Raw genomic sequence first — 57,671 nt, forward strand, 5'->3', positions numbered from 1 at the left:
TTCAGCGGCGTGTCCAGCGCCACCAGCTTTCCGTGATCGACGATCGCGATGCGGTCGCACAAGCGGTCCGCTTCGTCCATGTAGTGCGTTGTAATCAGCATCGTGAGGCGTCGTTCTTCCTTGATCTTGGTCAGCATCTCCCACACCGCGACCCGCGACACCGGGTCCAGCCCCGTGGTCGGCTCGTCGAGAAAGAAGATCTTGGGGCTGTGTACCAGCCCGCGCGCGACTTCCAGCCGCCGCCTCATGCCGCCCGACAGCGTCTTGGTCTGCGCCGTCCGCCACTTGGTCAATTCCACGTCGGCCAGCAGTTTGGCGATGGCGCGCTCGCGCTGCTCGCGCGGCACACCGTACAGCTTGGCGTAAATGCTGAGGTTCTCCTCCACCGTCAAATCCACGTCGCTGGTCATCGCCTGCGGGATCACCCCGATCGAACGCCGCGCCGCGTCCGGTTCTTTGCTCACATCGTGCCCGGCGACGAACGCTTTCCCGGCGGTGATCTCGATCAGCGTGGTCATCATGCGGATCAGCGTGGACTTGCCCGCTCCGTTCGGTCCCAGCAGCCCGAAGATTTCCCCCTCGGCGACCGAAAACGACACGCCGTCCACCGCCGTGAAGTCGCCGTATTTCTTAGTGATGCGCTCCACCGCGATCGCCGGCGGCGCCCCCGCCGCGGGCTGCGTTCCACCGTTCGGCTTGGTGTTGCTGATCATTTTCCCTGGCCTGCGGCCGAGCCTTGCACGGTCGCATTCAATTTCGCCGCCGGCACCAGCACCTCGGCGGTCATGCCGGTCGCGTACTTCATCCCCTGGTTGTCAATGCGCAGCTTCAAGGCCACTGTCTTGATATCGCGCTTGCTTCGGCTCACGTCGCGCTGGGTCGCGAAATCCCCCTCGGTGCTCTTGAAAATCACTTTTCCCGGGATCAGCGTTCCGCCCGGCATGCGCACCTCGAGCGTGTCGCCGAGCGCGATTCTGTCGGCGTAGGTCTCCGGCACCGCCGCCCGCACCCAGGTGTCGTTCAGGTCCATGATGGTGATGATCGGCCCCCCCGGGTTGACCACCTCGCCCTGCCGCGCCGCCCGCAGCGAAACCACGCCCGTGATCGGCGCCACGATCCGCGTGTACCCCAGCCGCGTCTCCGCCTCGGCGAGCTGGGCCTGCGCGTTCAGCACCTGGGCGCGGGTTGACGCCACCGTGCTCTCCGCCGCTCGTGTCTGGTGCAGACGCGCCTCGGCGGATGCCAAGTCGGCTTCGGCAGCCCGGACCTGGTCGCGCAGCGATTGCACATTCGCCGTGGCGGCTTTCAGCGCGGCCACGGCGCGGTCGCGGTCCTGCCGGGAAGCAACGCCTTGATCCGCCAGGGACACGGTACGCTGGCTATCGCTGGATGTCTGTTCCAGGTTGGCCTCGGCCATTACCAGCTGGCTCCTTACCGATTGCAGCCGTGCTCGCGCGTTGAGCACGTCGCTCGAGGTTGATCCCCGCGTGACCATCTCCGTCGCGCGCGTTCCCGTCACCTGCGAACGCAGCCCGGAGATCACGTTTTCCGCCGCGCGCTTTTGCGCCTCCAGTTCGGCGGAATCGAGCACCGCCACCAGGTCTCCCTCTTTCACCGGCGTACCTTCGTCGACCGTCAGCTTTTCGATCCGGCCCTGGATTTTCGAGCTCACGATTACCTGGTTCGCGTCCACCGTCCCGATCAGCACCAGCCCCCGGTTGCGGTTCGCGGTCAGGAAGTAGTAGCCGATCGCCGCCGCCAGGATGATCAGCAGAAGAATGCCAAAGCGCCGGCCTTTCATCGGCTTCCCTCCTGGGTATTGGATGTGAAAATCGCGGCCGAGATGAAGTCCAGCACCGCCGCCCGCTTCCGCGCCACCTGCTCCGGCGCCGTCGGATCCATGCCGGGCATCAGCAGCCGCATCATCGGAATCGAGCTGAAATAAAAGATGTTGAGGGCGATCAGCGAGGGCACCACGTCCATGGGATTCAGCTCACGAATTTCTCCGCGCGCGATTCCCTCCAGCATTACCTCGCGCAAGCGCGCAAACGTCGGCCGCAGATAGCGCTCGACAATCCGCCTGAGGTGCGGCGAACCCTTGCGCCCGCTGCGCATCATCTCCCGCTGCACCATGCGCGGGTAGGCGGGATGGCCGGCGATGAAATCGAAGTGCGCGCCCACGAACTGGCGGATCTTCTCCCGCGGCGGCAATTCGCGCGCCAGCACTTCCGCAATCCGCTTCGTCAGCCCGACGAACACCTCGTCAAGTGCCGCCCCGTAAAGCGTCTCCTTGTCCTTGAAGTAGTAGTAGAGCAGCGCCTTGTTGACCTTGGCGGCGCGCGCAATGGCGTCCGTCCGCGCCCCCGCCGCGCCCTCGTGCGCAAACTCAAGGATGGCAGCATTGAGAATGGCGGCCCGCGTCTGCTCCGGCTGCCCGCGCGTGCCCAGCGGTTTCGATTTGCTCGGCATCAGGCTTCTCTTATTTAACTAACTGGTTAGTTAGCATAACAGCCCGGACGCGCCGCCGCAAGCCCTTTTGCCGGGCCCACCGGCCGCACCTTCGCCCCCCGATATCTATAATCAGCAGAATGGGTTCTACCGCCACTGCCCCGCACACCCCGCCACCTCCCCCGCCGCCGCGCTTCCGGCAGCGCGCCCGGGATTTCTGGGCCCAAGTCAGCGAGGGTCTGGAACTCAACCAGCTTTGGTCGCAGTTCGTGCACGAGGCGCGCACCAGCTACGGCCTGTACTCACGCGAATTCAAACGTGGCGACGTGGAAGGTCTCCGGCGCGGCCAGCGGTACTGGGCTCTCACCAAGCAATTCTTCTGGGCCGTGGTGATGAAGCTCTCGCCCGCCCGCCGCGTAATTCTGCTGGTCGCTGTGGTGTTCCTGGTGACTCCCGTGATCGTATTCCAGGTTTCCGACAAGGGAGTCGACGTTAGCGGAGGCAGCCTGGCATTCTGGGGCGGCGCGCTGCTGCTTTTGCTGCTGGTGCTGGAGATTGCCGACCGCGTGACCATGAAACGCGACCTGGAAATCGCGCGTGAAATACAGCACTGGCTGGTCCCCGCAACGCCGCCGCAAATCGCCGGCCTGGATGTCGCGTTTGTTTCGCGCCCCGCCAATACTGTCGCCGGCGATTATTACGATGTCCTGCCAATGGAGTCGGACGACGCCGCTCAGGAGGTTCTGCTGGCCGTCGCCGACGTAGCTGGCAAGAGCCTACCGGCGGCACTGCTGATGGCGACGTTGCAGGCCAGCCTGCGCACGCTCGCCACCACCGCGCGCTCCCTGCCCGAACTGGTACGCGGCCTCAACCGTTACGCCTGCGCGAACAGCCTCGGCGGCCAGCGCTTTACCACCGCGTTCCTGGCGCGCCTGAATCCCTCCACCGGCGAGTTGATCTATACCAACGCCGGGCACAACGCGCCCCTGTTGTGGCGCGCCTCCGGTTCGCTGGAGCGCCTCGACGTTGGCGGCATTCCCCTCGGCATTCAAAATGATCGTCCGTACGAGTGCGGCAGCACCGTGCTGCGGCGGGGCGATATGCTGGTAATCTTCACCGACGGCGTGGTCGAGGCGGTCAACGAGCGTGGTGAAGAATACGACGAAGGCCGCCTGCTTCCGCTCGTGCAGCGTTGCGCCGCCAAGAGCGCGCAAGGCCTGGTGGATTGCCTTATGCAGGAGTTGCGCACCTTCGCCGGCCAAGCCAGCCAGCACGACGACATCACCTGCATGGCCGTGCGCTTGGTTTAGCAAAATCGACGCTGGAATCTCTTGGCCAACCTCAGCGCTGCCGTCTTGTTACTCAGCCGAACCAGGCGCTCCCTTGGGCAGATCGACGATTCGCTCGATTTGTGCAGCGATGCCAAACTGGCCTGCAGCTCCCTCCACGCGCACAACCCTGCCGTGGCAGCGCACCATTCTGTTGCATTCCAGCCCGAGTTCCTTGGGGAGCATGAGGACGATTTCAACCTCGGCGCCCTCGCTGAACGGAGCGTCACTGAACAGGAACACTCCCCCTAGGCTGACGTCCTTGATCGTGGCACCAATCGTATGGCCGTCTGCGCTTAACGCCGCGGGACCAGTGACACTGACGCGTTCGTGCTGACGACGTAGCTCGGATTCTAAGGCTGCCAAGCGCCTCTCCTGCGAATGGAGCGGAAGAACAACCTGTATACACGTCCCCGTGCCGAAATGGAATTGAGATGAATGGTATCGAGACAAACTTCTCCATCCGGCACACACGCCTGACAGCCGCCACAGGGGTTCGCGTGAGCTGAGCGTAGATGGGCTCCCTTGTTTGCTTCAGCGCGGGTTGCGGGGCTGTTGCGGTGAAGGGCTCGGCTGGCCGAACGACGAGGGCTGGCTGAAGGAAGAAGGTTGGCCCAAGGACGAAGGCGGGCCGAACGCGCCGGACGGCTGCTGGCCCTGAGGAGCGCCGGGAGTGCCGAGGACGCCGGCAGTTCCGAAGGTCTTGCCGGTGTAAGGACCGTTGATCAGGCCGCCACGATCAAGGGTCGGGTCATAAACGAAGTACCATTCGTTGTAGTGGGTCTTCTCGTTAAACTGGTGCAGACCTTGCTTCTCGCTGAGGCTTGCCACCCCGATGACGACGCCGCTGCTGGGCACGGACTGGCCGGCGCTGGGCGAAGTACCGCCCAGCGAGCTCATGGCGGAGACCGGCGTACCGAAGTTAGAAGTCGTGCCGAGCTGCACGTCGCCAACGTGCAACATGCGCCACTTGCCGTCAGGAGACATCGGATCCTTGTATTCCTTGCGCAGGAAGCGGATGGTATTGGTCTCCTTCAGTTGGTCGATGGAGCCGGGATAGCGCCCGAACTTCCTGAAGTATTTCTTGATGGCGCGGGAGTACTGCGCACCGCGGTGGATCATTTCCTCTTCCCGGTCGCGCTGGATCTGGGTCTTGACGGCGGGCGCCGTGGCCAGCAGACCGATGACCAGCAGGGCCATGAGGAACAGAATCGCCATCAAGATGTAGCCGGACTGGGCGGCGCGGCGATGAAAACGGCCGATCTGCATGAAGATCATTTTACCAGCGCTCAGGTTCTATGACGGCCAAGGAAATTAGGCCCTTGGAGCATTTCGATGCTCGCCCGGCGATCATGCGCACCCACTCTTGTCATCCTGACCGCGGAAGCTCCCGCCATCGGACGCCCGATTGGGCGTGCGGGTTGACGCGTCCGAGCCAAGTTGCCGGGTCTTTAGTTAGGCCGCGCGCTCACTCGACGAACATACAGTCGCCATAGGAATAAAACCGGTACTTCCGCTCGACCGCGTGCCGATACGCCAACCGCACAAACTCCCGCCCCGCAAACGCACTCACCATCATCAGCAGCGTGGACTTCGGCAGATGAAAATTCGTCAACATCGCCCCCACTACCCGAAACTGAAATCCCGGATAGATGAACACGTCCGCCTCACCCGCGCCGGCTTGAACCTTCGGACTCCCGGTTCCTGACTTCTGACTCCTCAATGCCGCATACTCCAACGTCCTGACCGTCGTCGTCCCGACCGCCACCACGCGTCGCCCCGCCTCCACCGCCCGATTGATCGCAGCCGCCGTCTCCTGCGGAATCCGGTACCACTCGCGATGTAGCTTGTGCTCCTCCACGTTTTCCACATGCACCGGCTGAAACGTCCCCAGCCCGACATGCAGCGTGATCTCGGCCGCCTCAATTCCCCGCGCCCGCATGCGCTCCAGAATTTCCGGCGTGAAGTGCAGCCCCGCCGTCGGCGCCGCCACCGATCCTGGCGCGCGCGCATAAACTGTCTGATATCGTGTGCGATCTGCCGGCTCATCTGGCCTCGCGATATACGGAGGCAACGGCACATGCCCAATCCGCTCCACCACGGCAAAGAAATCCCCTACCGGCTCGAACCGCAGCGTCCGCTCGCCAAACTCCCCGCGCCCCATCACCTCCGCCCGCAACTCATCCTTCTCGCCAAAGAACAACTTCTCCCCCACGCCGATCTTTCTACCTGGCCTCACCAGCGCACTCCAGACCAGCGGACTCTCCGCCGTCGACCATCGACCGCCGACGGTCGACCAATTTTCGTTTTCCGCCATCGACCATCGGCCATCGGCCATCGACGGCCTGACCAGCAGCGCCTCCACCCTTCCGCGGAGGTGCTCCCTTGCCGCCGGGTTCCATTTGCCCACCGGCTGCGATCTCGCCCCGCTGCGTCGCCCATGCAAGCGCGCTGGGAATACTCGCGTGTTGTTGAACACCACCAGGTCGTTCGCCCGCAGCAGGTCAGGAAACTCGCGGAACCCGCGGTCCTCCAGCTTCCCGGTCTCTCGCACCAGGTGCAGCATGCGTGACGCCGCCCGGTCCGCCAGCGGCTCCTGCGCAATCAACTCATCCGGAAGGTGGTAATCGAAATCAGATACGAGCACAGGTAAGTTTTAATCGAAAACCGGTCGATCAGTCTTTCGGTCTATCAGCCTTTCAGTCTTTCAGTCAGTCGCTCCCCGCTGCGAAAGACCGATCAACCGAAAGACTGACTGACCGATCGACCCGGAGTTGCCAATCCCCAAGCGCCCGTCGTACCATGCTCGGGCCGCGCAGAGTTTGTATACTACATGTGTAGTTAATGAAGAGCGAACGCCAAAACCGCGAAGACATTGTGCGCTTGGGCCGCATGCTCCACCAGCGCGGCTACGTCGCCGCCACCGACGGCAATCTCTCCGTCCGCCTCGACCACGAAACTATCCTCTCCACTCCCACGGGCATGAGCAAGGGCATGTTGGAGCCCGAGGACCTGGTCGTCGTGGACATGCAAGGGAAGCGCGTCACCGGCCACCGCCAGGTATCCAGTGAGATCGGCATGCACCTGCTGATCTACTCTCACCGTCCGGACGCGCACGGGATCGTGCACGCGCATCCGCCCACGGCCACCGGATACGCCGCCGCCGGACTGCCGCTGAACCAGGCGCTGGTCTCGGAAATCGTGCTCTCGCTCGGCTGCATTCCGCTGGCGCGCTACGCCACGCCGGGCACCCCCGAACTGGTACAGGCCCTGGAGCCGCTGGTCCCGCAGTATGACGCCATCCTCATGGCCAACCACGGCGTAGTCACCTACGGCGACGACCTCACGCGCGCCTACATGAAAATGGAAACCGTCGAGCACTTCGCGCAAATCGCACTGGTCACGCACCTGCTTGGCCGCCAGCAACTCTTGACCCAGGACGAAGTCGGCAAGCTCATTGATGCCCGCGAGCGCTACGGCCTCACCGGGCCGCCGAAGGCGCCTTCGTGCCCGGTTACGGCATCATCGCCGGGAGCGCCTACGCCCGCCAGGGGAACTGAAACGTCCAAGCCGCAGGAGGGAGGCGGCAAGATCACGGTCACGCGCGAAGAACTCGCCGCCATCGTGGAAGACGCGCTGCGCCAGACCGGCAAGCGCCGGTGGTAGGAAACCCGCCATTGACTTCAGGCGGCTGACTTTTGGGGTTGGAATTTGGCGCTCAGACGCATAACATTCCGCTTTCTTTGCCGGCCCTTGGCTAACCGCCAATGGCCACGGCACTAACTAACGATTCATACCTGGAGACCGACAATGGGTGAAGCATTAGGAATGATTGAAACGCGCGGCCTGGTGGCGATGATCGAAGCCTCTGACGCCATGGTAAAGGCTGCCAAGGTCACGCTGGTGGGCTGGGAGAAGATCGGCTCCGGCTACGTCACCGCCATCGTGCGCGGCGACGTCGCTGCCGTCAAGGCCGCCACCGACGCCGGCGCCGCCGCCGCCCGCCGGGTCGGCGAACTGATTGCCGTGCACGTGATCCCGCGTCCGCATGCCAGCCTGGAAGACGTGCTACCCATCGGTCGCGTCATCACCGCCAAGGCCGGAGCATAGAGGATTTGGCGATTAGGTGATTTAGTGATGGAGTGATTGCCGGGATCCGAAAGCCCACGCACAATCCCTCAATCACAAATCACTAAATTACCAAATTGCTGCGGCGCGGTTGGCCGCACCAAGGATGTCGATCATGCTTCTCGCACGCGTAGTAGGCACCGTAGTCGCCACGCGCAAGGACGACCGCCTGCAGGGACGCAAGCTGCTAGTCTGCCGGCCGGTCGCGCCCGATGGCACCGTTGACGGCGGCTACGTGGTCGCCGTAGACACCGTCGGCGCCGGGGTTCAGGAAACGGTGCTGCTGGTCAGCGGCTCTTCGGCGCGGATGGCCGGCGGCAAGGATTCGCCGGTGGACAGCGCCGTGGTCGGCATCGTGGACGAGGTTCGCCTGGAAAGCGAATCGGACTCCTCGTCCAACAGCAAGCGCACCGCCGCCATGGCTGCCAAGTCGAGACACTAGTTGAACGATGCAACGCATCCGCCAATTCGTCATGGCAGCAGCACTAACTCAGCGTTGGAGCGCGCTCGCGAGCGCGTCTCCACCAGAAACTGGAAACCAGAAACTGGAAACTCGCGACCACTCTCATGATGTTAGCTAGAGTTATCGGCACCGTCGTTTGCACCGTCAAGTACCCAACGCTTGAGGGCCGTAAGCTCCTGCTGCTGCAACCGGTGAACAAGGACGGCGTGCCGCGCGGCAGAACCCTGGTCGGCATTGACGCCGTCGGCGCCGGCGAGGGGGAAACCGTGTACTGGTGCCGCGGCCGCGAAGCCGCCCTCGCCTTCGATCACGAGGTGGTCAGCGACGCCAGCATCGTTGGTATCGTGGATGAAATCACGGGCCGCTCCGATACTCCGCCGGCGTCTGCGGCCTCCGCGGCGGGTCCGGCCTGCACCGCCGTCGGTCCGGCTTCGAGCGCATCGCCTTCGACCGCAGCGCCGGCGCCCAATCGGCGCGAGCATCCTGCCCCCGCGCACAAGCGAGGCCGCCGATGATCATCGGACGCGTGCTGGGCGAAGTTGTTGCCACCCGCAAGCATCGCTCTCACGAAGGCCGCAAGATCCTGCTGGTGCAACCGCTGGCGCTCGACGACTCCGCCCGTGGAGAGCCCATCCTCGCGCTTGACACAGTCGACGCCGGCGTCGGCGACCGCGTCCTGGTGGTGCTGGAGGGCTACAGTGCCATGACCGCCGCCGGCCGTCCCAACTCGCCCATTGACATGAGCGTCATCGGCGTCGTGGACGAGGTGGAACTACAGGAAAGTTAACCACGGATTCCCTGCACGGATCACCTGATTAGGTTTTTCCGATCCGCGTTCATCCGTGGCGATCCGCCTTCACTCCCCACCGACGCGAAACCTCATTCCCGCACGAAAGTTCATGCGCAACGCCGGAAATCCCGCCGCTTCCTCGTAGTGCCGGTTGAGCGCGTTCTCGACATTCACATACGCGGTCACGCGGCTGCTGATCGCGTGCCACACACCGAAGTCTGCGCGCGCGTATCCCGCCGAGTGCGTCACCGGGGGCAGCAGCCCGAGGAAATCAGAATCGGCGCGACGTCCAAGCGCCGTCACGCCCAGGTCGCCACCCCAGCGGAGCGACGTGTACGCCGCCAGCAGCGATCCCGCGTGCTTGGGACGGCGCAGCAGTGGAGCGCCTGCGCTCAACAGCCGATCGAACGCCAGCGGCGCGCTCAGAATCTGGGTGGATGTGTAAGTGTAGGAAGCATCGATGGTGACCCGCGACCATGGCCGCGCCCGAAACTCCACCTCCGACCCGTGCGCCAGCGCGCGGTTGATGTTCTGATACTGGCTGACGAAGGTCGCCGGATCGAAGTTGAATTCGATCTGGTTGGTGAAGCGGTTGTTGAAGTAGGTCGCGCCCAGCCAGTACTTGCCGCCGACAAAGCTCTGCTGCACGCCTGCCTCCAGCGAGCGGTTCTCCTCGGCCGTGAGCTTGGGATTGGGAATGATCCCAAATCCGCCGACGCCGAACGATTCCTCCAGCCGCGGCTCCTTGATTCCCGTGCCGTAGGCGAAGCGCAGCCGCGTGCCGGAGAAAATCTCTCCGCCTTTCAGCGCCAGCACGCTCACCGCAATTCGCGGCAGGCCGCGATTGCCGAAGCTTTCGTTGTGCTCGAAGCGCGCGCCCGCAATCACCGATACGCGATTCCAGCGGAAGACCTCCTGCCCGAAGACCGCGTGGTTGCGCCGCAGGCCGTGGCCGAGCGGCGGCAAGGTCAGATCGCCGACCCAGCCGTTCTCGTCCTCGAAGTGATAGCCGACCGTGGTCCGAGCCCAGCTTCGCGCCTCGTAATCGCCCTGGTAGTCGAAGCCAGCGCGGTTGAGATTGGCGAAATCGGAGAACGGGAAATCGAAGTTGCCGAACGCCGGCGAAACGCGTCCCGGGTCGATGAAGGTGTCCACCACCGAGCGCCGGTGATGGTACTCGAAGCCGCTGAAGCGGTGCTGCCAGCGCGATGGGCCGGCGAGCGTCAACTGCGCGCTTGCCAGGAAGTTGTTCTGCCGCGCGCGCGCGTCAGTGTCGGGCGGCACCAGCGGCTGGCCGTTGAAGTTCCAGAAACCCTGCACGCCACTGCGGTCGGTGAAATGCCGCGTGCGCATCCGCAACGCCGCGCGCGGCGCGATCTGCACGCCGACATTCGCGCCTTGCAGCGAACTCGAATACTGGTCGTTGATTCCCTGTCCCTGCGTGTTGAACTGCTCGCCGAACAGGTTGTAGTCGAAGCGTCCGCGCGCGCCTGCCAACGACGCGTATCCGCGTGCCGTCTGAAACGTTCCGCCTTCGGCTCCGAAGCGCAACTCCGGCACGCGCGTAGTTCCCGTCGCAGTCCAGGTCTGGATCACGCTGGTCATGGCGTCGGAACCGTACAGCGTGCTTTCCGCGCCGCGCACGAATTCCAGCCTGTCCACCTGATACATGGGAACGACGCCGAAGTCGAACGTTCCTCCGGGATCGTTCACCGCGACGCCATCAACAATCACCTTGTTGTAGCGCGAGTCGCCGCCGCGCACGAACAGCGATGACAATCCTCCTCGGCGACCGTTGGCGGAGATGATCGCTCCGGGCAGAAAGCGCAGCGTGTCAATCGCGCTCACCGGCTGCATGGACTTCAGCGCGTCGGGACCGAGTAACGATGTGTCGGAACCTATGTCCGCACTGGGCAGCGGCGTCCGTTCGGCGCTGACCACCACGGTTTCCGCCGCTTTCGGCAGCGACAGCTTCACCGTCATTTCCACTTCCTGCATGACCGAAGCAGTTGCCGTGGCAGGCGCAAATCCGGGCGCGAGCACCTCCACGCGATACGCGCTCGCGCTCAGACCGCTGAATGCGCACGTTCCTTCGGCGTTCGTGGTGCGCACCGCGACCGCAGTCGAACTGTTTGGGGAGTAGAGCGTGACCCGCGCACCCGCGACCACCGCGGATTGCGGATCAGTGACCCTGATTTTCAGCTCGGAGGCAGAGCCGCTGGCGACCAGCAGCAACAGGGGAAGTACAAAACGGAGACAGCGCATAGACCATGCTCCTTTTCACGCGAAAGGGGTCAGTGGTTGCAGTTCGCGCCGGTCTCCTGGCTTGCGACAAAACAGTTTCAGTTTCAGTTTCTGTTTCAGTTGTCTCGGCTGAAACTGAAACGGAAACTTGAAACTCCGGGCCGCCTTCCCATCGCTGGTGCGACAGTGGCAGCGCCGACCAACAGCGTCGCTTACAGTTGCGCGGCAGCGCGGGTTTTTCACCCGCTTCCCGTGCACGCGAACCAAGGTTGTCAAAGAACGTCACGCGAGAGCGTGAGGGGTAAGACTCTATGGTCGATTTTAGGTTATGTCAATGTCTGCCGCTTATCGAGCTGCGTCATTCGCGCGGTGCTTCTCGATCTGCTGGACTACTCTATCGAGATCGGGATAGCCGGCGCCAAAGCGCCGTGTGAACCAATTCCCACCGCGCTCGGCAATCCTCTCGCCGTCAGCGATCACCTCGAACTGACCGGTCTTGCCAGGCGTAGTCACGGCTTCAATGTTGAAGCGCTGCTTGATGAGGGACACGAGCCTCGCGACCATGACATTGTTGTTCTGTCACGTCGGGCAGTGAACGATCTCGATCTTCATTTCTTTCCGATCGCTGGTGGTTAGACGAAGCCGCGTGGCTCAGTCGAGCTTGGGGAATTGTAAACCAGAATCCCCCTGCGGATTGAACAGCGCTTAGGAAGCTCCGATCAAGCCCGTTGGCAGTCTCGCAGCGACTAAAGCCGTACACATTCTGCGGCATTTACGGACGGCCGGAAGACCGTCCCCTTCAAGGAATCGGAGTTGATAAGACCCTCCTTAGCACGCGTTACACACCTGCGCTGTTCTGTGCGAAAGCGGTTTCGGCGGACTCGCGTACCCTGTCGAGGGCCACCTGCATTTCCTGGTGGTAGGCGTCGAGGCCGGCGCCGTCGGCCTCCGGCGGCACGTTCAGCGCGCGGCTGAAACGAACCATGACGCGGGAGAACGGCTGGGGAATCATGAAGCGGTCCCAGGAATTCAGCACCCAGGCGCGCTCGACGGCGCAGTGGAAGGCGAGGATGGGCACGCGGGTGTTGCGCGCCAGCAGCACCGGCCCGGGCTTAGCGACGTAGCGCGGCCCCAGCGGGCCGTCGATGGTAAAGGCCACGGAGCGTCCGGCTTCGATCTCGGTGTGCATGCCGAGCAGGGCGCGCATGCCTCCGCGGGTGGAGGAGCCGCGCACCGCGCGGAAGCCGAATCTTTCGATGATGCGCGCGATGTATTCGCCGTCGAAGCTGCTGCTGGTCATAACGACAATTTCGCGCCCCCGGTAGCGATAGAGCGCGGGGATGACGCAGCGGTGCCAGAAAACATAAATCGCGGGTTGCATCCACTCCGTCGCGCCTTCCTCCAGGGAGACGGTGTAGCGCAGCGTAGGACCAATGAGTCGTACCAGGAGCGAGCCGGCGGCAGTAACGAACGCGAGGGCGAGGCGTTGCGCAAATGTAAAGTGCGTTGCGGATTCCGGCGACGTGGCGGAAGAGAGCATTTGTAATCTGCAATTTGTAATTTGTAATTTTCCGCCCGCGCACGGATGACCGCGTCATCGGCAATTCCGATGAAATTGCAAATTACAAATTACCCATTACAAATTGTCTCACGCGTAGCGTACCCACTTCACGATTTCCGGCAGCGTGGGCTTCTTGCCGTACATGAGGATGCCAACGCGGTAGATGCGAGAGCACAGTGCCACCACACCCCACAGCGTCAGCAGCAGCAGCGCGATGCACACGCCGATCTGCCACAGCGGTGGCGTCTGCACCACCACGCGGATGTACATCAGGATGGGCGCGAAGAAGGGCACGAGCGACATCCACAGGGAGAGCGGGGCGTTGGGCTGGCGGATGACGTAGGTCATCATCATGACAGGAATGATGATCGGCATGATGACCAGGAATTGCCACTGCTGCGCCTCCTGCTCGGAGTTGACCATGGCGCCCAGCGCCGCGTAGAGCGCGCTATACAGCAGGAAGCCGAGGACGAAGAAGACGGCGAAGGCGGGCAGCGCGGCGGGCGAGAGATTGATCTCGGCAAGCTGGCTGCGGGCGGCGAGCAGTCCCGGCGTGGTGGCGGCCAGGCCCAGGATCACCCACACCGCGATCTGGGTGAGGCCGACTGCCCCAACGCCGAGAATTTTTCCGGCCATCAGTTCTTTTGCCGTCGCCGAGGAAAGCACGACCTCCATGACACGCGAAGTCTTCTCCTCCAGCACCGAGCGCATCACGGCGACGCCGTAGAGGATGAGCGTCACGTAGAGCATCATGACCAGCACGATGGCGCTGACGAACTGCAGTGGGCCACCGGCGTGTTTTTCCTGCCCGCCCTTGATGGTGACCGCGTCCAGGTCCACACCGCGCATGAGCTTATCGGCGTCTCCGGCGGTAACGCCGCGGGAGCGCAGTTCCTGGCGGAAGAGCGCAGTCTTGAGGACGCTCTGCAAGGTCGCGACTTCAATGAAGTCGCTGGTGTCGCGCGCGACGTAGGAAATCTTGCGCGAGGCGAGCGCGTCGTCGCTGAGCCAGAGATAGGCGTCGAGGGTGCCGGCGCTGATGCGGTCCTTGAGCGCAGCGCGCGCCGCTTCATCGGGGGTGGAGACGATTTCGACCTGGTAGCGCGGAGAAGAATCGAGCTGGTCGCTGTCTCGTTTCTTGGCTTCCAGTTGCGACTGGACGGCGCGGGCGAAGTCGGTGTTGGCACAGACGACGGCGAGGCGCTTGGTGCCCGAGGCCTTGAGCATCGCCAGCTTGCTGGGCAGGACCATGAGGGCGATCATCACCGCCGGGAGCAGCAGGGTGGAGACGATGAACGACTTGGTGCGCACGCGCTCCAGGTACTCGCGCCGGAGAATGAGCCAGGTGTTACGCATCGCGCCTCCCCACGACTTCCAGAAAGATTGCTTCCAGCGAGGGCTCCATCAGTTCGAACTTGTTGACCCGCGCGCGCGCGGCCGCCATGCGCAGCAGGTCCTGCGGGTCGGCGCCGGGCTTGAGACGCACTTCGACGTAGTTGCCGTAGTTGTTGAAGGACTGCACCAGCGCGGCGTTGCCGAGAAAGTTATCCTCGCCCTCGTATTCCAGTTGCACGTCGTGGCGGCCAAATGTCCCCTTGATCTGCTTGAGGTCGCCCTGGAGCACGGCCTTACCGTGGTCAATCAGGCAGATGGAATCGCACAGGCGCTCGACCTGGTCCATGCGGTGGGTGGAGAAGAGGATGGTCTTGCCGGCCTGCTTCTGCTCCAGCAGCACGTCCTTGAGGGCGACGGCGTTGGCGGGATCGAGGCCGGCGAAAGGCTCGTCCAGGATGAGCAGTTCAGGATCGTGCAGCAGGGTGGCGATGAACTGCACCTTTTGCTGCATGCCCTTGGAGAGCTCTTCGATCTTTTTTCCCATCCAGGGGCCGAGTTCGAAGCGCTCGCACCACCAAGTGGCTTTGCGCGCCGCGTCGGCCGCGGACACGCCCTTGAGCTCGGCAAGAAAGACGAGGTGTTCGAGGAGCTTCATGCGCTTGTACAGCCCGCGTTCTTCCGGCAGGTAGCCGACGCGCGCGAGGTGGGCGCGGCTGAACGGTTCGCCGAAGAGGCAAATGGCGCCGGAGTCAGGCACGGTGATGCCGATCATCATGCGGATCGTGCTGGTCTTGCCGGCGCCGTTGGGACCAAGCAGGCCATAGACGCTGCCGGCGCGGATTTCGAGGGAGAGCGCGTCCACGGCCACGAAGTGGTCATAGGACTTGCCGACGTTTTCCAGTTGAACCGTGTTGGGCATGGGAAAGGATCAATCCTCGCCGAGGTAATCTTCAATCCACTGGCGCAATTGGGCGCGGCGCGGGTCGCCGGGCTCGAAGCGCAGGCCGGCGAGTTCCTCCTCGCGGCGCATCCAGCACACCACCGCGCTCAGCGACAGTTCGCCGGCGCCGGGAAGCTGCATGTTCACCTCCACGGACTGCGGCACCCCGAGGCGGGCCTGGGTGTGCAGGCACAAGCCGCCGGAGCTGATCTCGACGGTGCTGGCGGAAACCTTCTCGGTGCCGGTCTCAACCATCACGCCGGAGACGAGCGGGACGCGCACGTAGCGTCGCAGTTCATGCAGCACCATGAGGTGGGTGGTGCGGATGACGCGCAGGGCCGCGTCGCGCTCCACGGGGTACAGGAAGAGGGCATTGATCCCGTAGGCGGAGAAGCGAATGGCTTCCGGCAAACTGCCGCAGATGGCGTAGATGACTGAGTGCGTGTTGTCCGGCGACTGGCGGACGGTGGCCAGCACCTGCGCGGCGCGATCGTCGAGGGGAAGCACGCAGGCGTCGAAGCGCTCGTGTGCCAACCGGGGGGTGTCCTGGGCGGCGATGGCGACGGTGTCGATACCAAACTGGCGGAAGCATTCGTGAAGGACACCCGCGGAAACGGCGTCCACGCCGGCCAGCGCGGCTACGGCAGAGGTCTGCTTCGGGGAGACACCCGCGGCATTTTCCATTTCGGGGATTCCTCAGCCCTCAAAAGATGAAGCGGTATTCTGGCGTGTGGTGGCGTATTTGGCAACCCGTTTTGCGTAATGTACTCCGGCCGAGCCGGCTCGGCGGCTCGTAACCGCGGACAGTGCTGGAGCATCTATTCGGACGTAGGTATCCTTGTGCCCGTGTCGTTAGAAACGTTAAGGAGAGGACTATGAAGAAACTGTCAGTGCTGCTGGCGATGGTCTTGGCGTTCACCCTGACCACCATGGCTCAGTACGACCCATCCGCGGTGTACGATCCAAGGTCGGACGAATCCAGCCAGGCAAAGTCGAAGAAGGAAGCGACCATGACGGGCTGCCTGAGCGCGCAACCAGATGCCAGCGGCAGCTACACCCTTACCAGCAACAAGAAGGTTATAAAGGTCGGGCCCGCGGACAAGGTGAAGGCCCATGCCGGACATACCGTGGAACTGACTGGCAAGTGGTCGGGAAGCGGGAAAGACAAGAGCCTCGAAGTCACCAACCTGAAACACATCGACACTACCTGCAAGTAAGTGCCGGCGGCGGCGCCATGTCTTCGTCCGCGTCACAGTAGAAAAATTGCGCGCAGCTCGCATGGGCTGCGCGTTTTTCTTTGGCGGAGGCTCAAGGCACGAGCCACCAGGGGCACGTGTGCTCCAGACTGACGACCTGATGCTGTAAGGTATACGGCCTGCAGGAGTCACGAGCATGGAGAAGCGCCAACGTCCGACGTTTGTGCTGTGCCCGCCTCGTCCCGGCGAGATGGGGTGGGTTGTCTCTCGCCATGGCGCGCTGTACGCGGAAGAAGAGGGTTACAACGACCAGTTCGAGGGCGTGGTGGCGCAGGTGGTGGCGGATTTTCTACGCTGCCACGACCCGGCCAAAGAGCGCTGCTGGATTGCGGAGACGAACGGCGCGCCGGTGGGGTCGGTGATGTTGGTAAGGAAATCACCGCGCGTGGCCAAGCTGCGGTTGCTGCTGGTGGAGCCTTCGGCCAGGGGCTTGGGCATTGGGTCGGCGCTGATTCGGGAGTGCATTGCGTTCGCGCGCCAGGCGGGGTACGGGAAGATGACGTTGTGGACGCACACAAACCTGCGCGCGGCACGGCGACTCTACCAGCAGGCCGGATTCCGGCTGGTGTCGGCGCAGCGCAATCCCAGTTTCGGCAGGAAGCTGGTGGATGAGACTTGGGAGTTGGAGCTGTGAAGGCTAATCGGTCCAGCGGCGGAAGACGAGGCAGCCGTTGGTGCCGCCGAAGCCGAAGGAATTCGAGACGGCGAATTCGAAATTGGCCTGGCGCGCGTGCAGCGGGATGTAGTCGAGGTCGCAACCCTCGTCGGGATCTTCCAGATTGATGGTCGGCGGGAGCATCTGATCGCGCAGGGCGAGCACCGTGATGCCGGCTTCCAGTCCGCCGGCCCCGCCCAGAAGATGGCCGGTGCTCGACTTGGTGGAGCTGACGGCGAGCTTGTAGGCGTGGTCGCCGAAGGCACGCTTGATGGCCAGGGTTTCGAGGCGGTCGCCCATGTCGGTGGAAGTGCCGTGGGCGTTGATGTAGCCGACCTGCTCGGGACGGATCCTGGCGTCGTTGAGCGCGTTCACCATTACGCGATAGCCGCCCTCGCCCTCGGGCGCCGGCTGGGTGATGTGGTTGGCGTCGGCGCTCATGCCATAGCCGACAATTTCCGCCAGAATCCTCGCGCCGCGATTGCGGGCGTGCTCCAGCTCTTCCAGGATCAGGATGCCGGCGCCTTCTCCGATGACGAAGCCGTCGCGTCCCTTGTCCCAGGGACGGCTGGCCTTTTCCGGATCGTCATTGCGGGTGGAGAGGGCGCGCATGGCAGCAAAGCCGCCGACGCCCATGGGAGTAATAGCAGCCTCGGCGCCGCCCGCAATCATGACGTCGGCGTCGCAGCGGGCGATGATCTTGAAGGCGTCGCCGATGGAGTGCGCGCTGGAAGTGCAGGCGGTGGAGGTGCACTCGTTCGGCCCCCTGGCGTTGTAGCGGATGCTGACGTGTCCCGCAGCGAGGTTGGCGATGGCGCCCGGAATGAAGAAGGGCGAGATCTTGCGCGGGCCGCCCTCGAGCAGGTTCCTGTGTTCGCGCTCGATGACGTCGAATCCGCCGATGCCGCTGCCGATGTGGACGCCGACGCGGTTCGCGTTTTCCTGCGAGATCTGCAAGCCCGAGCTCTTGATGGCCTCATCCGACACGGCGATGGCGAAGTGGATGAAGCGCCCCATTTTCTTGACTTGTTTTTTCTCGATGAACTGCAGCGGGTCGAAGTTGCGGACTTCGCCGGCAATCTGGGAGGCAAACTGCGAGGCGTCGAACTGCTGGATTTTCTCCACGCCGCTCTTGCCGGCCAGCAGGTTGCGCCAGACTTCCTCGGTGGTGTTGCCGGTCCCGCAGAGAAGACCGATGCCGGTGACTACGACCCTGCGCCCCAAATTACGTGCTCCCCGCGATCAGGTGAGAGTTGATGGAATATTCATTCTTCAAGGCTCGCCGGCCTATCGGTCTGTCGAACAGCAACGGCCAGAGACCGACAAACGCCTAGACCTAGCGCACGAACATCGCAGCTTGCAGGCGTGCTACTGCTTGCTGACCTTGGCGTTCTTGCCGATGTAGTCCACGGCGTCCTGCACGGTGCGGATCTTTTCCGCGTCCTCGTCAGGGATCTCGATGTCGAACGCCTCTTCAAACGCCATTACCAGCTCTACGGTGTCGAGCGAATCGGCGCCGAGGTCGTCCACGAAGGAAGCGTTGGAGGTGACTTCGGCCTCGTCCACACCGAGCTGTTCCACAATGATCTGTTTGACCTTCTCTTCTACCTGCGCCATCTGGCGGCCCTCCATCTGCTCAATCAACCATCTAGTTTACAAACTCCTAAGTCTACTGGTGACGATTCTGCCTGTAAAGCAAGTGGGGATGGTACATGGCGGGGTGAGGAGCGTCAATGCGCGCTCCAGGCTCCAATTCGAGCTGTTGCTGACCGTCAGTTGGTGCCGCTGCCGGCGCCGGCGGAACCGGAGGCGCCGCTTTCCGATTGCACCTGGGCCATGCTCTTGGCTTCGTAGCGTTCGTGGTAGACGTCCACCACGGCGCGTCCGAGCAGGCGAGTCTGGGCCACCGAATGGACGTGAGTGGGCAGGCTGAAAGGGCCGAAGTCGGCGTAGTCTTGCACGAATTCGATTTTCTTCACGAACAACGAGGGAGCCTTGACCATCGCGCCTTCGGCACGGCGCAGGCGTCCGGTGGCGGCGTCAATCAGGATGCGCCCTTTGAACAGCCCCATGCGCTTGTGCCGCGGCTTGACCTGGTAGGTGTACATGAGGTGGCCGTCGAGAACCTCTACGCCCTTGAAGCTGTACTTGTAATTGTCGGCGGTGATGGCGGTCAGCGCGCCTTCGCCCTTCTGCACGCGCTCCACTTCGGACTGCAGCAGGCGGGCGATGATGTTGGTCTTCACGAAGCCGTCGCCGGCGAAGTGCATGGCGGCAAAGGCCAGCGTCCGCGGCGCCTGGTAGCTGCGGCGCAGTTCGAACTTGCCGTGCTGCGCCGAGCTAGGCAGGTCGGCCTCGATGATGGTGGCGTCGGAGTAGGCGCCGAGATCCTTGAGCTGCTGCTGGGCGAAACCAAGATATGCGGTCAGCGCCAGGTCGGGCGACATGCGCGGCAACCTCGGCGCCAGGTTGTTGTCCAGAGCAGGCGAGAGCTCGGACAGGCTACGGTCCTCCAAGGCGGGAGCGTCGCCGTACGGCGCATGCGTGCTGGCTGCGCGCACGAGGTAAAAATCTCGGGCAGTGGAATCCTGCGCCGGCGCTCCCGCGGCGGCGATGAAAAGCAAAATTCCCCCGATGATTGCGCTACACCGTTTCATTGGAATGAACAACACCCTGTAAGAAGACCGCAACAGAGTACCGCATTTTCGGCGACTCGTGAAGTTCCGAAGGTAACCGGCTTCACGCCCTCCCTTCAATCGGAATATTAGATTCCCCGCATTCGTTTTGGTTTCAGGCCGACATCGGAAATGCATTGGCGGTGTGATGTTCAGATCCGTGTTGCGCCTCGCGCCTGACCCTGCGATGATGCCGCCGCATGTCCGAAGAAAATAATTTGCCACCGCCGCCGAGCCGGGCTGGAGCAAGTCCGGCGATCGAGGTTTATGCCGTGTACGGCGCCGAGCCCGAGGTCCAGGCCTATGCCATGGCGAAGTATTCGCGCTCGGCGCTCTCGATGAAGGAGTCGCTGCGCGAGATCAACGAACAGAAAGCGGAAAAATTCCTCAACACTTTCTATTTTCAGTACGGCCACCGCTCGATTGCCGACCTGGCGCACATCGCGATCGCGGTGGAGAAGCTGTCGATCCTGGCGGCGGTGGCGCTGGTGGATGAGCAGCGCTGGGATGGGCAGGAGCGCTCCACCCGTTACCAGGACTTCAAGCGCGGCGGATGCTTCGCCCCCGATTTCACCGGCCTGGAAATGTGTGAACTGCGCTATCGCGACACCATCGCCATGCTGATGACGGAATACGAGGCTTTGTCGGAGAGCATGTGGCGATACCTTGCGTCAAAGACACCCAGGCCCGCAGACATGAAGCAGGAAGCGTACGAGCGGACCCTGCGCGCGCGCGCCTTCGACATTTCGCGCTACCTGCTGCCGCTGGCAACCAACACGTCGGTGGGACAGATCGTGAATGCGCGCACGCTGGAAACACAGATCGCGCGCCTGTTGTCGCACACGCACCCGGAAGTTCGGCATTTGGGCGAGTTACTGAAGCAGGCGGCGAAGGAGCCGGCGTACAACGTCAACGAAGTGCGCTATCGCGAGTTGATCGAGGACGCCAAGGCGTACGACGAGATATGGGCCAAGCAGCTTCGGGAGGACATTCTCAAGCCGGTGCGTGTCGCGCCGACACTGGTGAAGTACGCGGAAGCGAATCCGTACGAGACAGAAACGCGGAAGGAACTACGCCAGGCGGCCGTGGAGTTAATGGCAGCCGCGGACATCGCGCAGGCACCGGCAGTGGACCTACTGGACGACGAGCCGCTGGAAACCGAGCTCGCGACCACGCTGCTGTATGAGCACTGCCATTTTCCGTACCGGCAGATTCGCGAGCGGGTGGAGGCGCTGGAGGAGAAGCGTCGGCAGGAAATCATTGACCTTGGCGTGAAGCATCGCGGGGAACACGATGAGATGCTGCGGGCGTTTCATGCGGGGCAGAAATTCCGCTTCGACATCCTGATGGACATCGGCGGCTTCCGCGACATGCACCGGCACCGTCGCTGCACGCAAATCGGACAGGAGTTCACCGCCGTGCACGGCTTCGACATGCCGGACGATGTGCGCGCCGCGGGAGTGGAGGAGCGCTACACGGAGGCCATGCAGCGGGCGGCGGCAACGGTGGAGCACGTCCGCGGTGAGTTGCAGCGCGCCGGCCGCGACGATGCCGGAGCCAGTTCGCAATACCTGATTCCGCTCGGCTACCGCAAGCGCACGCTGTTCAAGATGGATTTTGCCGAGGCAGTGTACATCGCCGAGCTGCGCACCGGCCCGGGCGGGCATTTTTCCTATCGCCGCGTGGCCTACCAGATGTATGAGTCGGTAGCTCGCAGGCACCCGGCGCTGGGCGCTCTGATCCGCGTGCACGACGTGAGCCAGCCAGTGGATTTGCTGCAAAGGTAGGGGTCATGAGTAAGGAGGATCGGGAACGCGACCTGCAGGACGTTTTGCGCGAAGAGCGCAGCCGCGGGAGGAAACGGCACGTTGACATCGAGGCGGAGAGGCAACAAAAGCAAGAGAAGGATGCTGTGCGCGAGGTGTTCCGCCACGGCACAGAACAGCAGTTCCGGGATTTGATGCGTTTGTTAGAGTTTTCTGAAGAGGAGATCGGCGAAAAGGTTAAGGCCTTTCGCGCCGCGCGCGCCGAACGCTGGCCGCCAAGTTCATGATCTTCTTGTGCCGCTCAGCTCTTTCTTCTGGGGGCAGCTTGGCGAGGCGCTTCTGACCCTCCCTTGCGATTTCCGCCGCAAGGCGATCAATGCTCCCGGTGGCAGATGTTGGTCTCTTGGGAACCGTCGCCATAGGTACATGATAAATCGTCCGCACGATTAATCAATACGGTATCGCATGTCTTGCAGGTTGAAGATCGCCTGTGACGCATGAATCACTGGTGCCGCTCAACGATTTCCCACCACAGCAATTTCTGCCATTCCAGAAAAACATTCTTCACGATCGTGCGCTCCGTCCACCAGTGCGGCACCGACAGCAGCCCGTTGTCGGCAGCAGCGGCGGTCCAGGTGTAGCGCGGATAGCACTTGCGGGCGACAGAAAGCGCGCGGCGGGTGTGGAAGTCGGAGGTCACGATCATCAGCGTGCGCGCGGAGCCCGGCTGAAAGCAGGTGATTGCCGACTGCAATTCCAGGCGCGTCGAGTCGCCGGTGGTGGGGCAAACCTTGACCGCGAGACCTTCGGCGGTGCGGCTCACGAATTCCGTGGCCATCTGCGCCGGAGTGCGGCCATAAGCAATAGCGTTGCTGCGCGCATCGAGCAGCATGCCGGGCGCGTAGCCGGCGCGCAACAGCTCGATGCCTTTCCAGTAGCGGAGGTCGTCGGTGTCGCCGGCGAGGACGATGATGAGGTCGGAGCGCTGCGGAGCGTTGATCACCAGCGCCGGGCCCGCGTAGCGTAAGCCCAGCAGCAGCAGTGCGATGACGCAGATCGCCAGCCCGGCCTTGAAAAGAAAGCGCATCTTGCGGCGGCAGCAACAATATACACGGAGTCTGCGGGCGACCGGCGTGCTCAGATGTTCCACGTGGAGCAAATGTGGAGATTCGCTTTTTGTTCGCTAACACGGAAGATCGGCAGTATAATCGGCCAGCCTTAGAACGGGAATGTGGCCAGCGGGCGGCAACAATTTCAGGGCTGCGGAGCGGCTTTCTGCGTTAACCTGCGGAGTCCTCATTATTCCCCATCAATTGGCGTCAATACGGAGCGGACTTATGGCGGATGAAAAAGCACGGGCGTTAGATCTGGCGATGTCGCAAATCGAGAAGCAGTTCGGCAAAGGCTCGATCATGCGGCTGGGCACCAAGGAGGCGATTGTCCCCATCGCGGTGATATCCACGGGCTCGATTTCCTTCGACGCGGCGCTGGGCGTGGGCGGCGTGCCGCGCGGGCGCGTGGTGGAGATCTTTGGGCCGGAGTCGTCGGGCAAGACGACGATCGCGCTGCAGGTGATCGCAGAGGCGCAGAAAACCGGCGGCATGGCCGCGTTCGTGGACGCCGAGCACGCGCTCGATCCGCAGTATGCCAAGAAGCTTGGCGTGGACGTGGATAACCTGCTGGTCTCGCAGCCGGATTACGGCGAGCAGGCGCTGGAGATCACCGAGGCTCTGGTGCGCTCGGGCGCGATTGACGTGCTGGTGGTGGACTCGGTGGCGGCGCTGGTTCCCAAGGCCGAACTCGACGGCGAGATGGGCGATAGCCACATGGGGCTACAGGCGCGGCTGATGTCGCAGGCACTGCGCAAGCTGACCGGGACAGTGTCGAAGTCGCGTACTTGCCTGATCTTCATCAACCAGATTCGCGAGAAAATCGGCGTCATGTTCGGCAATCCGGAAACCACCACCGGCGGGCGCGCGCTCAAGTTCTATTCGTCGATGCGCATTGATATCCGGCGCATCGCGGCCATCAAGGAAGGCGATGCGGTGGTGGGCTCGCGCACCAAAGTGAAGATCGTGAAGAACAAGGTGGCGGCACCGTTCCGCGAGGCCGAGTTCGACATCATGTACGGCGAGGGCATTTCCAAGGAAGGCGACCTGCTCGACCTGGCCGCGAATCACAACATCGTGGAGAAGTCGGGCGCGTGGTTCAGCTACAAGGGCGAGCGCATCGGACAGGGCCGCGAGAACGCCAAGCAGTTCCTCAAGGAGAACAAGGACATCACCGCCAAGATCGAGGCCGAGGTGCGCAAGACGCTGAACATCGGCGGTGCGGGGGAGAAGGCGTCCGCCAGCGTCCCGACCGACGGACGCAACGCGCCGGTCCCGCCGGTGGTGGCCGCAAGGGCCACGGGCGGCGCGATCAAGAAGTAGAGGAAGGCGCGGCTTTTCTCGTGCAGGCAATCGAAGAAGCAGACGAGGTCGTACTGGCGGTCCTCGAGATCCTTGGCTTCGCGTAGCTTTTCCGTTCCTTCCACCGCGCTGTGGACGGCTACTTGCGTGCCACGCTGCACAGGCGAGGGGCGCGTGTGCCACACTTTCCAGTTTGGGACCCCATCGTATTGCGCTCCCGGCGGCGCGCTTTTGATTGCTCCGGAGATGCGTGGAGGCTTAGAATTTTGGCTCGAATAATCAGCCACCTTTTGCATCGCGAAGCGTAGGCATTCATGTACATCTTGTTCACCGAGGCCAATTGAAGCACGTCATCGCCATTTACCCGGGCACGTTTGATCCTCCGACCAACGGGCATCTCGACCTCATCCAACGCGGCAGCAAGATTTTTGACGAGCTCATCGTCGCCCTCCTGCACAACCCGGAGAAAGAGCCGGCGCTGTTTTCGCTGGCCGAGCGTCGCGCCATGCTGGAGTCGTTGACCAAGCAATTTGATAACGTGCGCGTGGACACCTTCGGCGGATTGCTGGTGGACTACGCCATGCGCGTGGGTGCGCGGGCCCTGCTGCGCGGCATTCGCGCCATCAGCGACTACGAGTACGAGCTGCAGATGGCGCTGATGAACCGCAAGCTTGACCCCAGACTGGAAACCGTGTTCATGATGCCGGCGGAAACCTATTCCTACGTCAGCTCGCGGCTGGTGAAGGAGATCGTGCAGTTGGGCGGCTCGGTGCACGGGCTTATCCCCGATTTGGTGGAAACGAGACTGCACGAGAAAGTCAACGGCGGCAACCCTGGTCTTCGGTCTTCCGTCGTCAGTCATCAGGAAAGCAAAACCCCAAAACGCCCAAGGCGAGGAAGGAGGAAGTAATGTCAGCGGTGACGCAGGTGAAACCGTCGCTTACCGAGCGCATTAATCGCATCGAAATTTCCGCCACGCTGGCGGTGGTGAATGAAGCCGACCGCATGCGCCAGGCAGGCGCCGACCTGGTAGATTTTGGCGCGGGCGAGCCGCATTTCCACACGCCGCAGCACATCAAGGATGCCGCCATCGCCGCCATCAACGCCAACTTCACCCGGTACACGCCGGTGGGCGGCACGGCCGAGCTGCGCGACGCCATCGTCAAGCGGCACGCCCAGGATTTCGGCTCCGCGTACAAGCGCGAGGAGTGTATCGCCTCGACTGGCGGCAAGCACGCGCTGTTCAACGCCATCCAGGTACTGGTGGAACATCGCGACGAGGTGATCGTGCCGGTGCCGGCGTGGGTGTCGTTCAAGGACATCATTCGCTACGCGGGCGGTGAGCCGGTGTTCGTGGAAACTGATGAGAACAAGGGGTTCTCGGTCACGCCGGCCATGATCGAAAGCGCGGTCACGCCGCGGACCAAGGCCCGACGGGCGCGGTGCTGCCGCAGGAGGATTTCCAGGCCATCGTGCGCATGGCCAGCGAGCGCGGCATCTGGGTGATTGCCGACGAGTGCTATGTCTACCTCGATTACAGCGGGCGGCGCTTTTCCGCGGGCGCGGTGACCGAGGCGAAAGAGCGCATGGTCATTATCGGGTCGCTGTCAAAGACGTACGCCATGACCGGATGGCGGCTGGGTTACGCGCTCGCCCCCAAGGACGTGGTGTCGGCGATGCAGAAGCTGCAGAGCCAGTCCACTTCAAACGCGACTTCGATCGTGCAGAAGGCGGCAGTGGCGGCACTGAATGGCCCGCAGCAGTGCATCAAGGAGATGGTCGAGGAGTACATCCGGCTGCGCGACCGCATGGTGGAAGGGCTGCGCGCCATTCCCGGCATCCAGTGCAACGTGCCCAACGGAGCCTTCTACGCGTATCCCAACGTGGCGGCGTTCTTGGGACGCAAGGGGATCAACTCAGCCAGCGAGGTTGCGGCGCGTCTGCTGCGCGAGGCCGAGGTGGTCACCGTGCCAGGGGAGGCCTTCGGGACGACGCAGCACATCCGCATTTCCTATCCGACCTCGCCGGGCGAAATCGACCGCGGCCTGGAGCGCATGCGGAAGTTCTTTGGGGCGCTGTGAAGTTTAACTCTGAATTCGTCGCCGTGGGTCCGAAGCGGAAGTCGTCATTCCCGCGACGATTCGGCGGAAACTCGGCATGAAGCCAGGCACAGATTTGATGATCCGGGAGGACCATGGCCGGATCATCATTGTGAAGTGTGGCACTGACGCCTACATTGACGGGCTGCGCGGCGTGTTCGGTGATACCACTCCGCTTATCGAGCCACTTCGCAGAGATCACGAACGGGAAGACAAGCGCCGCGAACGCCTGTGGAAACGGCAAGGATTTATAGAATAGACAAGTAAGTATCCTCCGGCAGAGCCGGAGGCTTTACGGGTCGCGGGCCCCTCAAAGGGGCCTGATCGCGACCCAAAGTCAAAACCGCTCGCTCCAGGCAGTACGGGTGAAAGCTGTGCGCTTGCAAAACCGCCACGCACACGCGCTGGGATTTGGTCGCACCGGCGACTCGCGGTTCCTCAGTTCACCTCTAATCACTGCGATTACAATAGTTATAGTAGCTGCTTGCCACGCATGTCCGAGCTTTATCCATTACTGTTGAAGCCGGAATTTCGCGAGCGCATCTGGGGCACGCGCGATTTATCGCCGCTGTTCGGCCAAGCGCCGGGCGTGTCGCCGATCGGAGAAGTCTGGCTCACTGGCGACGAATGCCGGGTGGCGAACGGCGCGCTGACGGGAGCGTCGCTCGGCGAATTGTGCCGGCGCTACGGGCGCGACCTGGTGGGCGAAACGGCGCGCGAGACCGAGCGCTTTCCGCTGCTGGTAAAATTCATCTTCCCGCGCGACAAGTTGTCGGTGCAGGTGCATCCCGACGACGAGGATGCGCGGCGCGTGGGATTGCCGTGCGGCAAAACCGAGTGCTGGTATGTGCTGCAGGCGGCGCCGGGCGCGAAGGTCGGCCTGGGGTTGATACCGGGCACTACGCGCGAGCAGTTTGCGCGCGCCATCGAAGAAGTGCGGGCCGAGCAGTTGCTGAATTGGATTGAAGTACACAGCGGCGAAATGATTTACGTCGACGCAGGCACTGTCCACGCCATCGGGCCGGGCGTGATCTTGTTGGAGACACAGCAAAACTCGGACACCACGTACCGCCTGTATGATTACGGGCGCCCGCGCGAGCTGCACGTCCAGCAAGGGCTGGCGGCGCTGAAGGAAACCACGAGGGCGGGCAAGGTTGAACCGCAGGGAGATGAAGACTGTCCCCTCCTAGTCGATTCGCCTTATTTCATGGTTGACAGGTACCGGTTGCGCAATGACGTGAAAAGTGCCAGCGGTTGCCAACTTGCAGGTTCAAACAACGAAAAATGGTCGTGGCGCACCGTCGAGATACTCGTAGGACTCGACGGCTGCGGCGTAGTCGAAGCGCAGGGTTGTCAGCCGGTAACGTTCGGGCGCGGAGATGTCGTCGTCATTCCGGCTGCCACCGACTATTATGAGATTCGCGCCCACTGGGAGCTGGAGATGTTGGCCATGGTACTCCCGCCCAAGGACAGTCAAATTCAGCCTCGAATTTACACCAACGTCTCAGCCGATCAGAGTGGACTCGTGTAATGGCTGCGAAAACAAATTTTTGTCCCGTAATTGTTGCCGGCGGCCGCGGCACCAGGTTCTGGCCGCTCAGCCGCAAGCGCCGCTCCAAGCAGATGCTCGCCCTCAACAGCCAGCGCACCATGATCCAGGAGACGTTGGACCGGCTCCGGCCGCTGGCGCCGGAGTCGTCCTTCTGGATCATTACCAACGAGGACTTGCGCGCAGGCATTGCCCGCCAACTGGCCGAGCTCAATAAGGCACAGATCCTCGCCGAGCCCGTCGGCCGCAACACGGCGCCCGCCATCGGGTTGGCGGCGTTTGTTCTGCTGCGGCGCGACCCGGACGCGGTGATCGGCATGTTCCCTTCCGACCACGTGATCACCAACGAGTCCAGGTTTCACAAGAACATTAATAGCGCGGTCCGCCTGGCGCGCGAAGACGGGCACATCGTCGTGCTGGGCATCCCGCCCACCCATCCGGAGACCGGATACGGCTACATCGAGGTCGGCGAGAAGCTTCCGGGAGAAATCCGGCGCGTGCGCCGCTTCACCGAAAAGCCCAACCTGGATCGCGCCGAGGAGTTTGTCGCCGCGGGAAATTATTTCTGGAACAGCGGCATGTTCGTGTGGAGCGCGCGCACGCTGGCCAACGCGCTGCGCGAGCACTTGTCGGAGACCGCGCCCTACCTGGAGAAAATCGCCGCCGCGTACGGGACCAGGAGATTCGACAGCACCTTCCGTGCGCTGTATCCGAAATGCGAGAACATCAGCGTGGATTATGCGGTGCTGGAACCACGGTCGGCCAAGGGCGAGCACGCGTCGAACCTGTACTGCGTTCCGGCGAGCTTCGGGTGGAATGACCTGGGCTCGTGGGCGGCGCTCTACGAACATCATATCGCCGATGGCAAGCGCGGCGACAACGTGATCAGAGCGCAGAAGAATTTCACCCTCAATGCCAGCGGCAACTACATCCACGCGCCGAACAAGTTCGTTGCCGCCGTGGGCGTGAAAAGCCTGGTGATCGTCGAGACCGGGGACGCGCTGCTGGTGACCACGCGCGAACACGCGCAGGACGTGGGCAAGGTGGTGCAGTACCTGGACGAGAAGAAGCTGTCGAAGCTGGTTTGATACAGTTGTCGGTTTGCGGTTCTCGGTTTTCGGTCCAGCGGCGCGTGGGATTCCGCTTTTGACCGTCCGATTGCCACGTAGCGCGTCAATTTACAAGTGGTCGTACTCCGTGACCAGGAACCGAAAACCGATAACCGGCAACCGATAACCCATGTCTGAAATCAAGTTCGGCACCGATGGCTGGCGCGGCGTGATCGCCGACGATTACACATATGAGAACGTGCGCCGCGCCGCCGGCGCCACCGCCTCCTACATCCTCAAGAAGGAAGATCCGCGCAAGGGCGTGGTGGTCGGCTACGACACGCGCTTCGGCTCGCGCAGCTTTGCGCAGGCGGCGGCGGAAGTGCTCGCCGGCGCCGGCATTCCAGTCCGCTTTTCCAACGACTACGTCCCCACGCCGGCAATCTCCTACATGGCCAAGGCGCTGGACGCCTCCGGCGGCGTCATGATCACCTCCAGCCACAATCCCTGGAACTGGAACGGCTTCAAGTTCAAGGAAAAATTCGGCGGCTCGGCGCGCCCGGCGATCATCCGCGAGATCGAGTCGGAACTAGACGCCGGCGCCATGCCGAAAGGCACGCGCGCCCCGATCGAGGAAGTGGACTTCAAGAAGCCGTACGTGGCGGCGATCACCAGGTTTGCCGATCTCGACCTGATCGGCCGCGCCGGATTCAAAATCGCAATTGATTACATGTACGGCGCCGGCCGCTACGTCCTCGGCAATATCCTGCGCCAGCACGGCGCCGAGGTGGTGGAGATCCGCAGCGAGATCAACCCGCTGTTCCCCGGCATCAATCCCGAGCCCATTGAGCCCCACGTGCGCATGCTGCAGGACACCGTCGTGCGCCAGCGCTGCCACGCCGGCTTCGCCAACGATGGCGATGCCGACCGCATCGGCGCGGTCACCGAGGATGGCACCTTCGTGGACGCGCACAAGTGCTACGCCATCCTGCTGTGGTGGCTGCTGGAATTCAAAGGGTGGCCGGGCGCGGTGACGCGCGCCTTTAACACCACGCGCATGCTCGACCGCATCGCGCGCAAGCACGGGCGCGAACTGATTGAACACGGCATCGGCTTCAAGTACGTCTGCGACGTGGTGCTCTCGGGCAAGGAAGTGCTCATCGGCGGCGAGGAATCCGGCGGCATCGGCATTCCGCGCCATCTGCCGGAGCGCGACGGCGTGCTCAACGCGCTGTTGCTCGCCAACGCCATGGCAGAATCGCGCATGACGCTCGGCCAGATCGTCGCCCACCTGCAGCAGGAATTCGGTCCACATTACTACGGCCGCCGTGACCTGCGCATTGACGAAGAGATCAAGCACTCAGCGATCCGCCGCGCCGATTCCGGCGCAGTGCGCCGGCTCGGACCGTACCAAATCTTGCGCAAAGAGAATTTGGACGGAGTAAAGTTTTTCCTCGACGCGCCCACCAACGGCAACGGCGCCGAAGCCTGGGTGCTGATGCGCGCCTCCGGCACCGAGCCGCTCATGCGCATCTACTGTGAGGCTGCGTCGCCGGAGCTGGTCACCGAGATCCTGGATGCTTCGGTCGCCTTCGTCGAGGAAGCAGCGGTCGCAGGGGCCAGGCTCTAGGCGCCAAGCTTCGGGCAGAGGCGACAACCGACCGGCGAACGCGCGCGCTCGCCGTTTTAAGATTCGCAGCAATCATGACCATGGCCGCCACCACGTCTGAGCAGCTTCCCGACACGCCCGAGGCGCGCCAGTACAACCGCATTCGCCGCCACCTCAGCATCCTGGATTTCCTGCTCGGGTTGGCGTTCCTGCTGGCCTTGTTGTTCGCCGTCACGCCGCGCGGCGCGCGCTGGAGCGAGGTGCTGCGCGACTGGGCGTGGCTGGGCGCGCGCCAGCACTACACCCTCGCCGTGCTCCTCTATGTCGCCATGCTGTTGCTGATCGGCAAACTGCTCGGCCTGGGCCTCGACTTCTACAGCTTCCGCCTCGAGCACCGCTACAACCTCTCCAACCAGAAGTTGCGTTCCTGGATCTGGGACCAAGTTAAGGGATGGTTGGTCGGCTTGGTGTTGGGCGGAATCGTGGCCGAGTTGATTTACTGGACCATCCGCCAGGCGCCGCAGCACTGGTGGCTGATCGCGTGGGCGGTGTTCATCGCGCTCTCCGTTTTCCTCGCGCAGATCGCGCCCGTGGTGCTCTTTCCGCTGTTCTACAAATTCCAGCCGCTGGAGAACGACGACCTCCGCGAACGCCTGCTGCGGCTCAGCCAGCGCGCCGGCACGCGCGTTCGCGGCATCTACGAGTGGAAGCTGTCGGAAAAGAGCAAGAAGGCCAACGCCGCGCTCACCGGCCTGGGACGCACGCGCCGCATCATCCTGGCGGACACGCTGCTGGAGAATTATTCGCCCGAGGAAATCGAATCCATCCTCGCCCACGAACTCGGCCACCACGTGCACCGCCACATTGTGAAGGGCATCCTGGTGCAGGTGGTGATCACCTTTTTCGGCTTCTGGGCGACGGCTGCCGTCCTGCGCTACGCCGTCGAGCAGCGCCACCTGTTTGAAACCCTCTCCGACTTCGCCAACCTTCCGCTGCTGGCGCTGGTCTCCACCGTGATGTCGTTATTGCTCATGCCGGCGCTGAACGCCTACTCGCGCTACAACGAGCGCCAGGCGGATCTCTACTGCTTTCAGTCCATTCCCGACGTCGCGCCCTTCATTTCATCGATGGAGAAGCTGGCGCAGCAGAATCTGGCGGAGCGCCGGCCTTCGCGCTTCGTAGAATGGCTGTTCCATTCGCACCCTGCCGTCTGGAGGAGAATTCGGGCGGCCGAACTCTTCCGCCGGCAACCGCCGAGCGTCAACCCTGTCGAACTGCCATGATTGGATTAGCGCGCCAGCAGTATTCTCTCGGCGCGGCGCAGATCGTCCTCCGTGTCCACTCCGATCGTGTCGAACGGGGTTTCGCCGACGTGGATGTCGACGCCATTTTCCAGGAAGCGAAGCTGCTCCAGCCGCTCGCTGCGCTCCAGCGGCGATTCCGGCCAGCCGCAAAATTTCGCCAGCGCCTCGGGCCGGTAGGCGTAAAAGCCCAGGTGCTTGAAGTACCGCCCCTCCCCGGTACCATCACGGTCGTAGGGAATGGCCGCCCGCGAGAAATACAGGGCGCGCCCCGCGAGGTCGGTAGTGACTTTCACCGCGTTCGGGTTGTTGACATCTTCGGGAGTGGCGGGAGTCTTCAGCGTGCCCACCTGTACACTCGCATCGCGCATCACCTCCAGCAGCGCGGCGACGTGCTCCGGGCGCGTCAGTGGCTCATCGCCCTGTATGTTCAGATAAACGTCGGCGGGTATGGCGCGCCCGACCTCGCAAATGCGCTCGGTGCCGCTCCGGTGTTGCGCCGAAGTCAGCCGGACGTTCCATCCGCGCTCGCGGCCCAGCGACACGATCTCGTCCGAGTCGGTTGCTATCAGCACGTCGTCTGCACCCAGCAGTGGCGAGCGTCGCGCCGCTTCGTAGACGTAAGCGAGCATGGGGCGACCGGCGATTTCCCGCAGCGGCTTGCGCGCCAACCGCGTGGAGGCCAGCCGTGCTGGAATCACCGCCAGTACGCGCATGGCCCAGTTTCAAGTTTCCAGTTTCCAGTTTCAAGTTGAATCGAGCGAGGGAGCAGTCTCGGAGTCAACCAGAGCGGCGGATGTAGTGGTTAGGCGCCGATCACTGACCGCTGACCACTGTCCTGCATCAGCTCGCCGCGGCGGCGGTGTTGCCGCGCGTGACGTACGCTGCGACTTGCGAGAGCAAGTGCTCGGGGCCGCGCAACCCGTCCACGAAACCGTCGGCCAGCGAGCGCTGCGGCCGGATGAGGCCGCCGACATGGACCACGACGACCGGCACACGCTGCTTCAGTCGCCTGATTTCGCGCACCGCGGCTTCCAGTTCGTTGGGCGGGACAGAGTGGCAGGCAAGCACGAGGTTAACCGCCCGGCTGCGCAGGATGCGCAACGCAGCGCTCCGTGTCTCGGCGATGACGACCTCGTAGCCGGCGTCTTCCAGCACGCGGGCGCGAGCATCCGTCAGCAGGGCATCAATCCCGAAATGCAACAGCAACCGGCCCGTGACCATAAAGCGTGCGTTAGTCCTTGCACTCAATAGAGTGAGATGCGGTACGATATACAAGTTCGCTGCCGGCAGGTGCGCCAACATGCGTCAACCCTCGGAGCCATTCGCCAAAGCTGCGGTTTTGAATTCGTGGAAGGAAATCGCCGTCTATCTTGATCGCGGCGTACGCACCGTGCAGCGCTGGGAGCACGACCTCAAGCTCCCCGTGCATCGTCCCAAGGGCAAAGATCGCAGCGCCGTGTTGGCGTTTCCCGTCGAACTCGACGGATGGCTCATGAACACGCCCATCCGCAACGGCGGCTGCGTTGCCGTGCGCGCCCCCGCCCCCGAACTGACGCAGCGCGCGCGCGACCTCCGCATGCGCTCCCGCCTGCTGGTGGGGAATGTCCACAAGAGCGCCGAAAGCCAGCGGGCGAAGACAGAAAAGCTGGCGATAACCCTGCAAGGGGTGATGACCCGCATGCAAAACGCGCGCCGCAATGGCCGGCAGGCCGTCTAACCCACCTAGCGTTTCCCTCTCGGAGATTTCTTGTTGGACGGCCCGGACTTCCGGTTCGCCGCGGCTCCGGCTTTCTTCTTGGTTTGCGCCTTGCCGTGGCTTCTGGCCGCGGGCGCGGCATTCAAAGGCTCAAATACGATCAGCACGCCATCGATTCCCGAATCGCCGCGGGATACGGGCGTGAGATGAATATCAAACTGCTGTCTGCTTCCTGGTTTCACTACCTGCTTGCTGAGCACGGCCGCGCGATGGCTTTCCAGCACCGACTCGCACTGCCGCACGAGCGCACCGAGCAGCTTGCCGCTTACCGGCAGTTGCCTGACCTCTACTCCTGGCTCGGTGGTGCTGCTCACGCCCAGCAGCTTCTGCGCCGCCGCGTTCCACAGTTGGATCTTTTCGCTACCATCCACCAGCATCACCGGGAACGGCATGCTGTGCAGCGTTTCCGCGTAGCGCTGCGTGTGAGTGTTCAGTTCCCGCGTGCGGTGCTCGAGCTCCTGGTTCATGTTCTCGAGCTCTTCGTTCAGCGTTTGCAGTTCCTCGTTGGCGGTTTCCAGCTCTTCGTTGGTGGACTGCAGCTCTTCGTTGGTGGTTTCCAGCTCTTCGTTGGTGGACTGCAACTCCTCGTTGGTCGTTTCCAACTCCTCGTTGGTGGACTGGAGCTCTTCGTTCGCCGTTTCCAGTTCCTCGTTGGACGACTGCAGTTCCTCACTGGTGGATTCGAGCTGTTCCACCGTGGCGCGCAGTCTCTCCTGGGGAGTCACGTCCTCGCAATGGAGCAGCGTACCGGTACGGCGGCCGTCTTCCCGCAGAATGGGTTTCAGGGTCACGGAAATCAGGCGCTGGTCGCCGTCACTCGGCGCCTTGAGCCAGCATCGGAAATTCGCTTGCACCGGCGCGCGGTGGTTGCCCTCGAGGCGGGCGGCCAATTCGGGACAGCGGTCGGCGATCTCGGTCTTCTGAATTTTCTGCCCAGTGATTGGGGTTGATTCGATGCCCAAGATGCGCATGGCGGCATCGTTGTGCGTGGTTACCGTGTCGGAGCCGTCGAGCAGGATCACTCCCGATTTCAGGCTGTCCAGGATGTGGCGCTGCTCCAACTTCTTCCGGTGCAGCTCCTCCTCGGCTGCGTGCTTACTGGCTGGATCGGCCATTCCGGCCTCCCTGACGTCGAGACGGCCCGGGCCGTCCGTCGGCGCCAATTTTTGAAATATACGCCACCGCGGGCTGACTGCGCGGAAAACTTGCGACTCGCTCAGCTTGGATTCCGCTTTTCCTAAGAAGAGAATCCCGTTGGGTTCCAGCGCGTAGTGTAACCGTTTGAAGATCTGCTGCTGCGATGCGCCGTCGAAATAGATCAGCAGGTTGCGGCAGATGACCAGGTTGCAATGCGAGATCGGGGCGTCTGCCAGGATGTTGCTGCGCCCGAAGATCACCAGACGCCGCAGTTCGCGGATGAGATGCAACGTGGTGCCGTTGCCCTGGAAGTATTTTTCTCGCCATTGCGGGCGCACTCGCCGCAACCGCTCCCGTGGATACTCGGCGCGCCGCGCGATGTTGAGCGCTTCTTCATCGTTGTCGGTGGCATAGATCTTGATGTCCCGCTCCGGCAGCCTCTCGCCGAAGTAATCCGCCAGCAGCATGGCCAGCGAGTACGGCTCTTCGCCCGAGGCGCAGCCCGCGCACCACGCCCGGAACACATCGCCGCTGCCCATTCCGCCGAGCAGTTCCGGAAACACGCTGGTGCGCAGCACTTCCCAGGCCGGCGGATCGCGAAAAAATTCCGTCACGTTGATGAGCACGGCGTGGAGGAGCTCGTTGACCTCGGTGGGATCTTCCTGAATGCGCCGCAAGTAGTCGGCATGGCTGGCGATGTTCAGTTGGCGCATGCGCTTGCTCATGCGCCGTTGCAGCGTCCCGAGCTTGTAGCCGCGCAGATCAAGCCGACGCTGGGCTGCCAGTTGGTTCACCAGCTCGGTCAGTGACAGGTCTTGTTCCGGGGCGCGGCGCGCGTCAGACATGTTTGGCGTTGAACAAATCTATCAAACTGTTGGCGAGTTTGGACAGCGGTAGCACGATTTCCACGCAGCCGGTGGCGACCGCCGCGTAGGGCATGGCGCTGAACTCGGCCTTGCTCGGGTCTTCGGCCATGGTGACGCCGCCCGCCGCCTTGATGGCGCGCACGCCGGAGGCGCCGTCGCGCCCCGTCCCGCTTAGGATCACGCCCACGGAACGATCACCGAAGTTCACCGCCACCGAATCGAACAGCAGGTCAATGGAAGGCCGCAAGAAGTGCACCGCCGGGCTGCCCAGAAGACGCACGCGTCCCGGTTCGGCCAGCAGGTGCAGATTGGGCGGAGCCACGTACACCGTACCGGCAATCATGCATTCGCCGTCCGCGGCCTGGCGCACATTCATTTTCAGCTTGCGCTGCAGAACTTCGGCTAGGTGGCTGGGATGTTCGGGACTGAGGTGCTGCACAACCAGGATACTGGACGGAAATGCCGGTGGCAGCGGGCCCAAAAAATGGAAAAGGGAATTCAGCCCGCCGGCGGAAGCGCCGATGGCGACAATGTCATATTTGCCGCGCGGCTGCGCGACATCATGCGCCGTGCTGGTGGCGGTACTTTTTCGCTCGGACATGCGCCTCCGCGCGAACGAGCACTTTGGTCAGCCCGTTCCGTGAGAGCTCCGATAAACCTATCGTAATCCTGCTCCGCTCCCGCGCGGCCACTTAATTTGTGCTTCCGCATTTGTGCTTCCGCGCACATCGACACTTGACGCAGGTCACAGCGGGCGCCGTACCTTGGGACTAGGCTGGTGATGGTCCGTGATTGAGGCTCCGAGGGACCAGAAGGCAGGCATCATACATGCGTAAGACAGCTCTTTGGGTGGGTATTGTCATACTTATCATCGGCGCCGCGGCGATGGCCGCGAACCAGTACGGAATCGCCGACAAGCGGCAGGTCACCTTCTACAACGCGGTTCGGGTGGGAGATACACTGCTGCCCGCAGGTGACTACGTGGTGTCGCACCAGATGCAGGGCGACGAGCACATCATGGTGTTCACCAAGACGGGCAAGAAAGTGGTCGAAGCCCGCGTGAAATGTACGCTGACGCCGTTGAGCGCGCCGGCGGTGAAGACGCAAATTGAGTACAAGATGACGGCGGCGAACGAACAGGTATTGACGCGCATGGTGTTCCAAGGAGACCGCGCGGAACACAGGTTTTAGGCGTCGGAGAGCAGAAAGTTTTCGGTCGCGAGTCCGCGAGCTGGCAGCTTGGGACTCGCGATATATGTACTATGTGTGTATTAATGCGTAGCTAAATGTCGCTATCCCACTCCGTTATTGAAACCAACGATTTAGATCCCGATAACCTGCAGGTAGCCTGGGCGCTCCGAATAGGGGTCGAGGAGAGTGAGAGGGTCGCTGGTTAATCAGAAGGATAACATGTCTTCGGTTGTCAGTTATCGGTTATCGGTCTTGAAATCCCACATCTACCACACCGGGCAGATGTAGGGCACCGTCGACCGACACGCGTTCGAAGGCGAACTCGCTCCAGCCTTCCACGGCGGTCAAGGAAGCGCTTCTACCACTTGGCAGCGTTCTCAGTCCCCGTTTGGTTTAGGTGGTAAATGCATTCCAGCGCCTCAGCAGCTTCCCGGCGGCGTTCATCCACGACCTTCCCTGCTTCTTGCCCTCTTCGTGGGAGAGTCGCTTTAGCTTTGGCGGCTGGTAGGGTTTCTTGCGTTTGAGATCGGTGAACATGGGCGCACTTTACTGCGGAACGGCTCCGCTCCCACCATGTCCGATGTTTTTGTTACGAAACCGGAACAACTAGAACCGATCTACCTATCTCACAAATAGCGAACCAGGCGATACCGCGTTCGAGGGCGAACGCGCTCCAGCGTCCCTTACCGCGGGATGGTGACGGTGACCGAGGACGTATGTTGCAGCGTCCCGGAGGTACCGGTCACGGTTACGGTGACGGTCTTTGCGCCCGGCGTAGTCGGGGAGGACGATCCCTGGCTCATACCACCACCACCGCAGCCGACGTGCATCGCCACCAAGAGCAGCAGCAGCATGAGCAGCACGGCCATCTGCAGCTTCCCGCGGCGGCTGGCGGCGACGAAGACGATGCCGAACAGCGGCAAGGTTCCCAGCCAGAGGGCGAGCTGGCGAGGCATGGTACGGCGGTGCACGCGGGCCACGCTGCTGCCGGCGGTAACGGTGAGGGTCGCCGTGGCGCCGCTGGCTCCCGGCGTAATGCTCGCGGTAGAGAAAGAGCAGGTCACATCCGGCGCACTGGGTGCACAGGACAGGCTGACCGGGGCGGCGAACGCGCCGTACTGCGGCGTCGAGGTGATGGTGACGGCAGTGGACTGGCCGCGGTTCAGCGTAATGGAAGCGGAGGGTGCGCTCAACTGGAAGTCGGCGACCGCGATGTTGACGGAAACCGCGGGCGAGTCGGCCTCTCCGTCGTTGACAACGAGCGAGACCTTGGAGACGCCGAGCGGCAGCGAGATGGAGGGATTGACTCCGGTCACAACTCCGCCGCCTTCGGGGAAAGGACCCGACCAGCGGTAGGTGAGCGCATCGTCGTCAGCGTCCACGGACGCGGCGCCGTCGAGGGTGACGCGAGCACCGGCAGCCATAACGCCCGGCACGGCGCGGTCAGCGCCGGCGTTGGCCACCGGGATAATATCGAGCGGCTCCAGCAGGGCGAAGGGTGAGAGCGAGAGCACGCGCCCGCTAATGGCGCCGGAGGCGGCGTCGAGGCCGGCGGTGCGATCCACCCAGGCGCCAGCTTCGTAGTGGAAGAGGCGGACCAGCGCCGGATGGCGGAAGTTGGAGGGCACGAAGTGAATGGTGAGAGCGATGGCGCCGGTGAATTCCGCGTTGGAGCTGATGTCAAAGATCGTCGGCTGGCGTCCGGTGCGGAAACCGGGCGGCAGTCCGGCGGCCGACAGCGGATTCATGGTGGTGCTGCCGGTGCGGGTCACGTTGCTGAAGGTGACCGAGGCGATGAGGCCATCGGCAGTATCGGTGGCCAGGACGGCGACGTTGCTTCCGACCGGGGTATTGAAGCTGTCGAGCGGCGGTCCGACACGGAAGGCGTTGTTGGTGAGAATGGGATCGGGTTGGAAGGCAAAGACGGAGAAGATGTTCGCGGCCCAGGCTTGCTTGGGCGCAGTGACCACGATTGTGACGACGGCGCTGGCGCCGTTGGCGAGATTGCCGATGGAGCAGGTCACGTTGGGGGCGGTGAAGTTGCACGAGCCTTGGGTTGAGGTAGCGGAGACGAAGCCGTAGTGGTCGAGCAAGTCGGTGAGCACGACGCCGGTGGCAACGGCCGGACCGTTGTTCATCACGGTGGCGGTGAAAGCGGGCAGGCCGCCGACAGAGATGGGCGCGCTGCCGGCGGTAACGGATATGTCGGCGGCGATGACGGAATTTTGCACGCTGGCGAAGTTGTTCTCGGGGACGGTATCCACGTCGTTGCCGGATACGCTGGCGGTGTTAGTGAGCGTGCCCTGGGCGGTCGGCGTGACCACGATGATGAAGATTGCGGTTTGTCCGACGCCAAGCGCGGGACCGGCGCAGGTCACGGTGGTATCGGCAGCGGTGCAACCGATGGAGGAGGGGGTGCTGAGGAAGGTGGCGCCCGCCGGGAGCGTGTCGGTAACGGTAAAGCCAGTGGAAGGTGAGGGGCCGTTATTCATCACGGTGATGGCGTAGGTGAGGTTGGTATTGGGCGCCAGCGTGCCGGCCGGAGAGGTGGTCATGGAGGTAACAGCAAGATCGGTGGCCACCACGTCGGCGGCGTCGGTGGCGACGTTGTTGGCGGTGTCGGGATCGTAGGCGCCGCCATCGATGTAGCCGGTCACACTGACGTTGCCGACAGTGGTGGTTTGGAAGACCATGTTGCCGCTGAGGAACTGCGGCGGTGGACCGAGGTCAGGACCGTTGCCAGAGAAGGCGCACAGCAACTGGGTTGCGTTAAGGGTGCAACTCACAAAGGGCGAATTGGCAAAGGTGGAGGAGACGGGAATCAGCGATTTATCAAAGTTGATCAGGAAGCCGCTGTCACCGGAACCCTGGGATGACATGCCGCTGAACGGGCCGTAGTTGGTGAGGGTGACGTCAAAGGCGACATTGCTGCCCAGTTGCACGGGATTGGTCGAGTGAGTGATGGCAATGGCCACATCCTCGACGGTGGTGTCGAGGCGCTTGGGGCTGATGGAGAGGGAGCTCGGTCCCTGAGCCGTGCCAATGACGGTCACCAGCATGGCGGGATCGCCCTGAACGCCGGAAAGCAGCTTGGCATTATCAATAACCGCGACTGAGTCGTCCTCACGGTTGGAGGCGTAGAGCAGCGATTCGTCGGGAGTGACGGCCATACCGGCGATGTAGCCGTTCGCCGGCGGCGCACTTCCCGGCACAACGAAGTAGTTGACGAAGGTGGCGATTTCGTTAGCACGATTGAAATTGAAGGCCTCGACGATACGTTGGACCGAATCGTAGGCATAGAGGTGATTGCCCACCAGCGCGAGGCTGTCGAAAAACATGCCAGCCGTGCCGGGCGGAACGAAGGGGTTGATGGTGGTCAGCAGCGCCGGCGATAGCGGGTTGGCGGAGATATCGAACGCCTTCACGCTGGAGTTGCCGGCGATGTCGATGAGCAGCAGGGTTTGCCCGTCGGAGGAGACCAGAGCGCGGTTGAAGAGCAGGTTCCCCAAAGTTCCGGCCGGAATGATGGTGGCGCTGCGCGCCGCGACGTCGAAGATCACAAGGCGACCGTCGGCAAGGATTTGATACACGTATCGGCCATCGGACCTGACCGCCAAACCTCCCGCAACCACCGAGCTGCCTAGATGCGCCGGAATCGTGTACAGGATGGAATTGACGGCGGGCGAGAACGGGTCAGCGTCAATGACGTTGAGCTGAACGTCAGGGGAAGAAGCGGTGCTGGGCACTTGCGAGGAAACAAAGACAGCCGGCTTGCCGGTGTCGGGGTTGGCGGCAGTAGCGATGCCTTCGATCTGTCCGGGTTGACCTGACAGCTTGATCTGAGAGTTTTGCGGGAACTGCACGTTCTGGCAGCACTGCGTCGAGCCGGTAACGACGGAGGCGGTAGAAGGACTTTCCGCGTAGAACTGGCTACCGTCGGGCGAGAAAGCAGTTCCCAGCGGATCCGTGCCGACGAAGATCTGGCTGCCGTTGCCGCCGGATCGGCTCAGGAAATCTATGGCGCCGGCGCCGAAGTCGCTAACCACCGCCTGGAACTTGGGCTGGTAGGCAATGGGGCTGATGATCTCGAGTTCACCATTATCCGCACCACCCTTCAAGAACCCGCTCAGCAACTGGCCGGTGAGGCTGGCGGAGACGTTGGGGTTGGTGACGATAATGTCCCGGGCATGGGCGGGAGCACCAGCGGGAATGGTGACCTGGAGTTCGTTGCTGGAGACAACGGTGACCTGGAGTTCGTTGCCGGAGGCAACGGCGCCCCCTTGGCCGGCCATCTTGCCGAAGCGGACACGCGCGTCGGGCGGGAAGCCGGAGCCGGAGATGGTGATGGTAGTGGGAGTGTCGTTAAACACGAGGATTGGAGTGACACCGGAAATGACGGGTGCACCAGCGATGGGAAGCGTGTCCACGTAGCCGGCGGCCACAGCCCGGAGGGTCGCGGGACAATTGTTGGTGGAGATGCAGCTTCCCCCGAAACGCCCCTGGAAAACAACCGAGGCGGAGTCGCTGAGTAGGGCGCCAGTGTCCACCACCGCCGCATTGTTCAGGGAGCTGGAAGAAGTAGTGATGGCATACAACTGGCTGCCGTCGGGGGAAACCGCGAGATCGGTTGCCGCGAAGCTCAAGGAATCCGTGAAGCCCACGATCTGGCCAAAGTTGGGTGAGGACGGGGTCAGGTCAAGCACATTAATCACATTGGCGCCGAAATACCCGTAGGTACCCAGCGGGGCGGAAGTCCTGGCGCCGACGGCGATCTTGGTATTGGGCAAGACAGCAGTGCTGGAAACCGTCTGGACGACGCTGTTGGTGGCGGTGCTGATGAGCTGCAGCGAGTTCGGACTTTGACGAACGGCAACAACGTAGAGCCCGTCCGGGGTGGCAGCCATGGTGCTGTTGCCAGCGAATAAGATCACGGTTCCAGTCACGCCGGACACGTTGGCAGCGGCAAACGTGTTCGTGTCCACCACCGCGATGCCGCTACTGGAAGCGGCCGCGACATAGGCCTGATGCCCAGTGACCGCTAATCCGATCAGGCTGGGCGCGCCGGGCGCCAGATCCGAGAACTGCGGTGTCAGATCCACGAAGTTCAGAAGCTGGAAGGTGACGGCGTCGATGATGAGCAGCTTGGGAGCGTTCGCCAGTATAGCCACCACGCGCGAGCCGTCGGGCGTGAGGGCAAGGTTGCGCACGCCGGCGTCGCCAAATCGAATGCGGTAAATCTCCTGCTGGATGGAGAGGTCAACAACGGAGATGTAGGTCGCGTTCAGGTTGGCGACGAAGGCAATGTGGCGGTTGGGGGAGATGGCAATGGCGTCCGGATTGACGCCGGCAGGCACCGTCTGGCCAATGGGAGTGTTGGTGGCGGAATCGAGGATGGTGATCCGCCCGGTGGCGCGATCGGCTACCAGCCAGCGTTGCAGCGGCGTGGCGGGATTGGTCAAAGGCAGATCGAGGGTGAAAAAGTTGTTGCCAGCGTTGGGATCGGCCGCCGTGGTGGAGGCGACGCCGGTAATCTGCACAGTCGGCGAAGAAGGGTTGGCAAGGAAGGCGGTGAACGTGGTCGTCGCAGTGATGGTAGCGCTGGCGCCCGCGGCAAGGTCGCCGAGCGAACAGGTGCCAAAGGTGGTGCACGTTCCCTGACTGGCCGAATAGACCGGAGGCGAGACGAAGGCGAAAAACAGAGAGCCGCTCACGGCGGTGGCCACGGCAGGTCCATTGTTGGTGACAGTGGCAGTGAGGGTCACGGGTTGGCCCACGGCGACAGGATTGGGCGAGGCGCTGACGGTGACGGAAACATCGGCGGTGACCGGCACGGAGACATCCAGGCTGGCGGCGTTGCTGGCCGGGATGGGATCGAGTTCATTGCCCGCGACGGTGTTGATAAAAGTGTAAGAGCCCAGGGCGGTAGCGGAAACGTTGACATCCACGCTGACGAAGTCGCCTACGTGCCAGTTATCGACCGGGCACAGGACCTGGGTCGTCGAGACGCTGCAGATGAACGATGCGAGGCCCTCGATGATCACCGCCGAATTCACAACTATGCCGGCAGGAATGTCCAACGTCATGGTCACGCCGGTGGCGGCGGCGGGACCGTTATTCTGCACGCCGATGATGACATCAAAAGGCTGGTTGACACCGGCGATGGCGGGACCACCTTCGGTGACGTGAGGCGCCAAGGTAGAGATGGTAGCGAACAGGTCGGCGCTGGCATTACCACGCGGACTGATGGCCAGGTTGGAGGGATTGACGGGCGTCCGCATCTTGGTGATTAGGGGATTGCCAGTGCCCGCAAAGGACAGCGGCCCGCTAGGAAGTCCGGAGGCGATGGCCTGCGCGTCGAGGACCGCGACCGCGTCTTCATTCTCCAGGAGGGCATAGATCAGCGTTCCTTCGGGCGTGACCGCCATGGCGGAGCCGGCGAAGGCGCCAGGGACGCTGGGAATGGTGTAGGAGCCGAGAGACGCAAAATTGGGCGTGGTGCGGTCGAAGTTGAAAATCTGAATGTACCGCTGATCGCTGGCGTAGGCGTAGAGGCGGGGTGAAGCCGTCCCCACGACCTGGAACCAATAGAGCAGCGGTGGGTTGGTAGTGGGAGCGCCGGAACCGGTAATGGTGGTGACCAGGACGGGTGCAAGCGCGTTCGTGCCCTGAATGTCGTAGACCTTGATGCTGGGGCTGCTGGCGCCACCGGTCAACAGGAGGGACTGGCCATCGGGTGTGACCTGCATGTGCGCCTGGTATGGGTCGGCGCCGAGGGTGGTGATGTCGGGGATGACGGTGGACGTTGCATTGAGCACGTCGAAGATCACCAGGCGCGTGCCGCCGTTCGTGGAATTCACATCAGCCGAGTAGACAAATCGGCCGTCGGGAGTGACGGCGAGCGCCAGGGCGGAATTGAAATCAGTCGGGGCAGCCTGGATGGTGCGCAGCAAGGTATTGTGCGTGGTGGTGGAGGCAGGATCGACATCCACGATGTACAAAGTATCGGAAACCTGGTTGACGGTGTCGGCGCTGACGAAGTAGGCGACTTTCTTGCCGCTGTTTTTCGGGTCGGGTGCAATGGCGATGCCATCGCCGTCGGGACCGAAGCCAGAACCTGGGTAGATCGAGGTGACTTGGCGTATCTGGTTATCGAGATTGGTGACGGTGAATTCCCAGAGTCCGGTGTAGGCGAACAGGCCGTCGGACGAAATGGCTAGCGAGTACGTCTCAGGCGCGGCGGGAATGAGAGTGGAGTCGCGGAAGAGGAGGGCGAGATTGTCGGTGCTGAAGCTGGACACCGCCACGGGATGCGACGGAGCAAAAGCCGGCGGCGGGCCGATGCGCAGCACGACGCCGTTGTTGGGACCGCCTCCGCTGACGTTGGCCGCCAACGGGCCGGCAGCCGAGTTGGGCAGGGTGACAACGATGTTGGCGACCTGCACTGCGGCCGCCGCAGGAACGGTAACGTTGATCTGTTGCCGAGAAACGAACGCGGAGGACAGCGGATCGAGGTTGCCGAGGCGGACTAAGGCGCCAGGGGCGAAGTTGTCGCCAAAGATGGTCACGGTCTTGGCGGCCTCGTTGGTGATCTCGGCGGGAACGACATCGAAGACCTGCGGCGCGCCGGCCAACGGGCTGTTCTGAACGTAGCCGATGGCAATACCGCGCGTGGAGATAGCCCCCGCGATGGTAACCGTCGAGACGAGCGCGGTTGACGGAGAGGAGAGGAAGGAATTGGCGTTCAAGGTGTACAGGCGGCTGGAACCGGTGAGGCCTTGTACCGGGCCACTGATCACCTGCAGGGTACTGCCGTCTGGCGTCAAAGCCATGTCGGTAATCGCGGTGGGAAGCGTCACGGTTGCGCCGGGCAACAGTTGCCCGTAGGTTTCAGAGCCGGTGCGCAGATCGAGCGTATTGATCACGGCACCCTGCGCTAGGAAGACGAGTACCCCGGTGGCGGCATTGGCAGTGGGGGTGATGGCAACGGCGCGCGCACCAGCAAAGGTGGTGGACACGGTGGTAGCAGTGTCAGTCGAGGTTGTGATCAGGTATACGACTGCATTGCCACCCGCTGTGGGAACACCGAAGACGAGCACGGTACTGCCATCAGGAGTCGCGGCGACATGGTGGCCGGCGACGGGGAGGGCATTTAGCGCGGCGGTGTTGGCGACGGTGGAGATGGTGGCCGGACTGGGCAAGGTGGTGAAGTCGACCACAATCACCGGACCGAACTGGTTGGCGATGTAGGCGCGCCAGCCCACCACGGTTAGCGCGAAAGGATGGATGTCGTTTACGCCGGCCGCATCTCCGACCTGGCCGTCGAGGCTGATCCTGGTAACGGCGAAGGTGGCAACATCAATGATGTCCAGTTCGTCGCGGGTCTGGCCGACCACAGCCAGCTTCGTGCCGTCGGAGGTGAGGGCAAGGCTCCAGGCCCGCACGTCACGGATGCGGGTGATCTCGGCCTGGATGGTCAGGTCGATAACCGAGATGTAGCTGCCATTGATATTGGCCACGAAGGCCAGCCGGCCGTTGGGGGCAATCACGATGTTGTCGGGGCTGGCGCCGACCAGAGCCGGCGCCGCACAGCACACCTGAGAGGGAAAGGGAAAACCGCTGTAGGCCCGGAGCGTGCTGGTCTCAAAGTCGGTGAGCAGCGTGGTGACGGAGGAATTCAGCGTTCCCGTAAACGTCACCTGCGTGCTGGCGCTGTTGTTGGCCGAGTTGGTGTCGGTTCCGGAGAAGCTGACTGACGAGGTTGCGGAGTAGTTGGCTTGCAGTACCGCGGTGGCAAAGATGGTAGCGGTGATGCTTGTGTTGGGGGCTAGGTCGGGCAGCGAACAGAACACCGTGCCCTCGACTCCGCAACTCACTCCAGAATTCGGCGAAGAAAAGCTCACGTACGACATGCCGGCGGGCAGGTTGACTTGGAACTGCGGGAAGGTGGCGGTATCGGTCGTGCTGTTGTTGTGAATGGTGAGCGCGAGGGCGGCGCTGCCGCTTACCGGCACGGTCAACGACGCCGGAGCGGTGATGACAAGATCGATATTGGCGTTGACGTTGGTTATTGAGGTGACGCTGTTGTTCGCGCCAAGGCCGCCGCCGGGACCGTCGTCCACCACCTGCGAACTGGAAACCGTAAAGGTGCTGCTCAACGGCCCCACCACGCTCGGGGTAACCTTGATTACGATGACCGTACTGGAAAAGGGCGTGAGATTCACGACCGGACAAGTGACCGTGCCGGTAGAGAGAGCGCAGCCCGCGCTTGAGCTGGCCGCATTGAATGTGACATTGGCCGGCAAGGGGTAGCTGACAATGATGGCCGTGGCGGTGCTGAGGCCATTGTTGGCAGCGGTAACGGAATAGTTAAACGCAGTGCCATTGGCGACGGAAGCGGGCCCGCTGAGATTGGTAATCGCCAAATCCGCTTGCCGCTGCACCGTAACCTGCAATGAGGCCACGTTATTCGTCGGCACGGGATCGTCGTCGGCAGTGGAGACTCGGGCTATGACGGTAAGCGTCGGCCCGACCGGTGGCGTTGCCAGGGTGTTAGCGGTGACGTTTACTGTGACGGTCACGCCTGCTCCACCGAACGCTACCGTACCTAAGCTGCAGGTAAATGTCTGCAGCCCGGAACAGGTGCCCTGGCCGGGGATGACGCTGTTCACGGCGAGGTTGGTTGGCATGGTGCCGGACACGACCACGGAAGGCGCACCCGCCGCATTCGGACCGTGGTCGGTCGCCACGATGCTGTAGGAATACGTCGTTCCCTCGGCCACCGCGGTTCCCGCCCCAGATGACATGCTGAGGGACATATCGGAAGCGTTGCCGGTGCTCTGGAGCTTATAGACGAAGGCGTCTCCCGAACTTGCCACCGTGCTGCTGGCGGACTGAACCGCGTTGGCGGTGGTGGGAAAGTTCGTGGAGTAGATTGGCCCGACAATCCAGGGGGCTCCCAGCGAATCGAGAGCGAGCCAATAGACGAATTCGTCGCCGGTTCCGCCGAGATAAGTGGAATAAAGCAGCGAGGGCGCACCGCTCTGGGACGGATCAAAGCGGGTGAAGAAAGTGTCGTAGCCGCCGGCCAGGAATGCCTGAATCGGGTTGACTGTCGGCAGGTCATTGGAATTGGAGTCGCCGGCGACGCTGACGAGCGGTGAGGTTGCGGACAAAACGGCCTGAGCGGTGGCGTTCGTGCCGCCGCCACCAGAAAAAGCGACGGCGGGCGGCTGCACATAGCCGCTGCCGCCGGCGCCGGGCGGCACTGTAACCCCGGTCACTTGGCCGCTGGCGGCGGAAAAAGTGGCGGTAGCGGTGGCGCCCGAACCACCGCCGCCCGAGAAGGTGACCGTCGGTGCGGACGTATATCCGCTTCCGCCGTTGGTCAGGGTGACGGAAGCGACGCTTGCGACCGGTACTACACCGACGCCGATTCCTTCATCCCATCCGGTTCCGCCAAAGTAGGTGGAGTAGAGCAGGGAGGTGCCGCTGGGATCGATCTGGGAGAGGAAAGCGTCGGCATTAGTGTTGGCTGGTCCGTTCAGGTCCCTTTGATACGCAGTGGCGGCAGTCACCGGGAAGTTGGCCGAGGTGGTGTAGCCGGTGGCGTAGAGGTTGCCGCTTTGGTCCCGAGCAAGGCCGAAAATCTGCTCATCAAAGGTACCGCCCAAATAGCGGTCCCAAACCACGGCAGGTGTGCCTACCGTCGAAATCTTGGCGATAAAACCATCGGTATTGCCGCCAAAAGCCTGACCGACCAAAGGGGTAGGCATGGCGGCCGAACTGGTGTCACCGGCAATGAACATGTTTTGCGAAGTGGGATCATCCACCGCGATGGCAAAGGCCTGAGTGGAGCCGGATGCGCCGCCGAAATACCCCAGCATGGTGGGTGTGCCGCCGGAGTTGAACTTGGCCACGAACGTCATCAGGTTGATCATGCCGGCGTACAGGTTGCTGGTAGTGGCAGGATCAATCGCGATGCACTCAACGCTGTTGGCGGTCAGGCCGGCATTGATAGCGGTCCAGGTGGCGCCGCCATCGGCGCTGCGATAAAGGCCGACGCGCCCGCCCGCATAGACGATGGAGGGCGACGCCGGATCCACGGCTACGGCGCGCAGATTCAGCGTGCCCAGCGCGGTACCGCCGCTGCCGTTCAGGGTTGCCCATGCGCCGGCACTCAGCTTGAATAAGCCGCCGCCGAAGGATGCGGCATAGACGTTGGAGCTGGAATCAATCGACAGCCCGAGTACAGGGAGCGCGGTTGGGCCGCCCGCAACCGTGGTCCAACTGGTTCCTCCGGGAGCCAACTGGTACACGCCAGCATTAGTGCCGGCGTAGACGATGTCAGTGGCGGGATCGATGGCGAGGGCGTTGACCGTCAGGTCGCCCAAGCCGGTGGTCGTCACTTGCCCCCAAGTTGGAGTCGCAAGGCCAACGTTCTGACTTACCCATACGCCGCTGCCGCCGGTGCCGGCGTACAGAATGCCGTTGTTGGTTGGGTCCAACGCCAGCGAGAGGATAGTGCTAGGGGTCAGGCCGCTATTGATAAAGGTGCTGCCGGTTCCACCGCCGGTGATCTTGCGTACGCCATTGAAGTGGCTTCCCTCATAGAGAATGGCGGAATCGGCGGTGGTAGCAGGGTCCAATATCAGGGCGTGCGTGAAGCTGGGAGTAGCAACCGTGGCCGTCCATGTAGCGCCGAAATCCGTGCTCTTATAAACCCCGCCGCCGGCCTGGCCTGCGTACAGGGTACCGGGCGTGTTGCGGTCCACCGCGATGGCGTCCACTTGCAGCGAAATGAGTCCGGCGCCCGGGGAGAACGAAGCGCCGCTGCTACGGCTGGCGTAGATGGTCGGAGGTGGCGCGGAGAGCGGCGTGAGGCTGGCGAAGTCGTTCGAGTATGCACGCCCGGTGACGTAGATATTGCCGCCGGCATCCTGGGTAATGGCATTGCCCCAGTCGCGCGCGTGACCGCCGAGATAGGTGGAGTACAGCAGGGTGTTGCCCGCCGAGCCGATCTTGGAGACAAACGCGTTGCCGTGATTGCTGAGGAGAGTTGACTGGTACGGAGCCGGCGAAGTGGACAGTGGGAAATCGCTCGACTGGGTGAATCCGGTGACGTAAGCGTTGCCCAAGCTGTCCACGGAAACGGCATAGCCTTCGTCATCGCCATTGCCGCCGAGATAGGTGGAATACACCAGCGCGGTGCCAGCGACGCCGCCGGTGCCGCTGGGATTGATCTTGGTCACGAACACATCGTCAAAGGCGCCGCTGCATCCGGCGGGCGTCACCGCGGCGCATCCGGTGGTGCTGATTTGCGTTTTGATGGGGAACCCGTTGGCTGCAGTGGAGGAGGTAGTTCCGACTACGTAGGCATTACCGGCCGAGTCGGTGGCAACTGCACCGCCCCAATCCTCGCTCGTGCCGCCGAGATAGGTCGAATAAGCGAGCGTGGGGTCAATGATGAGCGTCTGCGTGCGGTCGTAGTTGCCAACGCGGATACTGACCTCTTGCTTCTTGCTGAGGACAAACCCGCCGGCGATTTCGCGCTTGCCTTGCGGCGCCTGCTGGTAGATCAGCGGCTTGTGCAGGCGCAGTTCGCCATCGGCAACGTGCAGCACCAAGTCGCCGGAGGCGGCAATCTCTACGCGCCTGGCGCCATCAAACGCCAGGCGGATCTTGCGCGGGTCGGCGCCGGGCGACACTTCGAAGTCGTGTTCCAGCAAACGCTGGTTGCCGTAATAAACGACGTCGATGCCGGGATACACGCTGCGATAACGTACGCGGGCGTAGTTGGCTACGTTGGTGCGCCACTGAGAGCGATCGTTGCCAATCAGATAATTGCTCTTGCCGGGCAGCAGATCTTCAGGCGCGGCTTGCGCCGAAACATTCGCCCCGAGCAGGCGCAGTTGCAGCGCGATCGGCGGCGTGGTGGGCGCAAGGGCACCTGCTTCCTTTTCCCTGCGGTCGCGGCGTCCCGCCGGACGAGGACGATGCAGCGACAGAACAGTGGCGTCGCGATTCAGCGACAACGAGTAACCCAGGCCGCGTGCGACGAAGCCGGTATCGCGATTCCTTTGTCCATGGGCCGGCTCAAAGCTGAGCGGCAATCTCACATAGGCCGAGATGGCGGACTGCTGCTCCGGCCGCACGACGGATCGGGTTCCCGCTGCGGCAGCTTTCGCGGTGACCGTTTGCGGTTCACCGGACGGTGTTTGCGCAACTGCAAACACGCTGAGACAAGCCAGGAGAAACCCCAGGGCACACTTCACCTTGGTCAACATTTGACACTCCACAGGCTCGCCGTCTCACCTGACACGGCGGTTGCCGCTCTGCTTAAGGCCATTGCAGGCTACGGTCTATGTATTAAAGGGGGGAGACCCGAAATCTTAACCCGCTTTGCAGGAGTGTCAACAGGAAATCTGGGCGGAAGTCTGGCCCAAGAGTAACAGTCTCGGGTCGCAAGAGTAATGGAGGACTCCCGCACAAAAAGCTCGTGAAAAAAAGACCGAGAGGGCGGCGTGCGCGAGATGCTGCCTAGCGGGCAGCGTCGTCAAAAAACACCGTTCATCCCGGCCAGAACGCCGTTCATCCCCGCCTAAGTACTTGTAGTAGAGAAGGTTAGCCCGGGAGAGTTTCTGACTCTTGAGCGCTTGGCAGGACCTGCGTAACGTCGGCCAGCACTTACAACTCTCTGGCTTGGATCCTGAACGCGCTAGCGCAGTTCGACAGACTTGACCTCAGTTTGCCAGTGGGCGTCTTGCTGTAGATCTCGTCAGGGTTTTCGAGGGAGTACACACATGCGAATTCCCCTAATCAAGAGTCTCTGCCTGGGGCTGACCATCCTGGCAGCAATGGCCGCAGCAACCCCGCGAGCATTTGCCATCCCTGCGTTCGCACGCAAGTATGGTCTGCCGTGCTCGGCCTGCCATGAGGCCTGGCCCAAGCTGAACAATTTCGGGCAGGTGTTCCGCGACAACGGCTACCAGCTCGGCAACGATCGTGACGCTGCCATCTATCAGGCGCCGTCGTATTGGCCGTCCACCATCCGGATCACGCCGCAATGGCATCGCGAGACGACGAATCGAGCCGCGGTGGACACGGTTGCCGGCGACCCGAACTCCGGGACCACCGAAGCGCGCCTCAAAGCGTCGGGATTCGATCTTTCCGGCATGGACTTGATCACCGCCGGGACGCTGGCCAAGAACATCTCGTTCCTGGTCCTGCCCGCGTCGGATGAGACCGGAGCCTTCCACTTCGAAGCCGCGTGGGTACGTTTCGATAACCTGCTGGGCTCGCACTGGCTGAATCTGAAATTCGGCAAACACGAGCTTGACTTGCCGATTTCGGAGCATCGCTCCCTGACGTTGAGCGAGAACGGCGGCTATCAGACCTATCACTTTGCGCCTGCCAACCCGTTGCTTCCCCTCGTGCCCGGCGGCCAAGTCAACTCTTTCGGCGGTATCGGCGACAACCAGTTGGGAATGGAACTGGCCGGCCATTCGAAGAACAGCTACACGCGCTACGCATTTTCCGTGTTGAGCAACAATGCCGGCAACGTCGCGCTTCCGTCCAGCGGCGGCTACGACTACTACGCACACTTTAGCCAAGCGTTCGAGCTGCCGCGCCTGGGGCTGCAGAGGGTGGGTGCGTACGCCTATTTTGGCCAGGCACCGACGTATTACTTGACCAGCGGCGGCGAGGCGATTCCTGGAGCCGGCAAAGGTGACAGATCATTCTACCGTGCCGGCGTTTACGGGCAGTGGTACGTGGGCAAGTTTGACCTGGCCACGCTGTACATGCATGGCCGCGACAGCGCTTTCCTGGGCACGGGCACGCCCGCCAACCAGCCGTTCATCTTGCCGGCAGGCGCGCGCAGCCCGAACTGGAATGGCGGTTTCGTCGAACTGCACTACAACCCCAACCCGCAGATGGTGTTTCTGGGCCGCTACGAGTTGATCCGCATGTCGCAGCAGGCCTTCCCCATCGGCACGTTGCTTACCAACGGCCAGCCGTTAACGCACAACTTCGGCAACACCGACGCCTATGTTGCCGGCTATCGCTGGTATCCCCTGATGATCAGCCGCGGCGGCCTGGCCTGGCACCAGGAGTACTCCTGGGTGCGCAACATCGGCGCTGCTCCGATGAGCGGTCTTAACGTGTCCAGCAGCAGCTTTCTAATGGGCCTGGACTTTGCCTTTTGAGGAACGGCATATGCAACGAATCGCAATAGCTTCGACCATGCTTATCCTGGCCCTCGCGGTTACGGCCGCGGGTCAGGAAACACGAATCGGGAACCTGGCCGGCGATGCCCATCGTGGCAAGCAGCTTTATCGCCGCTACTGCGTCGGCTGTCACGGCGCACGCGGCGACGGCTTGGGCGACAACGCTCCCTGGATGGATCCCAAGCCGCGCGACTTTACCGTCGCCACCTTCAAGTGCCGGTCCACTCCCACGGGAACCCTCCCGACGGACGAGGACCTGTACGACACACTCAGTCGCGGGTTGCACGCCTCCGGCATGCCCTCGTGGAACGCCCTGACTCGCCAGGAGCGTGTCGACCTGGTCGCTTACGTCAAAGGATTCTCCGCCCGTTTCCACGAGGAGAAGCCGGGAACCACGTTGGCGATCCCGCCGGAGACGCCGAACACAGTAGCCAGCGTTGAACGTGGCCAGGCGCTATTCGAGAAGATGAACTGTTGGAGCTGCCACGGTAAGCAAGGCCGGGGCAATGGGCCATCCGTGGTCGGCTTGACCGACAGCAAGGGGTTCCCCATCACGCCGTATGACTTTACCGGAGCTAACCGGTTCAAGTGCGGCGAGACCGACCAGGATATGTACCGGGTACTGGTGACCGGTCTGGATGGCACGCCCATGCCGTCGTTCTCCGATGCCCTGGACGCCAATCAGCTCTGGGACGTTGTGCACTACGTTCAAACCTTCCGCGGAAAGAAAGCGGTGCCGGTGCAGCGCACGAGCGGCCCACAGGCAGGAGAGAGCGTAGGCAACCAATAGTTGGGCGAATTTGCGGCGGCGGTTGAAGCCGACGCTGGATGCAGAATCCGTCCTGTTGGCAACTCAGGTGAGAACCAAGCAGGAGTCCAGCGTCAGAACCGGTCAATGCAAGTGAACTGGGACCAAGGCCCACACCAGCAGGCTGTGTGGTGAAAGGGGGCCAACGTGAAATGCGTGGTAGGAGTCTTTACATCGCGGCTGGCAGCCGAGGGCGCGATTGGAACGCTCCGCTCGTCGGGAATCTCCGAGCGACGACTCAGTTTGCTCACGCCCGATGCCACGGAAACGACGGCAGTGCCGACCACCGACACGGAAGGAAGCGGCGTCGGGACGGCGATTGGAGCCGTGGTTGGGGGCGCAATGGGTCTGGCGGGAGGAGTCTGGCTCGGGGCTTTGGCCGGAAGTGCGCTTGTGCCGTCAATTGATCCTCTGTCCGTAGGTCTCGCGAGCGGGTTGTTGCTCGGGATGGGCGGGGCGCTGGGCGGCTTTGCTGCGGGTGGTGCATGGGAGGAGTTTGGCTCGGAAGGGTTGCCTCGAGACGAGCTGCTCCTCTACGAAGATGCGCTCAGACAGGGCCGGTCGGTGGTGATAGCCGCCGCCAAAGGAAGTGCCGAAGCCAATTTCTTTCGGTGGCTGCTGGCAGGCAACGGCGCCGAGAGCGTTGACCTCGCCAGGCACACGTGGTGGGTTGGATTGCGGGATTGGGGATATGCGGGCGGCGGAATGGACGCGGGGCGCAAACGCGTAACTGGGCATGACGAATTCGAGATTGCTCTGGATTTGCTGAAGGCGCCCCCGAATTCGGGGCCGCGGAAGGCATCGTGATGTGCCCCGATGCTTTCCGGGCTTGCCGCACCTGCCACATTTGATGGGCTGCGATTTGGTTGAGACGACGGGAGTGTTTTATCTGCATGGATCATGATGGCAAGCAGCCGGCGCGAAAATTCCGGCGTGGCGTGGCAACGCTGGTAGCGTTCATGGCATTGGTAACGGCGGGCGCGCTCGGCCGCGGACACGAGTCCCAAACCTTGACCATCGTCCTCCCCGCGCCGTACGACGACGTTCTGAAGGCTGCCGGCGAGGTGGCCGCCGATGGCATGGTGCGGGGCGCGGCGGAGTACGCCAAGGAAACCTCCCTTCCCGGCGCGCAAGCGGGCGATCCCGGCCACTTGTTTGGCACCTGGAATGGACCCGGGCAGGCCTTGTACAAAACGCGCGCCGGGGTGGTCTCGCCTTCGCATTTCGTCGCCAGCAACGATTCCGGCACAGTGACGGTGCGCTATCTGGTACAGGCCGTGGATGCCGGTTCTACGCGGATCACGATTGACGCGGTCTTCGTCGAGAGCTCGCGGCATCGCCGCCACGCCTCCGACGGCGCGGTTGAGGTCACGGAACTGGGGGAGATTCAGCAGCAGCTCCGGACGCACCAGAAGCAGAAGCTGGCCGATAGGCAGCGCGAAGAGGCACAAGAACTGGCGCGCCTGCAACAAACTGCCGAGGCGGAGAAGCGGGAACTTGATCCAGTACTCGCCGACATTGCCGCCCTCGAGCAACGCGCGCAGGCGTTGCGCCTCAAAGTGCTGGCGCGCATCAAGTCTGCCACCCCACTCCAAGACGCACCGTTCGTCCACGCCCGTTCACAGCGGGCGCTGCCCGAGGGCGAAACGGTATCGGTGCTGATCTCGACCGCGCACTGGTGCTACGTGCGCGATATGCAAGGGAGAGAGGGCTGGGTCGGGCACTCTTCCTTGGAGAAGGCGCCATGAACAGGGCGAGGCGACGGCTCGCAGTGATGTCGGTGATGGCCCTGGCTCTGCCGGTTCTGTCGCTGGCGCAAGCGCTACCGGTCGAGCAGAGTTTTTCTTACGCGCTGGACGTGGTCAACCAGGCGCTGGACCGCCTGGGCCCGGCCGAAGGACGTCTGCCCACGCTGGACGGCTTTGTTTCCGCCGACTCGGCGCAGCTCTCGCGCTACAGCCAGCCCTATTATCAATTGCAAAGTGAGGTCAGACCGGACGCCAATGGTGGGACTGCGGTTCGCGTGAGCGCACGGATCAGCGCCTTGTACAGCAACCCCGATAATCATCGTTCCGAGTATCGGACCCTGGTATCGAACGGCAGGCTGGAAGCGGACGTACTGGCGCGGCTGGCGCGGGAGCTACAAGAGCAGAGCAGCCAGCCGAAGCTGGACCGCAAGGCGCTGGAAAGCTCGCTCGCCGATCTTCGCTCCCAGCGCGCGGCCGCCGAAGAGCGGCGCACGGCGCTTGCCAAGCAGATTCACGAACTCGAATCCCTCGCGGGGACTTCTCCCCTCCCGCGGCTGGTTGCGGTGGACCGCGCCGGGGCTGCCGTTCTCGCCAGCCCGGCGCCCGGCGCGTCCACCCTGTTCCGGGCGCAGTCGCATGATGAATTTGAAGTAACCGAAGAGCGGGACGGTTGGGTGCACGTGCAACTCGGGGGCGACAGCAGCGGCTGGATCCGCCGATCCCAAGTGCATGAGACCGAGACAGCTTCCGGCTTTACCGTGGCACGCCGTGCCTTCCAAGTGGTCCGCGAAAACGTGACCACCTTCACCGGCAATTGGGCAGAGCTCAAAGGCAAGCCTACGCTATTTCTCTGGGTTCGGCCCGAGGCAAACACGGCGCAAGACCACTGGAGCTACGCACAACAGATGTTCGAAGAGCGCGCCGAGACCGCGGGGCCGGTGGAGGGGATTGTCGTAGTCTTCCTCGGTGACCCAGGAGTAGCCGCGGCGACGGTCCGCGACATCCGACGTTGGGCGAGCGGCACACTCTCCGATGCCAACTTCCGCGCCCGTTGCTCGCTCGATCCGCCGCGGGCATTCACTTCCGCAAAGAACTCTGCAACCCGATTGGCGCGAGCCGATCAACGATCCGTTAACAGGAGACCCTTACCATGAATCGACAGCCCCACACCGCCATTACAGCAATAGGGATTTTGGCCCTCGCCGGCTACTTCGCGCTAACGGCTGCCGCCGCAGGCAGCGGCCCCGTGGACACGCACGGGGCGGCCTCGGTATCAGGTACCGTGCGACTCGATGGCCTGGCGCCGAAGCCGGCGCACATCGTCATGGCGGCCGATCAGAACTGCACCAAGTTGCGCCCGTCCGGCGCCAGTAGCGAAGACGAAGTCGTCGGACCGAATGGTGCGCTCAGCAACGTGGTTGTGTATGTTTCCGACGGCCTCGCCGCTGCTAATTTCGATCCGCCGGCGACCCCGGTGAAGCTGGAACAAAAAGGCTGCATGTACGAGCCCCACGTGGTGGCGATTCAGGCCCGCCAGAAGCTCCTCGTCGTGAATGAAGACGGCACCACCCACAACATTCACCCGATTCCGCAGAACAACCGCGAGTGGAACAAATCACAGCCGCCGGGCATGCAGCCGCTGGAAGAAACCTTCCCGCGCGAAGAAATCGCCATTCCCATCAAGTGCAACATTCATCCGTGGATGAAAAGCTATCTCGCCGTCTTTAAGCACCCCTACTTCGCGGTGACCTCGAAGGACGGCAGCTTCGACATCCGCAACCTGCCCCCCGGCAGTTACACGCTGATGGCTTGGCATGAAAAGCTCGGCACGCAGATTAAGAAGATCACCGTCGGCTCGGCTGGCGCCAGCAACGTGGACTTCACCTTCAAAGCGCGCTGAGCAAACTGCTCGGGAACAGCGGATCACAACCGAGGTGCAGAGGATTCCAGGTGACACACACACTGGCGATTCTCTGCACCAACCCGAAACGGCACGCAATGGCCCGAAGAGAGCCGCAGAGGCATATTGCCGTATACCTACTCGTTTCCCTGAAAACCTCACCTAACTCGGGCAGACCCGGCCACCGCAGCGGCACAAGAGAACTGGCGCTTACGCCGCTCCCTACGTCGTCGTCTCCGTAGTTAAAGCTGAAACCGTCGAAATCCTGCATACCTATCACGGTGCGCAAGACTGGCGCTGATCTTAACGATTATCGCCCGCCCGGGCGAGTGCCAAGACTCTTAGCTGCGGGAGCACCGGGTGACGAAGTCGGGAAGTAAGCTTCATTGAGTTCGATCTTGGCGGATTGTTCAATCTTCTGCATGACTACGGTGAATTTCTGCTGCGCCAGGCTAGCTTTAATCTCGGATTGCGCCTGGGCGAGCGATTTCGCGCCCGTCGACATGACTTTGAAGATGTAGTAACCGGAGGAGTCTTCGATCAGGTCCGAGACCTCGCCCGGCTTGACGGACATGGCAGAGCGTTGGCCCGGCGGCAGGTCGCTTGCCGTCAGCTTTCCCATGTAGACGGGAGGCCGAGTCCCCACGATGCCGGCAGCTTCGTAAGCATCATTTTGTAATTTGATGAAGTTCTCGCCGGCGGCCGCTCGGGCTTGAAGCGCATGAGCTTCTTGGTTCATCGCGTCATGGTCGGATTCTGCCCTGCTCTCTTTTCCGTCCGCCTGCCTCTTTTGCTTGGGGACATAAATGCGCTCCAGTTCCGATGTCTGGTAAGCGGAGGCATGGTCTTTGTAGTATTCCTCGATCTCTGCTTGAGGCAGGTTGCCTGCCTCTTCCTTCAGCTTCTTCGCCATCTCCTCCGCTTCCGAGCGCAGCTTAGTAAAGGCCAGCGCCCTTCTAACCCTTGGATCTTTCCCCAAGTCACGTTTACTGAACTCGCGCTGCATCAGAAGCAGCTTGGGGTAGAAGGTGGCGAGTTGGCGCTTTGCACCCGCATCCATGTCCGGCCGGATGGCATCGGCCAATTCGTCGAACTGCGCGCGCGTGATAACCGTCTGGCAAGCCGCGGTGCTTTTGGCCCTGGAAGCGACTGCCGCAGTCTTAGGTCGCGGCGGCGGAGTTTCACAGAAACCATTCATGATGATCACTGGAGTGTCCGGGCTGATGGCCGAACCGTGGGAAGGGCTCAGCCGGGAGGCAGGCCCGGTGGTGGTGGAGACCGCCGCCCGCCCAGTCACTGGCCTGGTGAAACCCCCTGGAGTTACCTGCCCGAGCACAAAAGGGGCAAGCAGCAGAATGGGCAGACACGAAATTCGCATGAGTTGACTCTCCTGAAAGCGTGGAACATCGGTGCGACGGTTGCGCCTCGCGC

48 protein-coding genes, 1 pseudogene and 1 riboswitch are annotated in these 57,671 nt (G+C 62.6%); of the genes and pseudogenes, 27 read left to right on the top strand and 22 right to left on the bottom strand.

The features are described from left to right. The 3 genes from LAN64_03550 to LAN64_03560 form a co-directional block, all read right to left on the bottom strand. Positions 1-713 (bottom strand): ATP-binding cassette domain-containing protein (locus LAN64_03550; protein MBZ5566906.1); only part of this gene is annotated, 713 nt, incomplete at its 3' end. Next, entirely contained in the window at positions 710-1,801 is a 1,092-nt protein-coding gene (locus LAN64_03555; protein MBZ5566907.1) for an efflux RND transporter periplasmic adaptor subunit, read from the bottom strand. The genes LAN64_03550 and LAN64_03555, both read right to left, overlap by 4 nt. Further along, positions 1,798-2,469 (bottom strand): TetR family transcriptional regulator, encoded by a 672-nt coding sequence (locus tag LAN64_03560; protein MBZ5566908.1) that lies wholly within the window; start codon positions 2,467-2,469, stop codon positions 1,798-1,800. The genes LAN64_03555 and LAN64_03560 overlap by 4 nt, the downstream gene beginning before the upstream one ends. 119 nt (positions 2,470-2,588) lie before the next feature. Here LAN64_03560 and LAN64_03565 point away from each other — a divergent pair, with 119 nt between their 5' ends. Then, complete coding sequence (locus LAN64_03565; GenBank protein ID MBZ5566909.1) at positions 2,589-3,758, top strand: PP2C family protein-serine/threonine phosphatase; 1,170 nt, start codon at positions 2,589-2,591, stop codon at positions 3,756-3,758. A 48-nt stretch (positions 3,759-3,806) separates the two neighbouring features. Here LAN64_03565 and LAN64_03570 read toward each other — a convergent pair whose 3' ends face one another. From LAN64_03570 to queA, 3 genes are all read right to left on the bottom strand, one after another. Then, positions 3,807-4,142, bottom strand: a complete 336-nt coding sequence (locus LAN64_03570) for a PilZ domain-containing protein (protein ID MBZ5566910.1) — start codon at positions 4,140-4,142, stop codon at positions 3,807-3,809. A gap of 168 nt (positions 4,143-4,310) precedes the next feature. Further along, positions 4,311-5,054 (bottom strand): hypothetical protein, encoded by a 744-nt coding sequence (locus LAN64_03575; GenBank protein ID MBZ5566911.1) that lies wholly within the window; start codon positions 5,052-5,054, stop codon positions 4,311-4,313. A 190-nt stretch (positions 5,055-5,244) separates the two neighbouring features. Then, positions 5,245-6,423, bottom strand: coding sequence for a tRNA preQ1(34) S-adenosylmethionine ribosyltransferase-isomerase QueA (gene queA, locus LAN64_03580; protein ID MBZ5566912.1), 1,179 nt, complete (start codon positions 6,421-6,423; stop codon positions 5,245-5,247). 197 nt (positions 6,424-6,620) lie between these two features. Between queA and LAN64_03585 the strand changes: the two genes are divergently transcribed. From LAN64_03585 to LAN64_03605, 5 genes are all read left to right on the top strand, one after another. Beyond that, a complete protein-coding gene (locus LAN64_03585; protein ID MBZ5566913.1) occupies positions 6,621-7,442 on the top strand; it encodes a class II aldolase/adducin family protein in 822 nt (273 codons plus the stop codon). A gap of 144 nt (positions 7,443-7,586) precedes the next feature. Next, positions 7,587-7,886, top strand: coding sequence for an ethanolamine utilization microcompartment protein EutM (gene eutM / locus LAN64_03590; protein ID MBZ5566914.1), 300 nt, complete (start codon positions 7,587-7,589; stop codon positions 7,884-7,886). A gap of 133 nt (positions 7,887-8,019) precedes the next feature. Then, positions 8,020-8,346 carry a EutN/CcmL family microcompartment protein gene (locus LAN64_03595; GenBank protein MBZ5566915.1) on the top strand — a complete coding sequence of 109 codons (327 nt, stop codon included), beginning with the start codon at positions 8,020-8,022 and terminating at the stop codon, positions 8,344-8,346. 125 nt (positions 8,347-8,471) lie between these two features. Continuing rightward, entirely contained in the window at positions 8,472-8,882 is a 411-nt protein-coding gene (locus tag LAN64_03600; GenBank protein MBZ5566916.1) for a EutN/CcmL family microcompartment protein, read from the top strand. Continuing rightward, on the top strand, positions 8,879-9,154 hold the full coding sequence (locus tag LAN64_03605; protein MBZ5566917.1) for a EutN/CcmL family microcompartment protein: 276 nt from the start codon (positions 8,879-8,881) through the stop codon (positions 9,152-9,154). Before LAN64_03600 ends, LAN64_03605 begins: the two co-directional genes overlap by 4 nt. Positions 9,155-9,223: 69 nt before the next feature. Here LAN64_03605 and LAN64_03610 read toward each other — a convergent pair whose 3' ends face one another. Then, entirely contained in the window at positions 9,224-11,422 is a 2,199-nt protein-coding gene (locus LAN64_03610; protein MBZ5566918.1) for a TonB-dependent receptor, read from the bottom strand. A gap of 28 nt (positions 11,423-11,450) precedes the next feature. Continuing rightward, positions 11,451-11,706, bottom strand: a riboswitch (cobalamin riboswitch). Between LAN64_03610 and LAN64_03615 the strand changes: the two genes are divergently transcribed. After that, a complete protein-coding gene (locus LAN64_03615) occupies positions 11,696-12,037 on the top strand; it encodes a hypothetical protein (protein ID MBZ5566919.1) in 342 nt (113 codons plus the stop codon). It overlaps the preceding riboswitch by 11 nt. Before the next feature lie 202 nt (positions 12,038-12,239). On the opposite strand, the gene LAN64_03620 is transcribed toward LAN64_03615, so the two are convergent. From LAN64_03620 to LAN64_03635, 4 genes are all read right to left on the bottom strand, one after another. Beyond that, on the bottom strand, positions 12,240-12,941 hold the full coding sequence (locus LAN64_03620) for a lysophospholipid acyltransferase family protein (protein ID MBZ5566920.1): 702 nt from the start codon (positions 12,939-12,941) through the stop codon (positions 12,240-12,242). Between the two features lie 108 nt (positions 12,942-13,049). Next, positions 13,050-14,318 carry an ABC transporter permease gene (locus tag LAN64_03625; GenBank protein MBZ5566921.1) on the bottom strand — a complete coding sequence of 423 codons (1,269 nt, stop codon included), beginning with the start codon at positions 14,316-14,318 and terminating at the stop codon, positions 13,050-13,052. Then, positions 14,311-15,216, bottom strand: coding sequence for an ATP-binding cassette domain-containing protein (locus LAN64_03630; GenBank protein ID MBZ5566922.1), 906 nt, complete (start codon positions 15,214-15,216; stop codon positions 14,311-14,313). The genes LAN64_03625 and LAN64_03630 overlap by 8 nt, the downstream gene beginning before the upstream one ends. A gap of 9 nt (positions 15,217-15,225) precedes the next feature. Further along, positions 15,226-15,921: a PilZ domain-containing protein gene (locus LAN64_03635; protein ID MBZ5566923.1), complete on the bottom strand. Its 696-nt coding sequence runs from the start codon at positions 15,919-15,921 to the stop codon at positions 15,226-15,228. Between the two features lie 191 nt (positions 15,922-16,112). On the opposite strand from LAN64_03635, the gene LAN64_03640 reads away from it, so the two are divergent. Then, on the top strand, positions 16,113-16,454 hold the full coding sequence (locus tag LAN64_03640) for a hypothetical protein (protein ID MBZ5566924.1): 342 nt from the start codon (positions 16,113-16,115) through the stop codon (positions 16,452-16,454). A 175-nt stretch (positions 16,455-16,629) separates the two neighbouring features. Then, the gene (locus LAN64_03645; GenBank protein ID MBZ5566925.1) at positions 16,630-17,127 is read left to right on the top strand and encodes a GNAT family N-acetyltransferase; all 498 of its coding nucleotides are present in this window, start codon (positions 16,630-16,632) and stop codon (positions 17,125-17,127) included. Between the two features lie 3 nt (positions 17,128-17,130). Here the strand turns inward: LAN64_03645 and fabF are convergent, their stop codons facing one another. From fabF to LAN64_03660, 3 genes are all read right to left on the bottom strand, one after another. After that, complete coding sequence (gene fabF / locus LAN64_03650) at positions 17,131-18,372, bottom strand: beta-ketoacyl-ACP synthase II (GenBank protein MBZ5566926.1); 1,242 nt, start codon at positions 18,370-18,372, stop codon at positions 17,131-17,133. A gap of 144 nt (positions 18,373-18,516) precedes the next feature. After that, entirely contained in the window at positions 18,517-18,765 is a 249-nt protein-coding gene (acpP, locus tag LAN64_03655; protein ID MBZ5566927.1) for an acyl carrier protein, read from the bottom strand. Between the two features lie 155 nt (positions 18,766-18,920). After that, complete coding sequence (locus LAN64_03660) at positions 18,921-19,805, bottom strand: hypothetical protein (protein ID MBZ5566928.1); 885 nt, start codon at positions 19,803-19,805, stop codon at positions 18,921-18,923. A gap of 218 nt (positions 19,806-20,023) precedes the next feature. Here LAN64_03660 and LAN64_03665 point away from each other — a divergent pair, with 218 nt between their 5' ends. Together LAN64_03665 and LAN64_03670 are read left to right on the top strand one after the other, a co-directional pair. Continuing rightward, positions 20,024-21,610, top strand: coding sequence for an FAD-dependent thymidylate synthase (locus tag LAN64_03665; GenBank protein ID MBZ5566929.1), 1,587 nt, complete (start codon positions 20,024-20,026; stop codon positions 21,608-21,610). Between the two features lie 44 nt (positions 21,611-21,654). Further along, positions 21,655-21,876, top strand: a complete 222-nt coding sequence (locus tag LAN64_03670) for a hypothetical protein (protein MBZ5566930.1) — start codon at positions 21,655-21,657, stop codon at positions 21,874-21,876. 215 nt (positions 21,877-22,091) lie between these two features. Here the strand turns inward: LAN64_03670 and LAN64_03675 are convergent, their stop codons facing one another. Beyond that, on the bottom strand, positions 22,092-22,676 hold the full coding sequence (locus LAN64_03675) for a YdcF family protein (GenBank protein ID MBZ5566931.1): 585 nt from the start codon (positions 22,674-22,676) through the stop codon (positions 22,092-22,094). Positions 22,677-22,926: 250 nt separating this feature from the next. Between LAN64_03675 and recA the strand changes: the two genes are divergently transcribed. From recA to LAN64_03715, 8 genes and pseudogenes are all read left to right on the top strand, one after another. Continuing rightward, positions 22,927-24,021, top strand: coding sequence for a recombinase RecA (recA, locus tag LAN64_03680; protein MBZ5566932.1), 1,095 nt, complete (start codon positions 22,927-22,929; stop codon positions 24,019-24,021). A 319-nt stretch (positions 24,022-24,340) separates the two neighbouring features. After that, positions 24,341-24,910, top strand: coding sequence for a pantetheine-phosphate adenylyltransferase (gene coaD, locus LAN64_03685; protein ID MBZ5566933.1), 570 nt, complete (start codon positions 24,341-24,343; stop codon positions 24,908-24,910). Beyond that, positions 24,910-26,081, top strand: a pseudogene (locus tag LAN64_03690) (pyridoxal phosphate-dependent aminotransferase). The gene coaD and the pseudogene LAN64_03690 overlap by 1 nt, the downstream one beginning before the upstream one ends. Positions 26,082-26,157: 76 nt before the next feature. After that, on the top strand, positions 26,158-26,358 hold the full coding sequence (locus LAN64_03695) for a hypothetical protein (protein ID MBZ5566934.1): 201 nt from the start codon (positions 26,158-26,160) through the stop codon (positions 26,356-26,358). Positions 26,359-26,592: 234 nt separating this feature from the next. Further along, the gene (locus tag LAN64_03700; GenBank protein MBZ5566935.1) at positions 26,593-27,630 is read left to right on the top strand and encodes a class I mannose-6-phosphate isomerase; all 1,038 of its coding nucleotides are present in this window, start codon (positions 26,593-26,595) and stop codon (positions 27,628-27,630) included. Next, positions 27,630-28,736: an NTP transferase domain-containing protein gene (locus LAN64_03705; GenBank protein ID MBZ5566936.1), complete on the top strand. Its 1,107-nt coding sequence runs from the start codon at positions 27,630-27,632 to the stop codon at positions 28,734-28,736. Before LAN64_03700 ends, LAN64_03705 begins: the two co-directional genes overlap by 1 nt. A 151-nt stretch (positions 28,737-28,887) precedes the next feature. Next, positions 28,888-30,327 carry a phosphoglucomutase/phosphomannomutase family protein gene (locus LAN64_03710; protein ID MBZ5566937.1) on the top strand — a complete coding sequence of 480 codons (1,440 nt, stop codon included), beginning with the start codon at positions 28,888-28,890 and terminating at the stop codon, positions 30,325-30,327. Between the two features lie 74 nt (positions 30,328-30,401). Continuing rightward, entirely contained in the window at positions 30,402-31,589 is a 1,188-nt protein-coding gene (locus LAN64_03715) for a M48 family metallopeptidase (protein ID MBZ5566938.1), read from the top strand. A gap of 5 nt (positions 31,590-31,594) precedes the next feature. On the opposite strand, the gene kdsB is transcribed toward LAN64_03715, so the two are convergent. After that, on the bottom strand, positions 31,595-32,323 hold the full coding sequence (gene kdsB, locus LAN64_03720; GenBank protein ID MBZ5566939.1) for a 3-deoxy-manno-octulosonate cytidylyltransferase: 729 nt from the start codon (positions 32,321-32,323) through the stop codon (positions 31,595-31,597). 127 nt (positions 32,324-32,450) lie between these two features. Continuing rightward, a complete protein-coding gene (locus tag LAN64_03725) occupies positions 32,451-32,831 on the bottom strand; it encodes a hypothetical protein (protein ID MBZ5566940.1) in 381 nt (126 codons plus the stop codon). A gap of 79 nt (positions 32,832-32,910) precedes the next feature. Between LAN64_03725 and LAN64_03730 the strand changes: the two genes are divergently transcribed. Continuing rightward, positions 32,911-33,327, top strand: coding sequence for a hypothetical protein (locus tag LAN64_03730; GenBank protein ID MBZ5566941.1), 417 nt, complete (start codon positions 32,911-32,913; stop codon positions 33,325-33,327). Between the two features lie 5 nt (positions 33,328-33,332). Here LAN64_03730 and LAN64_03735 read toward each other — a convergent pair whose 3' ends face one another. Then, positions 33,333-35,348, bottom strand: coding sequence for a PAS domain S-box protein (locus tag LAN64_03735; protein MBZ5566942.1), 2,016 nt, complete (start codon positions 35,346-35,348; stop codon positions 33,333-33,335). Beyond that, on the bottom strand, positions 35,341-35,970 hold the full coding sequence (locus LAN64_03740) for a chemotaxis protein CheB (protein MBZ5566943.1): 630 nt from the start codon (positions 35,968-35,970) through the stop codon (positions 35,341-35,343). Before LAN64_03740 ends, LAN64_03735 begins: the two co-directional genes overlap by 8 nt. A gap of 227 nt (positions 35,971-36,197) precedes the next feature. On the opposite strand from LAN64_03740, the gene LAN64_03745 reads away from it, so the two are divergent. After that, positions 36,198-36,560, top strand: coding sequence for a hypothetical protein (locus LAN64_03745; protein MBZ5566944.1), 363 nt, complete (start codon positions 36,198-36,200; stop codon positions 36,558-36,560). A 393-nt stretch (positions 36,561-36,953) separates the two neighbouring features. Here LAN64_03745 and LAN64_03750 read toward each other — a convergent pair whose 3' ends face one another. Next, complete coding sequence (locus LAN64_03750) at positions 36,954-37,097, bottom strand: hypothetical protein (protein ID MBZ5566945.1); 144 nt, start codon at positions 37,095-37,097, stop codon at positions 36,954-36,956. A gap of 146 nt (positions 37,098-37,243) precedes the next feature. Next, positions 37,244-49,843 (bottom strand): DUF11 domain-containing protein, encoded by a 12,600-nt coding sequence (locus LAN64_03755; GenBank protein MBZ5566946.1) that lies wholly within the window; start codon positions 49,841-49,843, stop codon positions 37,244-37,246. 516 nt (positions 49,844-50,359) lie between these two features. Here LAN64_03755 and LAN64_03760 point away from each other — a divergent pair. The 6 genes from LAN64_03760 (at position 50,360) to LAN64_03785 (ending at position 56,240) form a co-directional block, all read left to right on the top strand. Next, positions 50,360-51,763 carry a hypothetical protein gene (locus tag LAN64_03760; protein ID MBZ5566947.1) on the top strand — a complete coding sequence of 468 codons (1,404 nt, stop codon included), beginning with the start codon at positions 50,360-50,362 and terminating at the stop codon, positions 51,761-51,763. Positions 51,764-51,773: 10 nt separating this feature from the next. Beyond that, positions 51,774-52,574, top strand: coding sequence for a cytochrome c (locus LAN64_03765; protein ID MBZ5566948.1), 801 nt, complete (start codon positions 51,774-51,776; stop codon positions 52,572-52,574). A gap of 165 nt (positions 52,575-52,739) precedes the next feature. Then, positions 52,740-53,399, top strand: coding sequence for a hypothetical protein (locus LAN64_03770; GenBank protein ID MBZ5566949.1), 660 nt, complete (start codon positions 52,740-52,742; stop codon positions 53,397-53,399). An 86-nt stretch (positions 53,400-53,485) separates the two neighbouring features. Next, positions 53,486-54,340: a hypothetical protein gene (locus tag LAN64_03775; protein MBZ5566950.1), complete on the top strand. Its 855-nt coding sequence runs from the start codon at positions 53,486-53,488 to the stop codon at positions 54,338-54,340. Further along, positions 54,337-55,494 carry a hypothetical protein gene (locus LAN64_03780; protein ID MBZ5566951.1) on the top strand — a complete coding sequence of 386 codons (1,158 nt, stop codon included), beginning with the start codon at positions 54,337-54,339 and terminating at the stop codon, positions 55,492-55,494. The genes LAN64_03775 and LAN64_03780 overlap by 4 nt, the downstream gene beginning before the upstream one ends. Beyond that, positions 55,491-56,240, top strand: a complete 750-nt coding sequence (locus tag LAN64_03785; GenBank protein MBZ5566952.1) for a hypothetical protein — start codon at positions 55,491-55,493, stop codon at positions 56,238-56,240. The genes LAN64_03780 and LAN64_03785 overlap by 4 nt, the downstream gene beginning before the upstream one ends. 310 nt (positions 56,241-56,550) lie before the next feature. Here the strand turns inward: LAN64_03785 and LAN64_03790 are convergent, their stop codons facing one another. Beyond that, on the bottom strand, positions 56,551-57,447 hold the full coding sequence (locus LAN64_03790) for a peptidyl-prolyl cis-trans isomerase (protein ID MBZ5566953.1): 897 nt from the start codon (positions 57,445-57,447) through the stop codon (positions 56,551-56,553). Positions 57,448-57,671 lie beyond the last annotated feature (224 nt).

The sequence above is a fragment of the Terriglobia bacterium genome, from assembly GCA_020073185.1.
GTDB lineage: Bacteria > Acidobacteriota > Terriglobia > Terriglobales > Acidobacteriaceae > JAIQGF01.

What these genes read in the sequence shown, in the direction of transcription:
- LAN64_03760 (MBZ5566947.1), top strand. Translation starts at nt 50,360, where the DNA reads ATGCGAATTCCCCTAATCAAGAGTCTCTGCCTGGGGCTGACCATCCTG.
- LAN64_03625 (MBZ5566921.1), bottom strand. Translation starts at nt 14,318, where the DNA reads ATGCGTAACACCTGGCTCATTCTCCGGCGCGAGTACCTGGAGCGCGTG.
- eutM (MBZ5566914.1), top strand. Translation starts at nt 7,587, where the DNA reads ATGGGTGAAGCATTAGGAATGATTGAAACGCGCGGCCTGGTGGCGATG.
- LAN64_03610 (MBZ5566918.1), bottom strand. Translation starts at nt 11,422, where the DNA reads ATGCGCTGTCTCCGTTTTGTACTTCCCCTGTTGCTGCTGGTCGCCAGC.
- LAN64_03635 (MBZ5566923.1), bottom strand. Translation starts at nt 15,921, where the DNA reads ATGGAAAATGCCGCGGGTGTCTCCCCGAAGCAGACCTCTGCCGTAGCC.
- LAN64_03630 (MBZ5566922.1), bottom strand. Translation starts at nt 15,216, where the DNA reads ATGCCCAACACGGTTCAACTGGAAAACGTCGGCAAGTCCTATGACCAC.
- LAN64_03765 (MBZ5566948.1), top strand. Translation starts at nt 51,774, where the DNA reads ATGCAACGAATCGCAATAGCTTCGACCATGCTTATCCTGGCCCTCGCG.
- LAN64_03710 (MBZ5566937.1), top strand. Translation starts at nt 28,888, where the DNA reads ATGTCTGAAATCAAGTTCGGCACCGATGGCTGGCGCGGCGTGATCGCC.
- LAN64_03780 (MBZ5566951.1), top strand. Translation starts at nt 54,337, where the DNA reads ATGAACAGGGCGAGGCGACGGCTCGCAGTGATGTCGGTGATGGCCCTG.
- LAN64_03695 (MBZ5566934.1), top strand. Translation starts at nt 26,158, where the DNA reads ATGAAGCCAGGCACAGATTTGATGATCCGGGAGGACCATGGCCGGATC.
- acpP (MBZ5566927.1), bottom strand. Translation starts at nt 18,765, where the DNA reads ATGGCGCAGGTAGAAGAGAAGGTCAAACAGATCATTGTGGAACAGCTC.
- LAN64_03675 (MBZ5566931.1), bottom strand. Translation starts at nt 22,676, where the DNA reads ATGCGCTTTCTTTTCAAGGCCGGGCTGGCGATCTGCGTCATCGCACTG.
- LAN64_03700 (MBZ5566935.1), top strand. Translation starts at nt 26,593, where the DNA reads ATGTCCGAGCTTTATCCATTACTGTTGAAGCCGGAATTTCGCGAGCGC.
- LAN64_03730 (MBZ5566941.1), top strand. Translation starts at nt 32,911, where the DNA reads ATGCGTCAACCCTCGGAGCCATTCGCCAAAGCTGCGGTTTTGAATTCG.
- LAN64_03555 (MBZ5566907.1), bottom strand. Translation starts at nt 1,801, where the DNA reads ATGAAAGGCCGGCGCTTTGGCATTCTTCTGCTGATCATCCTGGCGGCG.
- LAN64_03750 (MBZ5566945.1), bottom strand. Translation starts at nt 37,097, where the DNA reads ATGTTCACCGATCTCAAACGCAAGAAACCCTACCAGCCGCCAAAGCTA.
- LAN64_03585 (MBZ5566913.1), top strand. Translation starts at nt 6,621, where the DNA reads ATGAAGAGCGAACGCCAAAACCGCGAAGACATTGTGCGCTTGGGCCGC.
- LAN64_03785 (MBZ5566952.1), top strand. Translation starts at nt 55,491, where the DNA reads ATGAATCGACAGCCCCACACCGCCATTACAGCAATAGGGATTTTGGCC.
- LAN64_03605 (MBZ5566917.1), top strand. Translation starts at nt 8,879, where the DNA reads ATGATCATCGGACGCGTGCTGGGCGAAGTTGTTGCCACCCGCAAGCAT.
- LAN64_03645 (MBZ5566925.1), top strand. Translation starts at nt 16,630, where the DNA reads ATGGAGAAGCGCCAACGTCCGACGTTTGTGCTGTGCCCGCCTCGTCCC.
- LAN64_03715 (MBZ5566938.1), top strand. Translation starts at nt 30,402, where the DNA reads ATGACCATGGCCGCCACCACGTCTGAGCAGCTTCCCGACACGCCCGAG.
- LAN64_03755 (MBZ5566946.1), bottom strand. Translation starts at nt 49,843, where the DNA reads ATGTTGACCAAGGTGAAGTGTGCCCTGGGGTTTCTCCTGGCTTGTCTC.
- LAN64_03620 (MBZ5566920.1), bottom strand. Translation starts at nt 12,941, where the DNA reads ATGCTCTCTTCCGCCACGTCGCCGGAATCCGCAACGCACTTTACATTT.
- LAN64_03745 (MBZ5566944.1), top strand. Translation starts at nt 36,198, where the DNA reads ATGCGTAAGACAGCTCTTTGGGTGGGTATTGTCATACTTATCATCGGC.
- LAN64_03565 (MBZ5566909.1), top strand. Translation starts at nt 2,589, where the DNA reads ATGGGTTCTACCGCCACTGCCCCGCACACCCCGCCACCTCCCCCGCCG.
- LAN64_03660 (MBZ5566928.1), bottom strand. Translation starts at nt 19,805, where the DNA reads ATGAAACGGTGTAGCGCAATCATCGGGGGAATTTTGCTTTTCATCGCC.
- LAN64_03640 (MBZ5566924.1), top strand. Translation starts at nt 16,113, where the DNA reads ATGAAGAAACTGTCAGTGCTGCTGGCGATGGTCTTGGCGTTCACCCTG.
- LAN64_03560 (MBZ5566908.1), bottom strand. Translation starts at nt 2,469, where the DNA reads ATGCCGAGCAAATCGAAACCGCTGGGCACGCGCGGGCAGCCGGAGCAG.
- LAN64_03600 (MBZ5566916.1), top strand. Translation starts at nt 8,472, where the DNA reads ATGATGTTAGCTAGAGTTATCGGCACCGTCGTTTGCACCGTCAAGTAC.
- LAN64_03705 (MBZ5566936.1), top strand. Translation starts at nt 27,630, where the DNA reads ATGGCTGCGAAAACAAATTTTTGTCCCGTAATTGTTGCCGGCGGCCGC.
- LAN64_03775 (MBZ5566950.1), top strand. Translation starts at nt 53,486, where the DNA reads ATGGATCATGATGGCAAGCAGCCGGCGCGAAAATTCCGGCGTGGCGTG.
- LAN64_03575 (MBZ5566911.1), bottom strand. Translation starts at nt 5,054, where the DNA reads ATGATCTTCATGCAGATCGGCCGTTTTCATCGCCGCGCCGCCCAGTCC.
- LAN64_03740 (MBZ5566943.1), bottom strand. Translation starts at nt 35,970, where the DNA reads ATGTCCGAGCGAAAAAGTACCGCCACCAGCACGGCGCATGATGTCGCG.
- kdsB (MBZ5566939.1), bottom strand. Translation starts at nt 32,323, where the DNA reads ATGCGCGTACTGGCGGTGATTCCAGCACGGCTGGCCTCCACGCGGTTG.
- LAN64_03735 (MBZ5566942.1), bottom strand. Translation starts at nt 35,348, where the DNA reads ATGTCTGACGCGCGCCGCGCCCCGGAACAAGACCTGTCACTGACCGAG.
- LAN64_03665 (MBZ5566929.1), top strand. Translation starts at nt 20,024, where the DNA reads ATGTCCGAAGAAAATAATTTGCCACCGCCGCCGAGCCGGGCTGGAGCA.
- LAN64_03725 (MBZ5566940.1), bottom strand. Translation starts at nt 32,831, where the DNA reads ATGGTCACGGGCCGGTTGCTGTTGCATTTCGGGATTGATGCCCTGCTG.
- recA (MBZ5566932.1), top strand. Translation starts at nt 22,927, where the DNA reads ATGGCGGATGAAAAAGCACGGGCGTTAGATCTGGCGATGTCGCAAATC.
- LAN64_03595 (MBZ5566915.1), top strand. Translation starts at nt 8,020, where the DNA reads ATGCTTCTCGCACGCGTAGTAGGCACCGTAGTCGCCACGCGCAAGGAC.